The organism is Streptomyces sp. CNZ287 (genome assembly GCF_007827615.1).
In genome coordinates, this window is record NZ_VISV01000003.1 from 57,672 (window position 1) to 115,342 (window position 57,671).

30 protein-coding genes and 1 pseudogene (2 of these 31 cut by a window edge) are annotated in these 57,671 nt (G+C 72.8%); 16 read left to right on the top strand and 15 right to left on the bottom strand.

Features of this window, described 5'->3' with window-relative positions:
* Positions 1-787, top strand: the 3' portion of a protein-coding gene (locus FB457_RS07880) for an L-lactate permease (protein WP_145781349.1). 1,004 nt of this gene lie to the left of the window's left edge; the window shows 787 of its 1,791 coding nt (coding positions 1,005-1,791); its start codon lies beyond the left edge, outside the window; the stop codon is at positions 785-787.
* A gap of 509 nt (positions 788-1,296) precedes the next feature.
* On the opposite strand, the gene FB457_RS07890 is transcribed toward FB457_RS07880, so the two are convergent.
* From FB457_RS07890 to FB457_RS07935, 10 genes are all read right to left on the bottom strand, one after another.
* Positions 1,297-2,556 carry an MFS transporter gene (locus FB457_RS07890; RefSeq protein WP_145781351.1) on the bottom strand — a complete coding sequence of 420 codons (1,260 nt, stop codon included), beginning with the start codon at positions 2,554-2,556 and terminating at the stop codon, positions 1,297-1,299.
* 43 nt (positions 2,557-2,599) lie between these two features.
* Positions 2,600-3,793, bottom strand: a complete 1,194-nt coding sequence (locus FB457_RS07895) for a cytochrome P450 (protein WP_047018893.1) — start codon at positions 3,791-3,793, stop codon at positions 2,600-2,602.
* 56 nt (positions 3,794-3,849) lie between these two features.
* Entirely contained in the window at positions 3,850-13,158 is a 9,309-nt protein-coding gene (locus FB457_RS07900; RefSeq protein WP_145781352.1) for a non-ribosomal peptide synthetase, read from the bottom strand.
* 303 nt (positions 13,159-13,461) lie between these two features.
* Positions 13,462-14,256 carry a thioesterase II family protein gene (locus FB457_RS07905; RefSeq protein ID WP_078898506.1) on the bottom strand — a complete coding sequence of 265 codons (795 nt, stop codon included), beginning with the start codon at positions 14,254-14,256 and terminating at the stop codon, positions 13,462-13,464.
* A 15-nt stretch (positions 14,257-14,271) separates the two neighbouring features.
* Positions 14,272-14,466 (bottom strand): ferredoxin, encoded by a 195-nt coding sequence (locus FB457_RS07910; protein ID WP_047018891.1) that lies wholly within the window; start codon positions 14,464-14,466, stop codon positions 14,272-14,274.
* Between the two features lie 53 nt (positions 14,467-14,519).
* A complete protein-coding gene (gene fabG / locus FB457_RS07915) occupies positions 14,520-15,269 on the bottom strand; it encodes a 3-oxoacyl-ACP reductase FabG (RefSeq protein ID WP_145781354.1) in 750 nt (249 codons plus the stop codon).
* A 64-nt stretch (positions 15,270-15,333) separates the two neighbouring features.
* Positions 15,334-21,093, bottom strand: coding sequence for a type I polyketide synthase (locus FB457_RS07920; RefSeq protein ID WP_486588957.1), 5,760 nt, complete (start codon positions 21,091-21,093; stop codon positions 15,334-15,336).
* A 5-nt stretch (positions 21,094-21,098) separates the two neighbouring features.
* Positions 21,099-24,431 (bottom strand): non-ribosomal peptide synthetase, encoded by a 3,333-nt coding sequence (locus FB457_RS07925; protein ID WP_145781357.1) that lies wholly within the window; start codon positions 24,429-24,431, stop codon positions 21,099-21,101.
* A complete protein-coding gene (locus tag FB457_RS07930; protein WP_145781358.1) occupies positions 24,428-27,736 on the bottom strand; it encodes a type I polyketide synthase in 3,309 nt (1,102 codons plus the stop codon). The genes FB457_RS07925 and FB457_RS07930 overlap by 4 nt, the downstream gene beginning before the upstream one ends.
* On the bottom strand, positions 27,733-36,438 hold the full coding sequence (locus FB457_RS07935; protein WP_145781360.1) for a type I polyketide synthase: 8,706 nt from the start codon (positions 36,436-36,438) through the stop codon (positions 27,733-27,735). Before FB457_RS07935 ends, FB457_RS07930 begins: the two co-directional genes overlap by 4 nt.
* Positions 36,439-36,978: 540 nt before the next feature.
* Between FB457_RS07935 and ccrA the strand changes: the two genes are divergently transcribed.
* Positions 36,979-38,328, top strand: coding sequence for a crotonyl-CoA carboxylase/reductase (gene ccrA / locus FB457_RS07940; protein WP_047018886.1), 1,350 nt, complete (start codon positions 36,979-36,981; stop codon positions 38,326-38,328).
* Positions 38,329-38,409: 81 nt separating this feature from the next.
* On the opposite strand, the gene FB457_RS07945 is transcribed toward ccrA, so the two are convergent.
* Together FB457_RS07945 and FB457_RS07950 are read right to left on the bottom strand one after the other, a co-directional pair.
* On the bottom strand, positions 38,410-38,631 hold the full coding sequence (locus FB457_RS07945) for an MbtH family NRPS accessory protein (protein ID WP_145781362.1): 222 nt from the start codon (positions 38,629-38,631) through the stop codon (positions 38,410-38,412).
* A 49-nt stretch (positions 38,632-38,680) separates the two neighbouring features.
* Positions 38,681-39,538: a hypothetical protein gene (locus tag FB457_RS07950; protein ID WP_486588975.1), complete on the bottom strand. Its 858-nt coding sequence runs from the start codon at positions 39,536-39,538 to the stop codon at positions 38,681-38,683.
* Between the two features lie 1,972 nt (positions 39,539-41,510).
* On the opposite strand from FB457_RS07950, the gene FB457_RS07955 reads away from it, so the two are divergent.
* The 7 genes and pseudogenes from FB457_RS07955 (at position 41,511) to FB457_RS07980 (ending at position 47,405) form a co-directional block, all read left to right on the top strand.
* Positions 41,511-42,326 carry a CoA transferase subunit A gene (locus FB457_RS07955; protein ID WP_047018882.1) on the top strand — a complete coding sequence of 272 codons (816 nt, stop codon included), beginning with the start codon at positions 41,511-41,513 and terminating at the stop codon, positions 42,324-42,326.
* Positions 42,323-43,087 carry a CoA-transferase subunit beta gene (locus FB457_RS07960; protein ID WP_047018881.1) on the top strand — a complete coding sequence of 255 codons (765 nt, stop codon included), beginning with the start codon at positions 42,323-42,325 and terminating at the stop codon, positions 43,085-43,087. The genes FB457_RS07955 and FB457_RS07960 overlap by 4 nt, the downstream gene beginning before the upstream one ends.
* Positions 43,088-43,270: 183 nt before the next feature.
* Positions 43,271-43,405: pseudogene (locus tag FB457_RS35960) on the top strand (3-oxoadipyl-CoA thiolase); the annotation flags it as partial.
* 13 nt (positions 43,406-43,418) lie between these two features.
* A complete protein-coding gene (gene pcaH / locus FB457_RS07965; protein WP_047018880.1) occupies positions 43,419-44,189 on the top strand; it encodes a protocatechuate 3,4-dioxygenase subunit beta in 771 nt (256 codons plus the stop codon).
* Positions 44,189-44,740, top strand: coding sequence for a protocatechuate 3,4-dioxygenase subunit alpha (pcaG, locus tag FB457_RS07970; RefSeq protein WP_047018879.1), 552 nt, complete (start codon positions 44,189-44,191; stop codon positions 44,738-44,740). Before pcaH ends, pcaG begins: the two co-directional genes overlap by 1 nt.
* A gap of 143 nt (positions 44,741-44,883) precedes the next feature.
* Entirely contained in the window at positions 44,884-46,230 is a 1,347-nt protein-coding gene (pcaDC, locus tag FB457_RS07975; protein WP_145781363.1) for a bifunctional 3-oxoadipate enol-lactonase/4-carboxymuconolactone decarboxylase PcaDC, read from the top strand.
* A complete protein-coding gene (locus FB457_RS07980; RefSeq protein WP_047018877.1) occupies positions 46,230-47,405 on the top strand; it encodes a 4-hydroxybenzoate 3-monooxygenase in 1,176 nt (391 codons plus the stop codon). Before pcaDC ends, FB457_RS07980 begins: the two co-directional genes overlap by 1 nt.
* A gap of 17 nt (positions 47,406-47,422) precedes the next feature.
* On the opposite strand, the gene FB457_RS07985 is transcribed toward FB457_RS07980, so the two are convergent.
* Positions 47,423-48,292: a PaaX family transcriptional regulator gene (locus FB457_RS07985; protein ID WP_216725730.1), complete on the bottom strand. Its 870-nt coding sequence runs from the start codon at positions 48,290-48,292 to the stop codon at positions 47,423-47,425.
* Between the two features lie 229 nt (positions 48,293-48,521).
* Here FB457_RS07985 and FB457_RS07990 point away from each other — a divergent pair, with 229 nt between their 5' ends.
* The 7 genes from FB457_RS07990 (at position 48,522) to FB457_RS08020 (ending at position 56,672) form a co-directional block, all read left to right on the top strand.
* On the top strand, positions 48,522-49,709 hold the full coding sequence (locus FB457_RS07990) for an ABC transporter substrate-binding protein (RefSeq protein WP_047018876.1): 1,188 nt from the start codon (positions 48,522-48,524) through the stop codon (positions 49,707-49,709).
* The gene (locus FB457_RS07995) at positions 49,706-50,494 is read left to right on the top strand and encodes an ABC transporter ATP-binding protein (RefSeq protein WP_047018875.1); all 789 of its coding nucleotides are present in this window, start codon (positions 49,706-49,708) and stop codon (positions 50,492-50,494) included. The genes FB457_RS07990 and FB457_RS07995 overlap by 4 nt, the downstream gene beginning before the upstream one ends.
* On the top strand, positions 50,491-51,273 hold the full coding sequence (locus FB457_RS08000) for an ABC transporter ATP-binding protein (protein WP_145781365.1): 783 nt from the start codon (positions 50,491-50,493) through the stop codon (positions 51,271-51,273). Before FB457_RS07995 ends, FB457_RS08000 begins: the two co-directional genes overlap by 4 nt.
* Positions 51,270-52,133 carry a branched-chain amino acid ABC transporter permease gene (locus FB457_RS08005; protein WP_047018874.1) on the top strand — a complete coding sequence of 288 codons (864 nt, stop codon included), beginning with the start codon at positions 51,270-51,272 and terminating at the stop codon, positions 52,131-52,133. Before FB457_RS08000 ends, FB457_RS08005 begins: the two co-directional genes overlap by 4 nt.
* Positions 52,130-53,290, top strand: coding sequence for a branched-chain amino acid ABC transporter permease (locus FB457_RS08010; protein ID WP_222439489.1), 1,161 nt, complete (start codon positions 52,130-52,132; stop codon positions 53,288-53,290). Before FB457_RS08005 ends, FB457_RS08010 begins: the two co-directional genes overlap by 4 nt.
* 87 nt (positions 53,291-53,377) lie before the next feature.
* Positions 53,378-55,066 carry an IclR family transcriptional regulator domain-containing protein gene (locus FB457_RS08015; protein WP_047018873.1) on the top strand — a complete coding sequence of 563 codons (1,689 nt, stop codon included), beginning with the start codon at positions 53,378-53,380 and terminating at the stop codon, positions 55,064-55,066.
* Between the two features lie 145 nt (positions 55,067-55,211).
* Positions 55,212-56,672, top strand: coding sequence for an aldehyde dehydrogenase family protein (locus FB457_RS08020; protein WP_047018872.1), 1,461 nt, complete (start codon positions 55,212-55,214; stop codon positions 56,670-56,672).
* Between the two features lie 39 nt (positions 56,673-56,711).
* Here the strand turns inward: FB457_RS08020 and FB457_RS08025 are convergent, their stop codons facing one another.
* A complete protein-coding gene (locus FB457_RS08025; protein ID WP_047018871.1) occupies positions 56,712-57,170 on the bottom strand; it encodes a MaoC family dehydratase in 459 nt (152 codons plus the stop codon).
* Between the two features lie 32 nt (positions 57,171-57,202).
* Positions 57,203-57,671: the 3' end of an o-succinylbenzoate--CoA ligase gene (menE, locus tag FB457_RS08030; RefSeq protein ID WP_047018870.1), read on the bottom strand. Its footprint extends 1,109 nt past the window's final position; the window shows 469 of its 1,578 coding nt (coding positions 1,110-1,578); its start codon lies off the right edge, out of view; its stop codon occupies positions 57,203-57,205.

A 57,671-nucleotide genomic window follows, 5' to 3' on the forward strand; every position in this document is an offset into this window, starting at 1 on the left:
GCTGCTCGTGCTCACCCGGCTTCCCCAATTGCCGCTCAAGGAATGGCTGTCGGGGATGTCGATCGAGTGGAACGGCATTCTCGGCACGGGAGTCTCCCAGGCGGTGGAACCGCTCTTCCTACCGGGGTTCATGTTCTTGGCGACCATCGGGTTCACCTACGTGGTGTTCCGCATGAAGCGCCGCGAGATTGCTGAGTCGTGGCGAGTGGCGGGTCGCCAGATCGTCGCCGCGGGGGTGGCGCTCCTGTTCGCCGTCCCTCTCGTCCGGGTATTCATCAACTCCGGCCCCGACTTCAACACCACGGGGCTGGACAGCATGCCCCTGACCCTCGCCACCGGAGCGGCGGACCTCGCCGACTCGGCCTGGCCGATGTTCGCGCCCTGGGTCGGCGCGCTCGGCGCGTTCGTGGCGGGCAGCAACACGGTGAGCAACCTGATGTTCTCGCTCTTCCAGTTCTCGACGGCGGAGCAGATCGATGTCAGTCCGACGGTGGTTGTGGCCACGCAAGCGGTCGGCGGCGCGGCAGGGAACATGGTCACGGTCCACAATGTCGTCGCCGCGTGTGCCACCGTAGGGCTCATCGGGAAAGAGGGCCACCTCATCCGCAAGACGGTCCTGCCGATGATCTACTACTGCGTCGCCGCGGGCATGCTCTCCTATGTCTTCATCCACGGCCTCGGCCTCAACGCGGGAACTCTCGGCCTCGCCCTGCTGCTCGCTTTTCTCACCGCGCTGGCCGTGTACGCCCGGCGACGCGTGCCTGCCGACGGCCCCGCAGACGGCTGATGCCGATCAGCGGGTGACGCACGCTGAGGAGGTGTTCGCGGAGCCAGGGCAGGTGGAGTCGTGGCCGACGCCCCCCGCACCCTCACCGCCGAACGCCACCAACTCGCCAACGAACGCCGCACCCGGACCCGCGACTACCTGAGCGAACTCGCCACCGAACTCGGCATCAGCCCACGGCACGCCCGACGCCCGGGGCCGCCGAAGCCCGAAACGGCTGATCAAGGGCGAACGGCCGCCCGCTGCCCGTGGCCGGCCCTTGCCCAACGGTCTGTCAGAGGCATGGCTACCGGTGTCGGCCCGGCCGCGTCATGGACGACGTGACCACTACCGTCCCGGCTGTGCCGACCGACTATCGGCCGGGTCACCGCCGAGCTCTTCGATGTCGGGCACAGCCGGGCGCTGCCCTGGCCCCGCCGCCCGGAAGCCGGCCGGCTGATCGACCCACCCACCAGCCGCGCGTGCCGGCCTTCCGCTGCTTCCGCTCAAAGGTCGCCGCGCTGCGCACATCATCACCGGGTGATTCCAGCCGCGGAGCCGTCGCCCGCTTCCCGGCGCGGGTCGGCCTCCGGGTGGCGGACCAGGCTCAGCAGTATCAGGGCGCACAGGGTCGCTCCCACCGCGACCGCCGCGAGGACGGTGCCCACCGCGAGGTGCTCGAACAGCACTCCCGCCGTCCCGTAGGCGATCGGGCTGGCCACGAAGACGGCGGCGCCGAACAGCGGGATCACGTGCGGGCGCAGGTCCTCCGGCGGTCGCAGTGTCAGCAGCGCGACGGCGGGCGCGGTGACCCCGGGCAGGAACATGCAGCCGGCCCCGATCGTGAGTGCCGCGGTCACGGCCGGCTGGTCCCAGGGCAGCAGCCACAGCATGACGGCTGCGCCCACTCCGCCGCATGCCGCGAAGTGCACCGGTGGTATCCGGTCGGCGAGCCGGGCGACGACGACGGTGCCCACCGCGGTTCCGCCGCCCCATGCGGCCATCAGCCATCCGACCACGTGCGGATCGGAGTCGTAGCGGCTCTTGGCCATCACCGGCAGTGCGAGCAGCACGACCGGCATGAGCAGGCCGTATCCGAAGGCGGCGAGCGACATCCGTTTGAGCACCGGGTCCCGGAGGACGAAGGACAGGCCCTCCCCCATCTTGCTCGCCGACATCGGCTCCGGGGCCCGTTTGCGGCGCGGCAGGCCGAGCAGGAGCACCGCCGAGACCGCGAACGTGGCGGCGTCGACCCACAGCACGTGGAGCGGGCCGAACCCGGCTATCAGGAAGCCGGCGACCGCTGGGCCGACCAGCCGTGCCGTCGAGGTCGCCGTCTCGAACAGGGCGTTGGCCGCGGTGACGACCCGCTCGTCCGTCCCGAGGGTCTCGACCAGCAGCATCCTCTGGGAAGGCAGGTAGGCCGATGCGATGCAGCCGAGGAGGGCCACGATGACCAGCAACGCCCAGAACGGCAGCGCCCCCGCCAGATACAGAGTGGGCACAGCCGCAATCAGAACCGCGCCGACGGCGTCGCCCACGATGGACACGCGGCGGGCACCCCACCGGGCCACCAGCAGGCCGGCAGGCATGCTCAGCAGCGGCACCGGCAGGATCTGGATGACGAACACCAGCCCCATCCGCGCCGGCGAGCCCGTGGTCGTCAGCACGAACCACGGCAGCGCCAGTGTCGTCATCTGGGTGCCGATCGAGGAGACGAACTCCGCGACGATGACCCTGCGGAACTGACCGCTGCGCAAGGGCGAGCGCTGCGCCGGCGCGGTCGTGGTCACCGGGCGGCCCGTACCGGGCCGCCCGGGCCGCCGCGGCTGCCCGTCACCACGCCACCGGCAGCCGGTGCACGCCGTAAACGGTCATGTCCGAGCGCGTCGGGATCTCGTCCGGCTCCGCGGCCAGCCGCAGGCCCGGGAACCGCCGGAGCAGCGTGGTGTAGCCGATACGCAGCTCCAGGCGGGCCAGTTGCTGCCCGAGGCACTGGTGGATGCCGTGACTGAAGGTGAGGTGGCCGATCTCGCCCTGAGTGACGTCGAGGCGGTCCGGGTCCGGGAACTGGTGGGGGTCGCGGTTCGCGCTGGGCAGATGGATCAGCACCGTGTCCCCCTTGCGCAGGCTCAGCCCGTCGAGTTCGACGTCCTCGGTGGCGGTGCGCTGCACGCCTACGTGCACCACGGTGAGGTAGCGCAGAAGTTCCTCGACGGCGCCCTCCATCAGCGACTCGTCAGCACGCAGCCGTTCCATCTGATCCGGATTGCTCAGCAGCGCGTACGTGCCGAGCGACAGCATGTTCGCCGTGGTCTCGTGCCCGGCGACGAGCAGCAGCAGTGTGGCGCCGACCGACTCCGGCAGGCTGATCTCCTCCCCCGACACCAGCACGCTCAGCACGTCGTCCGCCGGCTCGGCCTTCTTCCGGGCGAGCAGCTCGCCGGTCAGCTCGACGAGGTCGCCGAGTGCCTGCTGCACCTCCTGCGGCTCGGCGTCGAGACTCAGCAGCTTCTCGGAGTCCCCCTCGAAGCGGTCCCGGTCGGCGACCGGTACGCCCAGCAGTTCGCAGATCACCTGCGAGGACACCGGCACCGCGTAGTCCGCGACCAGGTCCGCGGGCGCCCCCTTGGCGAGCATCGCGTCGGCGTAGTGCGCGGTGATCTCCTCGATCCGCGGCGTGAGCAGGCGCATCCGGCGAAGGGTGAACTGGCCGGCGAGCTGCCGCCGGAAGCGGGTGTGGTCCGGCGGGTCCATGTGCTCGAACAGGCCGGGGATATCAGCCTCCAGGTCCGCCGCACGGTTGGACGGGAACGCCAGGTGCTTGTTCGTCGGGGCCGAGCTGAACCGCTTGTCGGAGAGGATCGACCGGCCCAGCTTGTAGCTGGTGACGAGCCAGCCCTCGTACCCGTCAGGGAAGGTCATCCGGGAGACCGGGTCCTGGGCTCGTAGCGCCTCCGGTGGGTCGAACGGCCGCTCCCGGAGCGTGGGCAGCCCGTTGGAGATCGGGCACGTCGCGTCGTCAGTCATCTCTGCCTTCAATCCGCCGTCGGTCTGACGGCTCCGATGGATGGGTGTCGAGCCGCTTACTGCTCGCCGGATGCCTCGCCCTCGCCATCCCGCAGGCGGTCGCGGAGCTGCGAGACCGTGAACTCCGGGTGCCGTGCGACCAGCTCCAGCACCCGCGGCCACTGGCGCACCAGCGTGCCCATCACCGGCGGCGGAACGCAGTCCGGCGAGTACACCCACAAGCCGCGCAGTTCGCCCGCCACCTCGCGGGCCACCAGGTAGAGGTCGACGTTGTGCGGCTCGATGGCGGCGATCAGCTCCGGAAGCGGGGTCTCGTCGCCGATCCGCACGTCCAGCGGCGTCACGTCGAGTCCGTCCAGAGCCAGTGTGGTGCTGGGTACGCCGAGCAGGTTGAGCATCACCCGCAGGGGCAACTGGTTGCCGTCCCCGATGACGCCGTCGTGGATCAGCGCACGCATCGGCACGTTCTGGTGCGCGTACGCGTCGAGCTCGGCCTGCAGGACCTGCTGGGCCAGCTCGCGGAAGGTCGGGTCGTCCGCCATCCGGGACCTGTTGAGGATGACGTTGATGAACGGGCCGACCATCGACTTGGTCTCCGGTCGTTCCCGGCCGGCAAGGGGGTGGCTGACCGCGATGTCCGTCGCGTCCGAGTAGCTGTGCAGCAGTACGTGGAACGCGGACATCAGCATCATGAACAGGGTCACGCCCTCGCGGCGGGCGGCCTCCCGCACCGCCGCCATGGCCTCCGCGCCGATCACGGTGGTGTGGGTGTAACCGTCGACGGAGTCGTCGAGTTGGTGCGCCGGCGCGTCGAAGTCGAACGTGCGTGCCGCGCCGTCCAGTTCCCTTCGCCAGTGCTCGATGTGCTCGTCGAGTGCGCCGGAGGCCAGCAGGTCCTGCTCCCACGCCGCGTAGTCCAGGTGCTGGACGACCACCTCGGGGAGCTTCGGCTGCCGCCCGGAGGTGTGGGCCACGTACAGCTCCGACAGCTCGTCGACGATGACGATGAAGCCCCAGTGGTCCACCAGGATGTGGTGGGCCACGAGTACCAGCGCGTGCTCCTGATCGGAGAGGCGCACGAGCAGACCGCGGACGAGGTTCCCGCCGTCGATACGGAAGGGCCGCTCCGTCTCCGCGGTGAGCAGCTCACGCAGCTTCTCGTCCTGGGCCTTCCCCCGGTGCGCACGCAGGTCGACGGTGTCGATCGGCCAGGCGGGCGTGCCGTCGGCGAACTGCCGGGTCGCCGAGCCCTGCCGGACGTAGCGGGTGCGCAGGATGTCGTGCCGCCGCACCAGGTCGTCGAGACCGCGCCGCAGCGCGGCGACGTCCAGCTCGCCGCGTACCCGCCATGCGGTGATGACGCCGTGATGCGGGTGGTCGGGACCCACGGGCTGGAGCAGGAACTCCAGTTGCCCGAAGGAGAGTCCGGCGCCATCGCCCCGGTCTGCCCTGGGAATGGGCGCGTGGAGCAGGTCGGCCGCGTCGGCGGCGGTGGCGCGTTCCTTGTCCTCCGGGACCGGCTCCACCGCGCCGTCCCCGACCGCACGGGCGCACCGGGCGACGGCGCGCAGTGCGTCGAACCAGGTGTCCGCCAGTTCGCGCACCTCGTCCTCGGTGAGGAGCGAACCCGCCCAGCTCCAGTCGGCGACCAGCTTGGGGCCGTCCGGGCCGTCCTGCGTGACGGCGTTGACCTCCAGGGGATGGAGCAGCGGCCGGACCGCGCTGGTGCCGCCCGTGCCGTCCTCGCGCAGCGGCATCCACGGCTTCAGCTCGTCGGTGACGGGCGCACGGCCGAGGTAGTTGAAGAGCACCTGCGGCGCGGGCAGTTCGGCAAGGGCAGGCGCGGTGTCCGCGTCGAGATAGCGCAGCAGCCCGTAGCCGAGGCCGCTCTCCGGGATCGACCTCAACTGCCTGCCGGTGTCCGCGACCGCGGCCGCCAGCCCGCTGCCCGCCTCGGTCACCTCGGCCCAGGTCAGCCGGCCGAAGTCGAGACGGACGGGGTGGACGCTGGTGAACCAGCCCACCGTACGGGACAGGTCGGTGCCCTCGACGAGGTGCTCGTGCCTGCCGTGGCTCTCCACGTCCAGCACCACCGGACCGTCACCCGCGTCCGTCCTGCGGGCGCGCCACCGCCGGAGGGCGAGCCCGAAGGCGGTCAGCAGCACGTCCTGGATGCCGCGGCGGAACACCGCGGACGCCTGACCGACCAGCGTCGCGGTGTCCTCGGCCGGCAGGGTCACCGACAGCCGCCCCTCCGTGCCGGTGACGTCGCGGTCCGCGTCCAGATCCCCGGCCACCAGCGGCGCGGCGTCCCGCAGGACGCCCTCCCACACGGGGAGTTCGGCACGGTGCCGTGTCGTGCTCGCGGCGGAGACGACCCGGGCCGCCCAGCCGCGCAGCGACGTCGCCACGGGAGCGAGGTCCGGCTCGCGGCCCGCGGCCACCGCGTCCCAGGCTGCGGCGAGGTCGGTCAGCAGGATCCTCCACGACACTCCGTCGACCGCGAAGTGGTGCACGGCGAGCAGGAGCCTGCCCGGTCGGCCGGCTCCGGCGTCGAACCACACGGGCTGGAGCATGGCGCCCGCGGCGGGATCGAGCCGGCGTCTGGCGGCGGCGGTCTCCTCGGCGATGAGCGCATGGGCCTCGGCGTCCGTCAGCCCGCCGGTGGCGACGCGGCGCAGCACCTCCGCGACCCGTACGGCGCCGGGTTCGTCGGCGTACAGGGACCATTGCCCGTCGGGGCCGGTCACCAGCCGGGTGCGCAACGCGTCGTGCCGGTCGACGACCGCTTGCAGCACCGCGGTCAGCCGCTCCTCGTCCACGTCCACCGGCAGGCCGACGGTTGCGGACAGGTCGAAGCCGACCACCGAGCCGCCGAGTTGCCGCTGCCGTTCCATCACGGGCAGCAGCGGGACGTCGCCGGTGCCGACGTCCGCGGCGCTCACGCCGGCGTCCTCGCCGGCCGGCCGGGCCACCTGCGCGATGCCGGCCACCGTCTGGTGCACGAACACGTCCCGGACGGTGAACACCAGTCCGGCCGTGCGGGCCTGCGCGACCAGTTGGGTGGCCTGGATGCTGTCCCCGCCCAGGTCGAAGAAGCCGGCTTCGGCGCCGACCCCGGGAACTCCCAGGACCTCGGCGTACACCGAGGCGAGCGTCCGCTCGACCGGCGTCTCCGCCGCTCGGGATCCGCTGCCCGCGCCGAGGTCCGGTGCGGGCAGCGCGCGGCGGTCGAGCTTGCCGTTGCTCGTCATCGGGAAGGCGTCGAGCACCACCACCGCGACAGGCACCATGTACTGCGGCAGCCGCTCGGCCGCGAACGCCCGCAACTCGGCGGGCTCGGGGCGGGTCCCCCGGGCGGGTACGACGTAGCCGACCAGGTCCTTCCCCCCGGCGGGCTTCTCCCGTACGACCACCGCTGCGCCCGCCACGGCGGGGTGCGCGTCGAGGGCCTGCTCGATCTCGCCCGGTTCGATGCGGAAGCCGCGGATCTTCACCTGGTCGTCGGTCCGGCCGACGTACACGATCCGCCCGCCCGCGTCACGGCGGACCAGGTCACCGGTCCGGTACATGCGAGAGCCCGGTGCGCCGTACGGGCAGGCGACGAAGCGCGCGGCCGTCAGCCCGGGTTGTCCGAGGTAGCCGCGGGCCAGGCCCGTTCCGGCGAGGTACAACTCGCCGGGGACGCCGGGCGGCACCGGCCGGAGCCGTTCGTCGAGCACGTACGCCCGGGTGTCGTCCATCGGTGTGCCGATCGGCACGATGCCGTCGACCACCTCGCGGGTGGTCTGCCGGACGGCGAAGGTCGTCGCTTCCGTGGGCCCGTACACGTGCGTGAGCGAGGTCCGCGGCCAGGCCGCCAGCGCCTTCGTGAACGCGAGGGGCGAGTGGGCCTCGCCGCCGGTCCACACCTCCGCCACGCCGGCCAGCGCAGCGGGATCGCGTTCCATCAGCAGGTTGAAGAGCGCGGTCGTGAGGAACACGGCGGTGACGCGGCGTTCGCCGATGGTACGCACCAGGGTGTCGGGATCGAGTTCACCGGCCGGTGCGACGACCACCTCACCGCCGGACAGCAGCGGCACCCACAGCTCGTAGGTGGAGGCGTCGAACGCGGCCGGGGAATGCATCAGAACGCGCGAGTGGTTGCCGCCGCGCCACGCGCGGTCGGCGGCCAGGCTCGCCACGTTCCGGTGGGTGACCGCCACGCCCTTCGGCCGCCCGGTGGACCCGGAGGTGTACATCACGTAGGCCACCCGGTCGGGACCGCCCGCGGGCACGAGGCCGACGGCGCCCCGCGCACCGCCCTCCCCTGCGGGCGGTTCTGCGGCCACGTCGACCACACGCACCCCGGCGGGGACGTCGTGTTCCGGCCCCTCCCCGTCCACGAGGAGCACGCGCGCCCCGGTGTCGGCCATGATCAGCCGCATGCGCGACCCGGGATAGCGGGGGTCCAGCGGTACGTACACGCCGCCGGCCTTGACCACGGCGAGGATCGCCACGGGCAGCCGTACGGAGCGCTCCATCAGCAGGCACACCGCGTCCTCTGCGCCGCCGGCGCCGATCCCCAGCTCGCGCAACCGCACGGCGAGCCGGTCCGCGGCGGCGGCCAGTTCCGCGTAGGTCAGCCGCTCCTCGCCGTGGCGGACCGCGACGGCGTCCGGAGTACGGGCCGCCTGCGCCTCGAAGAGCTCGGGCAGGGTGGCCACGGGCTCCTCGCCGGCCGGGCCGTTCCACTCGTGGAGCACGCGGTGCCGCTCGGCCGGGGTGAGTACGTCGACATCGCCGATCGGCCGGTCCGGGTCGCCGATCATGGCCACCAGCACCTGGCGCAGCCGGTGCGCCATGGTGCGTATCGTCTCGTGGTCGAAGACGTCGGCGTTGTACTCGATGCCGCCGTCGATGCCGTCCGGCTTGCCGCCGGCCGCGAGGCGCTCGTGCAGGAGGAAGACCAGGTCCATCCTCGCCGTGCCGGTGCCCGTCACCATCGGCGTCACCTCGACCCCGGGCAGCCCGGGGCTCTCGCCGGTCACGCTCTGCCAGGAGAGCATGACCTGCACGAGCGGGTGGTGGGCCATCGACCGGGCCGGCCGCAGACTGTCGACGAGTGCCTCGAACGGGATGTCCCGGTGCGCGAGCGCGTCGAGGGTCCGTTCCCGTACCGCACCGAGCAGTTCCCGGAAGGTCTGGCGGTCGGAGAGCTGTGTGCGCAGCACGAGGGTGTTGGCGAAGAAGCCGACGAGGTTCTCGGTGGCCTGGTCGTCCCTGCCCGCGGTGGCCACGCCGACGGGGATGTCCGCCCCGGCGCCGAGGCGGCGGAGGAGCACCGCCAGCGCCGCGTTGAGGACCATGAACATGCTGACGTCGCAGCCGCGCGCCAGGCGGGCCAGGCCCTCGTGCAGGTCCACGTCCCACCGGAAGGTGAGCGTGTCCCCGTCGTGCGACGCCTCGGCCGGGTGCGGCCGGTCGACCGGGAGGGCGATCCGCTCGGGCAGGCCGTCCAGCGCACCGCGCCAGTGGTCGAGCTGGTACGACCACGTGCTCCCGGGATCGTCATGCGCGCCGAGGTGCTCGCGCTGCCACAGGGTGTAGTCGGCGTACTGCACGGGCAGCGGCGCCCACTCGGGCGGGTGACCGGCCAGCCGCGCGCGGTAGGCGACTGCCAGGTCGTACCGCAGCGGCGCCAGCGACCAGCCGTCGGCCGCGATGTGGTGGACGACGACGACCAGCACGTGCTCGCCCGTGCCGGCGGTGAACAGCTCGGCGTGCAGCGGGATCTCCGCCGTCAGGTCGAACGGGTGCCGTACCGCCGCGGCCACCGCGTCGTTCAGGTCCCCGGCGTCGACCTCGGTCACCGGCAGCGCGGGCCGCGCCTGTTCGGGAGCCAGGACGTGCTGGCACGGCACGGCTCCCTCGTCCGGGAAGACGGTGCGCAGTGACTCGTGACGCGCGACCACGTCGGCGAGCGCGGCCCGCAGGCAGTCCACGTCCAGCGTGCCGGTGAGGCGCAGCACCACCGGAAGGTTGTACGTAGGTGAAGGGCCTTCCATCTGGTGCAGGAACCACAGCCGGCGCTGGGCGAACGACTGCGGCAGCGGGTCGGGCCGTGTCATGGGGACCAGCGCAGGCCGCGCGTCTGTGCCGCCCTGCCGCAGTACCTCGGCCAGCCGGGCCACGGTCGGCCTCTCGAAGAGGCCGCGCACCGGCACTTCGACGCCGAGCACCCCGCGGATCTTCGCCACCAGGCGGGTGGCCAGCAGCGAGTGCCCGCCGAGGTCGAAGAAGTTGTCGTCGATGCCGACCTCGGACAGGTTCAGCACCTGGGCGAAGAGCGCGCACAGAGCCTTCTCCTCGGCGTCGCGGGGCGCCGCGTACGCGGTGGCCGCGCGGGCCCGGCCCGGCTCGGGTGCGGGGAGCGCGCCGCGGTCGGTCTTCCCGCTGGGGGTGCGCGGCAGCGCGTCGAGGAACACGAACGCGGACGGAACCATGTACGCGGGCAGCTTGTCGTTGAGCGCGCCCCGCAGACGGCGGGTCAGCTCCTCGACGGGGCCGGCCGCCGGGTCCGCAACCAGGTAGGCGACAAGGCGCTGGTCACCGGGCCGGTCCTCGCGGACCACCACCACCGATTCCTTCACCTGCCCCTGCCACATCAGCACGGTTTCGATCTCGCCGAGTTCGATCCGGTAGCCGCGCAGCTTGACCTGATGGTCCAGCCTGCCGAGGTAGTCGACTCTGCCGTCGACCCGGCGGCGCACCAGATCACCGGTCCGGTACAGGCGGTCATCCGGGCCGGACGAGAACGGGTTCCGGACGAACTGCTTCGCCGTCAGCTCCGGCCGGCCGAGGTATCCACGCGCCAGCCCGTCCCCGCCGATGCACAACTCGCCGGGAACACCCGGCGGCACCGGGCGGCCTTCGGGGTCGAGGATGTGCACCTCGGTGTTGGCGATCGGCCCGCCGATGGTGATCGTGTCGTCCACGATCCTGGTGCCCAGCGAGTAGATGGTGGTCTCGCTCGGCCCGTACATGTTCCACAGGTCCACGCCCTTGGCCAGCAGGCGGCGTGCCAGGTCGGGCGGGAGCGCCTCGCCGCAGATGAGCCCGCGCAGCCCGGGACGGCCCGGCCAGCCGGCGTCGAGGAGCATGCGCCATGTCGACGGGGTCGCCTGCATCATGGTCGCGCCGGTGGCGGCCATCTCCTCGGCCAGCAGCCTGCCGTCGGTGGCCACCTCCCGGGTGGCGAGCACGACCCGGGCGCCCTCGACCAGAGGGAGCAGCAGTTCCAGGGTCGCGATGTCGAACGACAGCGTGGTGACCGCCAGCAGGCTGTCACCGGCGTCGATGCCCGGCCACTGCTTCATGGCCCAGAAGAGGTTGCGCAGCGCGCGGTGCGGCAGTTGGACGCCCTTGGGGCGGCCGGTGGACCCGGATGTGTAGATCACGTAGGCGAGGTCCGTGCCCGCGACCGGCTCGCCGAGCACCTCGGCGGGCTCGGCGGCGATCTCGTCGCGCAGTTCGTCCAGGCACAGTGTGGCGGCTCCGGACTCCGGCAGGGCCGGTGCCACGGAGCGCTGGGTGATGAGGACGGGCAGCCCGGCGTCCCCGATCATGAACCCCATGCGGTCGCGGGGCAGTTCCGGGTCGATCGGCACGTAGGCGCCGCCCGCCTTGAGCACGGCCAGCACCGCGACGACCATGTCGAGGGAGCGCTCCAGGCAGATCCCGACCAGCACGTCGCGCCCGACGCCGAGACGCTTCAGCCTGCGGGCCAGCCGGTTGGCGGACGCATCGAGCTGGGCGTAGGTGAGCGTCTCGCCCCGGCAGTACACCGCCTCGGCGTCCGGTCTCAGCGCTGCCTGCTGCTCGATGCGCTGGTGGGTGAGGAGTGGGTCGGGCCACTCGCTGCGGGTGTCCGCCCGCTCCCTGCGCTGCTCGCGATCCTCCTCCCCGGTCAGCAGCGCGACGTCCAGGACCGGCTGCTCCGGGTCGGCGAGCAGGTTGTCCAGCAGCACCTTCAGGTGGCCGGCCATGCGGTCGATGGTGGCGGCGTCGAACAACTCGGTGTTGTACTCGAACCAGCCGCTGAGCGCGTCTCCCTGCTCGAACACCTGCAGTTCGAGGTCGAACCGCGCGGTGGAGCCGGGCACCTCCATCAGCTCCAGGCGCAGCCCGCCGGCCTCGAACTCGGGCATCGGGATGTTCTGGAAGACGAACGACACCTGGAAGACCGGCGACCGGGACAGGTCCCGCTCCGGCTGCAGCTCCTCCACCAGCCTCTCGAACGGCACCTCCTGGTGGGCGAAGGCGCCGAGAGCCGCGCCTCGGACCCGGCCGAGCAGCTCGGTGAAGGACGGGTTGCCCGAGACGTCGCTGCGGATCGCGAGCGTGTTGACGAAGTAGCCGATGAGCCGCTCGACCTCAGACTGCCCGCGGTTGGCCACGGGCACACCGACGACGACGTCCTCCTGCCTGCTGTACCGGTGCAGCAGTACGACGTAGGCCGCGAGCAGGGTCATGAACGGGGTGACGCCGGCGCTGCGGCTGAGTTCGCGCACGCCGTTCATCACGGCGGCGGAGAGGTGGAAGGGCCGGGAGCCGCCGGCCGTGCCCAGCACGGCGGGCCGCGGCCGGTCGGTGGGGAGCTCCAGGATCGGTGCGGCTCCCTGGAGCTCCCCCTTCCAGTACGCCAAGTCGGCGGCCATACCGGAGCCCGCCAGCTTCTTGCGCTGCCAGGCCGCGTAGTCGGCGTACTGGACGGGCAGGTCCGGCAGCTTGGCTTCTGTGCCGGTGAGGTAGCCCTGGTAGAGGGCGACCAGTTCCCCGAAGAGCACCGAGGTCGACCACAGGTCGGCGACGATGTGGTGCATGGTGAGCAGCAGGATGTGCTCGTCGGCGGACAGCCGCAGGAACCTCATCCGCATGAGCGGCCCGGTGCCGAGGTCGAAGGGCCGGGCGAACTCCTGGCGCGCCAGCTCCTCGATGCCCGCCTCGCCGCCGGGGCCGCGCAGGTGTCCGCACTCCTCGACGGTCAGCTCCAGCTCGCCGGCGTCGTGCACGACCTGCACCGGCTCGCCCTCGACCTCGTCGAACGTGGTGCGCAGCGACTCGTGCCTGCGGACGATCTCGGCCAGGCAACGGCGCCAGATCTCCACGTCCAGCGGGCCGTGCAGGCGCACCGCCGCCGGGATGTTGTAGGCGGCGCTGCCCGGGTTGAGCTGGTCCAGGAACCACATCCGCTGCTGGGGGAACGATGCGGCGAAGCGCCGCGCGCGGGGCGGCGGGAGATTGCCATGGGTACGCCGCAGCCGCTCCGCCAGGAGTTTACGCTTCTGCTCAGCCGTGAGGCTGGTCAGGTCGATCTCGGTCATGCGCGAATCTCCTGATCGTTGGTCTCGGCCGCGGAACAGACGAATGCGAGGGCCCGGTGGAAGGAAATCCGGTTGCTGGGAGTTTTCCGTTGCGCGATTGCCTTGCCGAGTGGAGGAACCGGAAGGGCGCGATGCATGCTCGCACCAGGTGAACCGCACGTCCACCGCAGTCATACGCCGTGCTCTGCCAGGGCCATTGGGCTGTTCAACTGTCCGCCGCGGCCAGTTGAACGCTTTCTTCCGGCACGGCGAATGGCGGGTTGTTCTCTGCTGTTCCGGCCTTTCCGGAACGGATGAATACCTTCAGGGGGTCGGGGTGGCGGATGCGGGAATGCCGACCGCCTCGGCGATGACTGCCATGACGCCGTCGGCGGGGTGGAGGAAGAAATGCCCCCCTTGCAGGAGGCGCAGGCCGGCGTCCCCGTCGGTCTGGCGGCGCCAGCCCTCCAGGTCGGGTACGGGCACGAGCGGGTCGTCGGCGCCGCCGAGCACGGTGAGGGGGACCGGCAGCGGCGGCTCGGGGCCGTACCGGTAGTTCTCCAGCACCGAGAAGTCGGCCCGGATCGTGGGCAACATCAGCCTCATCAGCTCCTCGTCTTCGAGCAGCTCGCGCGGAGTGCCGCCGAGTGTGCGCAGTTCGCCGACGACGTCGGCGTCGGACGCCTGGTGCACCGGGGGCCGGGTGCGGGGGACGTCAGGCGCGGCGGTGGCGGACACGAACAGGTGGGCGGGCAGCGGCCGTCTGCGGCGGCGCAGGGTCCTGGTCAGTTCGAACGCGAGCAGGCCGCCCATGCTGTGGCCGAACACGGCGAAGGGCCGGTCCAGGTGGGGAGAGAGCGCGTCGGCCAGGGCACCCGCGAGCTGCGGCAGCCTGGTCATCGGCGGCTCCAGGATGCGGCCACCGCGGCCCGGCAGTTCGAGCGGGCAGACCTGGATGCCGGGTGGCGCCAGGTCGTGCCAGTCGCGGTAGGCGGCGGCGCTGCCGCCGGCGTAGGGCAGGCAGAACAGCCGGACCGCGGCCTCCTGTCCGGGCTCGTTGCGGCCGAACCACGGGTTGCGCACCTTTCCGTCCTCCTTCGTCTCGCGGCCGCCGGGCATGGGGCGGACCGCAGGTCAGTCCGTCAGGCTCAGTGCGCCGGAAGGGCAGCGACGTACCGCGTCCTCGGCATCCTTGAGCTGCACGTCCGTCGGTACGGACCGCAGCAGCACGACTGTTCCGTCCTTGTCCGACTGGTCGAACAGCTCGGGTGTGGTCAGGGCGCACATACCCGAGCCGACACAGGTGTCGGTGTCGGCTTCGATGCGCATGGTCGGCATCCTCCGGTTCACGAGGGGCGGGAGTCGGCGGCGGGGGCGGCGGATCAGGTGGCCATGCCGCCGTCGATGGTGAAGGTGGCGCCCGTGAGGTAGGCCGCCCGGTCCGAGACCAGGAACGACACGAGGTCGGCTACCTCTTCGGGACGGCCGAGCCGGCCGAGAGCGATGCGCTGCTCGAACCGCTCGCGGATGCCGGGTTCCAGGGCGAGGACGGGGTCGGTGGCGATGAAGCCCGGTGCGACCGTGTTGGCCCGGATGCCGTACCGGCCGACCTCGCGGGCCAGGGACTTGGTGAAACCGACGATCCCGGCCTTGGAGGCGGCGTAGTTGGTCTGTCCCGCGTTGCCGTGCAGACCGGCGACGGAGGACAGGGTGACGATCGCGCCGCGACGGCGTTCGACCATGTCCCCGACGACGGCGCGGCAGACGTGGAAGACGCCGTCGAGATTCGTGCGCAGCACGTCGTGCCAGTCCTCGTCCTCCATCAGCTTCAGGGGCTGGTCGCGTAGCACGGCCGCGGAGGTGACGGCGGCACGCACGGGCCCGAGGGTGTCCTCGACGGAGTCGACGAACGCCTCGACGGCATCGGGGTCGGCGACGTCGGTGCGCCGGACCAGGGCGCGGCGGCCGGTGGCGGATATCTCCTTCTCCACCCCGCGGGCGGCGGAGTCGTCGGAGGCGTAGCAGACGGCGATGTCGTAGCCGTCCCGGGCGAGCCGCAGGGCGACGGCCCGCCCTATGCCGCGCGAGCCCCCCGCCACCAGGGCGACGGGAGTCGGGGAACAGTCGCTCATACGCGCTCTCCCGGGGTCGGCGCGTCGGTGACGCCGCGGTGTCGGTCCGGTCCGTGGGAACCCCTCACGACTCGTCTCCCTCCGCGGCCAGCAGTGCGCGCAGCCGGGCCTCGACCTCGTCGTCGGTGAGGTGAGCGAGCGCGTCGAGGTCCGTGCCGTCGGCTCCGTCCCGGGCCAGGACTTCGATCGCGTCGTCCGGGCCGCCGGCCGGGGCGCCCGCGCGGGAGTCCAGGACCTCGACGGTGTGGGCGACGGTGGGTCGTTCGAAGAAGGCGCGCAGGTCGAGTTCGGTGCCGAGACGGGACTTCAGCCGGGTGCCGATCTGCACGGCGGCCAGGGAGTGGCCGCCCAGGGCGAAGAAGTCGTCGTCGACGCCGACCCGGTCAAGGCCCAGCACCTCCTGCCACACGTCGGCGACGGCCTGTTCCCGGGGCGTGCGGGGGGCCGTGTAGGGGGTGGGCAGGTGGGGGCGCGGATGGGTGGCGCCGGGCGGCGCCAGTTCGTCCATCTCCCGGGCCAGCAGCGCGGGGGTCAGGGAGCGGGCCAGGTCGCGGACCGCGGTGAAGTCGCGGTGGGAGACGACGAGGTGGCCGGGCAGGTCCGGGGCGGCGAGGATGCGGGCGAAGGCGTCCTTGCCCTGCTGCTCGGTGATGCCCTCGGCCAGGGTGCGCAGGATGCCGGTGCCGGCCGGCTCGTCGGCGCCGTCCCCGCCGGTGCCGTGGCCGGGTGCGGGCGGCTCGGCGGCACGGGCGATCTGGTCGCGCAGACCGTCCAGGTCGTTGATGCGCTTGATGGTGAAGTCGCCGATGCGGACGAGGACCCGGCCTTCGGGGTCGAGGATCTCGATGTCGCACGTGCTGGTCTCGCCCGTGGCGTCGGCGGACTCCTTCAGCTCGACATGGGCGTGGACGGTGCCGGTCAGGCCGTGATGAAAGCGCAGGCTCCGGTAGCTGAACGGCAGATAGTAGGTGCCGGGCGCGTGCACGCGGGCGGTGCCGCCGGCCGCGTCGAGCAGCGCCGGGTGCAGGAGGTAGTGGTCGAGGTCGCCGTGGAACTCCTCGTCCAGTCGCAGCGTGGCCATGACCCGCCGCGGGCCGACCGCGATCTCGCGCATGCAGTTCCAGCGCGGCCCGAAGGAGAACTCGATGGGCCCGCCCTTCTGGAACCGGTCCAGGCCGAGGCCGAGTGTGATCGACTCCTGCGTGTCGAGGACCTCCTTCACCTCGCAGGCGGCGCGGAGTCCGGCGAGGTCGCGCACGGTGTCGGGTGCGCGGTCCGGGAAGGAGACCGTGCCGCTGGCGTGGTCGTGCCAGGCCGCGCCCGTCCGGCTGCGTACGAGGAAGTGCCAGTGGCCGTCACGTTCCTCGACGGTGGTGAAGACCTCGCGGGTCTGCCCTTCCGGCACGACGACGGGGATCGTGTACTGCACGTCGCCGATCTCGATGTCTCTCCCGGCGGCCTGCTCGGCCACGGCGGCCCGGACCAGTTCCAGGTAGGCGGTACCCGGAACGAGCCCGTGTTCCTGGATGCGGTGGTCCCGGACGATCCAGCTGTCGGCGGTGCTGAAGACGGTGGCGTAGGTACGGGACGTGGGGGTGCTGCGGACGAGGCGCTGGATCAACGGGTGGCCGCCGGCCCCGGCGCCGGGTGGGGCGCCGAAGCGGGCGCCGAGGCCGGCGGCCATGCCGACCTCGTGCCAGGTGTCCCAGCCGATCGCCGTGACCGGGACGGCGGTCTCGCGGCGCTTCCACTGGGCGAACGCGTCGAGGAAGGCGTTGGCCGCGGCGTAGTCGCTCTGGCCGGGTCCGCCGAGGACGCCGGTCACCGAAGAGCACAGCAGCATGAAGTCGAGGTCGTCGTCACGGCAGGCACTGTCCAGCACGAGCAGGCCGCGGGTCTTGGCGGCGAGCACGTGGTCGGCGTCGGCCGGGGACTTCGTGGCGATCACCCCCCGGGAGGGGCTGCCGGCGGCGTGCACGACACCGTTCAGTGGTCCCGCGGCCGCGCGGAGTTCGCGTACCGCTCGCTGGGTCTGCTCCTCGTCGGTGATGTCGGCGCGGAGGAGGTGGACGCGGGCACCGAGGTCCTGGATACGGCGCAGTCGCAGGATGCGCAGGCTGACGGGGTCGTTCTCGCCGTGGGCGGCGAGGTGGGCGTCCCAGTCGCCGGGCTCGGGGAAGGCGGACCGGCCGAGCAGGGCGAGTACGGGCCGCTCGGCGGTGGCGGCGATGTGCTCGGCCATGGCCAGCCCGAGCCCGCCGAGCCCGCCGGTGATCAGGTAGACGCCGCCGTCGCGCAGGCCGGTGCCGTCGGTCCCGAGGGGGACGGCGGCGAAGGTACGGCGCCACCAGTGACGGCCGCGCAGGGCGAGTTCGGGTTCCCCCGCCATCCCGGTCAGGGCCGTGAGCAGGGCGCGTACGGCGTCGTCATGGGGGGCGCGGGGGTCGGTGCCGGTGACGTCCAGGACGCGGCAGGCGGTGTCGGCGGTCTCCTGGGGGATGACGGTGGCGGCGCCGAGGAGCAGGGCGTGCTCGGGCCGCAGCGTCTCCTCGCCGGTGACGTCGTACACCCCGCGGCACACCACGTCGACGGTGACGGGCGCGGTGGGGCGCTCGCCGGACGACAGTGCCTGTGCGAGTGCCAGGAGGCTGTCGAAGCCGGTGCGGCGGGCGGCCTCCAGCCGCTCGCGGGTCGGCGGCTCCCCCGGCGGCGGATCGCCGGCGGGGTCTGCCGTGGTGCTCCACAGGTGGACGAAGCGCAGGCGGGCCTCGTCTCCGGTTCCGGCGAGCCGCCCGGCGAGGGAGGAGACGAGCGTGGTCAGACCGTCCCTGTCGGCAGGGTCCACGGTCCAGACGTCGCCGGCTCCTGCCAGGCCCCCGCCCGCGGTGACCCGGACGACGTGGTCGCCGGCGGCGGCGAGACGGTCGGCGAGGGCGTCGCCGAGAGCGAGGCCGGCGCCGAGCACCACCCAGACGTCGCCGGTGGGCCCTGTCGCACGCCGTGCGGGCAGGGTGAGCCGCTGCCAGCCGGGAGCGTGGAACCAGTCGTCCGCGGTGGTGGCAGCGGGTTGGCTGCCGCGGGATGTCCCGGCGGGTTCGACCCAGAACCGGCGGCGCTGGAAGGGGTAGCCGGGCAGCCGGAGCGGGGGGTGCCGCTCCTCTCCCTGGACGGCGGCCCAGTCCACTGCGGCCCCCGCGCTCCACACGGCACCGAGGTTCGTCATCAGATGCGCGTCGTCACGGGTGTCCTGCCCGGGGTGCGGCAGCGACCCGGCGGCGGTACGGCCGGGGCTCCACGACCGGTGGGCACGCGCGAAGTCGGTGAGGGTCCGGCCGGGGCCGACCTCCAGCAGCACCAGGGCGGGGTCGGCGAGCAGGACGCCGAGGGCGTCCCGGAACCGTACCGGCTGCCGCAGGTGACCGCCCCAGTAGTCGGGGCTGGTGGCCTGCTCGTCGGTGATCCAGGTCCCGGTGACGTCGGAGACGAACGGAACCGCCGGGGGGTGCAGGCTGACGCCGCGCACCTCGTCCGTGAAGGGCTGCACCACGGGATCCATCGCGGGCGAGTGGAAGGCGTGGGAGGTGTGCAGCCGGCGGCACCCCACGCCCTCGGCCGTGAGCTGTCGTTCGAGGTCGTCGACGGCCTCGGGGAGTCCGGAGACGACGCAGAGCGCGGTGGAGTTGACGGCGGCGAGGGAGAGGCCGTCGCCCAGGCGGGCCGTGGTCTCCCGCTCGGGCAGGAAGACACTGAGCATGGCGCCGCCCGGCATCTTCTGGACGAGCCGGCCGCGGGCGGCGACGAGGCGTACGGCGTCCTCCAGCGAGAACACCCCCGCGAGGCAGGCGGCGACGTACTCGCCGACGCTGTGTCCTGCCATGGCGCGCGGCTGGACGCCCCAGGACTGCCACAGCCGGGCGAGTGCGTACTCGACGCAGAAGAGCGCGGGCTGGGCGAAGCCGGTCAGCCGCAGCCGTTCGCCGGCGTCCTTCTCGGTCCGCGGGTCGTCCGGGGCGAGGACGAGGGCGCGCAGGTCCTCCTCCAGGTACGGGGCGAACAGGGCCGCACAGCGGTCGAACTCGGCGGCGAAGACCGGTTCGCGGTCATGGAGACCGCGGGCCATGCCGGGATACTGGGCGCCCTGCCCGGGGAAGAGGAACGCGACCGGGGCACTGTCGGGCGCGGCGACGGCGGAGTCCGCGTCGACCGCGAGCAGCCGCAGCGCGGTGACGGCCTCGTCGGTGGTGCGGGCGACGGCGGCGGTGCGGTGGGGGAAGCGGGCACGGCGTCGGGCCAGGGTGTGGGCCACGGCGTCGAGCAGGGTGCCCGGGTGGGCTTCGAGGTGGTCGGCCAGGCGTCCGGCGGCTTCGGCGAGGGCGGGCGCGGACTTCGCGGACAGCGGCAGCAGCCGCGCCGGGGGCTCGGCGGTGGCGTCGCCGGCCGGCCGGTTGCCGTCGGCGTCGCCGGCCGGCCGGCCGGCGGGGGCCTCTTCGAGGACGACGTGGACGTTGGTGCCGCCGATGCCGAAGGAGCTGACGCCGGCTCGCCGCGGCTCGGCCCCGCGCGGCCACGACCGCAGGCCGGTGTTGACGTAGAAGGGGCTGGTCTCCAGTTCCAGGGCGGGGTTGGGCCGTTCGTAGTGCGCAGTCGGCGGGATGGCCTCGTGCTTGAGGGCGAGGACGGTCTTGATCAGGCCGGTGACGCCGGCGGCGGCGTCGAGATGGCCGACGTTGCTCTTGACCGAGCCGACGGCGCAGAAGCCCCGGTCCTCCGTACCGGTGCGGAAGGCCCGGGTGAGGGCGGCGATCTCGATGGGGTCGCCGAGTGGGGTGCCGGTGCCGTGGGCCTCCACGAAGCCGACGGTGGCCGGGTCGATGTCGGCCAGCGCCAGCGCCTCGGCCACGACGTCGGCCTGGCCGTCGACGCTCGGTGCGGTGTATCCGGCCTTCAGGGAGCCGTCGTTGTTCACGGCGGTGGCCAGGATGACCGCGTCGACGCCGTCGCCGTCGGCGCGCGCGTCCGTGAGCCGGCGCAGGACGACGATGCCGGCGCCGTTGCCGGCGACGGTTCCGGAGGCGTCGGCGTCGAAGGCGCGGCACGTGCCGTCCGGGGACAGGATGCCGCCGGGCTCGTAGGCGTAGCCGGCGCGCAGGGGCGCCGAGACCGAGACGCCGCCGGCCAGCGCGATGTCGCACTCGCCGTTGACCAGGCTCTGGCAGGCCAGGTGTACGGCGGTCAGCGAGGTGGAGCAGGCGGTCTGGACGGTGACGGCCGGCCCGGTGAGATCCAGTTTGTACGCGACCCGGGTGGCCAGGAAGTCCTTGTCGGAGGCGAGCAGCACCTGGTACATGCCGGCCGCGTCGCGGACCTGCTCGTTGTGCATGAGGTTGAACAGCAGGTACGAATTGAGTCCGGCGCCGGCGAACACGCCGATCCGGCCGTCGAAGCCGCGGGGGTCGACCCCGGCGGATTCCAGGGCCTGCCAGGCACATTCGAGGAAGACCCGGTGCTGGGGGTCGAGGAGTTCGGCCTCGCGGGGGCTGTATCCGAAGAACGCCTCGTCGAACAGGTCCGCGCCCTCCAGCACTCCCTTGGCCTTGACGTAGCCGTCCCGGGCCAGGAGCGCCGGGTCGACGCCGGATGCGGCCAGTTCCTCGTCCGAGAAGGCGGTGATGCCCACCCGGCCCTGGGCGAGGCCGGACCAGAACGTCTCCACGTCACCGGCGCCGGGGAAGCGGCCCGCCATGCCGATGACGGCGACGCGGTCGAGGTCCTGTCCCCGGTCCCCACCGGGTGCACGGGTCGGGTCCTGCTGTGGCTGTGACACTTCGATCACCTGTCTCCGCGGGAGGAAGCCCGGCGCTCGGCCGCCTGTTGCCGCCGGCTGCGGGACTGACGACGGTTTTCCGCACGCTGCCTGGCTCCGTGCCCGGCGCTCTGGGACCCGGTGCGGGGGCCGCCGAGGTACGCGGCCAGAGAGCCGACGGTGGGGTGCTGGAAGAGTTCGACCATGGTGAGTTCGTGACCGAGGCCGGCGAGCAGGCGGGTGCGGAACTCGGCCATGAGCAGGGAGTGGCCGCCGAGATCGAAGAAGTTGTCCCGCGCTCCGACGCGCTCGACGCCGAGCAGGCCGCGCCACATCTCGGCGAGCGCGTGCTCCAGGCCGTCCTCGGGTGCGACGAACCGGGCTTCGAGGTCGGGGCGGCCGGTGCGCGGCTCGGGGAGTGCCTTGCGGTCGGCCTTGCCGCTGGCGGTGAGGGGCAGTGCGTCGAGCACGGTGAAGGAGGCCGGGACCATGTACTCGGGCAGGTACTCCCGCAGGTGGGCGGCGAGATCGCCGGAGGCGGGCACCGCAGCGCCGGCGGCGGTGACGTAGGCGGCGAGACGGACGTCACCGGGGGCGTGTTCGCGGGCGATCACCACGGCTTCGCGTACGGTTCCGTGCCGGGTCAGGACCGCCTCGATCTCGCCGAGCTCGATGCGCTGGCCACGGAGCTTGACCTGGTGGTCGAGGCGGCCGAGGAATTCCAGCGCGCCGTCGGGGCGGTACCGGGCGAGGTCGCCGGTGCGGTAGATGCGGTCCCCGGGCACGAAGGGATCGTCGGTGAAGCGCTCGGCGGTCAGGTCCGGTCGGTTGAGGTAGCCGCGGGCCAGGCCCCGGCCGCCGATGCACAGTTCGCCGGGGACCCCGGCCGGGACGGGGCGGCCCCGGCGGTCCAGGACGTACATGCGGGTGTTGGCGATGGGGCGGCCGATGGGCACCGGTCGGGGATCCGGTCCCGGACGGCAGTGCCAGGCGGTGACGTCGATGGCGGCCTCGGTGGGGCCGTACAGGTTGTGCAGCTCGGCCCGGTGGAGGTCCAGGAAGCGGTCGTGCAGGGTGCGGGGCAGTTCCTCGCCGCTGCAGAAGACGCGGCGCAGCCCGGCGGACTTCTCCGGGGGCTCCGTGAGGAAGAGCTGGAGCATGGAGGGCACGAAATGGACGGTGGTGATCCGGTCGGCTGCGATGGTGTCGGCGAGGTAGGCGCTGTCACGGTGCCCGCCGGGCCGGGCCACGACGAGGGTCGCGCCGGCCATCAGCGGCCAGAAGAACTCCCACACCGACACGTCGAAGGAGAACGGCGTCTTCTGCAGCACCCGGTCGGTGGCGTCCAGGCCGTAGGCGTCCTGCATCCACAGCAGCCGGTTGCGCAGGGCGGCGTGGACGTTCATCACCCCCTTGGGGCGGCCCGTCGAGCCGGAGGTGAAGATGACGTACGCCAGATCCTCGCCGTCCACCGCGACACCGGGGTCGTCCGGGGACTGCGCGGCCAGCTCCGCGGCGAGATCCTCCACGCGCAGCACGGGGCAGTCGAGCGCCGGCAGCCGTTCCGCCAGGGCACCTTGGGTGAGGACCACGGGCGGCCGGGCGTCGTCGGCGATGGCGGCGAGCCGGGCGGGCGGCAGCTCGGTGTCGAACGGCACGTACGCGGCGCCGGCCTTGAGGACGGCGAGCAGCGCGACGACGAGGTCGAGGGAGCGCTCCATGGCGACGCCGACCAGGGCGTCGCGGCCTGCACCGCGGGCGCGCAGGACGTGCGCGAGGCGGTTGGCGCGCCTGTTCAGCTCCGCGTAGGTGAGGGAGGTGCCGGCGTACCGGACGGCCTCGGCCTCGGGGGTCCTGCGCGCCTGTTCCTCGACGCACTCGTGGACCAGGCCGTGGTGCCATGTCCTGTCGGTGGCGTTCCACTCAGTGAGGAGACGGTGTCGTTCCCCCTCGTCGAGGAGGTCCAGGTCGTCGACGGGGGTGCCGGGCCGGGCGACGACCTGTTCGACCAGGCGGTGGAAATGGCCGGCGAGGCGGACGATGGTGGACTCGTCGAACAGATCACGGTCGTATTCGAACCAGCCGGTGACTCCGCCGTCGGTGTCGAACGCCTGCAACTCCAGGTCGAAGCGGGCGCCTTCGCTCCTGACCTGGAGCCGGGTGAGGCGGGCGCCGGCCATCGCGAGGGTGGGCACGGGCTCCCGGCCGTAGCTGAAGCTGACCTGATAGACGGGGGGCCGGCTGAGGTCGCGGGGGATGTTGAGATCGGCGACGATCAGCTCGAAGGGAACGTCCTGGTGGGCGTACGCGCCCAGGCACGCATCCCGGACGCGGGTGAGGACCTGCGCGAAGTCGGGGTTACCCGACAGATCCGCTCTGAGCGGCAGGGTGTTGACGAAGTAGCCGATCAGCGGCTCGACTTCGGCGCGACCGCGCAGGGCGGTGGGCACGCCGACCACGATGTCCTCCTGGCCGGTGTAGCGGTACAGCAGGATGTGGAAGACGGCCAGGAGCCCCATGTACGGGGTGGCGCCGTGCCGGCCGGCCAGCGCGGCCAGTTCGCGGATCAGGGCCGGCGGCAGGTCGACGGGGACGGAGCCCCCGTTGAAGCCCTGGGCGGCGGGCCGGGGGCGGTCGGTCGGGAGGTCCAGCACGGTGGGCGCGCCGGCCAGGGCGCCGCGCCAGTACGCCAGATCCTGCTGCCAGCCGCCGTCGTCGAGCTGCTGGTGCTGCCAGGCGGCGAAGTCTCCGTACTGGATGGCGAGGTCGGGCAGCGGCGAAGGCGCGCCGGCGGCGAACGCCTCGTACAGCTCGGACAGTTCGGCAAGGAAGACCTCGGTGGACCAGCGGTCGGAGACGAGGTGGTGCATCGCGACGACGAGCACGGACTGCTCGGGTCCTGTGCGCAGCAGCCGGACGCGCAGCAGCGGGCCGGTGTCGATGTCGAAGGGTTCGGCGAGGGCATCGTCGATCCACTTCCGGCGGTCGGCGTCGGTGTACCCCGGGCCGCCGAGGTCGGTGTCCGGGATGTCGATGGCCGGACCGGGGTGGACGACCTGGACGGGAGTGCCGTTGCGGAGCTGGAAGGTGGTGCGCAGGGCCTCGTGGCGGCGGACGATCTCGTCGACCGCCGCGCGCAGCAGACCGGTGTCGAGGTGGCCCTCGACACGGACCGCGCCGGGCACGATGTAGCCCGGGTTGCGTGGCCGGAGCTGTTCGAGGAACCAGGTGCCGCGCTGCAGGACCGCGAGGGGGAAGGTGTCCTCGGCGGGTGCCCGCTCGGCGAGCAGGGCGTCGAAGCGGGCGCGCTGCTCGGGAGTGAGGGCGGCCAGCTTCCGGGTCAGCTCGTCGTCGGTCACTGCCGTCCTTCCCGGCCGGAGTTCTGTGCGGCGGGGCCCTGGGGCGGGCCGGTGAACTCGGCGAGCAGCGCGGCGGCCGTATCGGCCGCCCGGGGCACGCGCCGGATCGCGGCCGGTGCCCCGGAGCGGTCGTGCGGTGTATCCGTCTCGGAGCCGCCGCCGGTCGCAGCCAGCTCCTTGACGAGGCGCTCGGCGACGCTGCGGATGGTCGCGCCGCCGAGGAAGTCGGTGATCTGCAGGGTGAGGCCGAGCCTGTCCTGGATCTCGTTGCGCAGTTCGACGGCCATCAGGGAGTCCAGGCCGAAACCGGTCAGCGGCTCGTCCAGGCCGACGTCGCCGGAGGCGGAGCCGAGGACGTCCTTGACGCTCAGCACGAACCGGGCGGCCAGGGTGTCCAGTTGCTCGGGCTCGGCCAGCCCGCGGAGTTCGGTGGCGGTGGGGATACGGCTCGGGCGGCGCCGGTTGCGCGAGGAGCGCCGGGAGGACCGGGCGGGGCGGGTACGGGAGTCGTCCCCCGCCTCGGCGGTGCTCTCGACGGCGGGCGCGGCCGGGCGGTCCCCGTGCCAGGGCCGGGGCGGCTCCCAGCAGCGGGTCGGTTCGAAGGGGTAGGTGGGCAGCGCGGCCTTGGTGCGGGTGTAGTCGCCGTCGAACCCGTCCCAGTCGATGTCGACACCGGCCGCGTACAGCTCGGCGACCGTCTCCAGCAGCACCTCCCAGTCATCGTGCCGGGGGCGCAGGCTGGGCAGCAGCAGGTCGTCATGGTCGGGCGGCAGGGCGTCGCTGACGACGCCGAGCAGGGTCGGGGCGGGGCCGACCTCGACGAAGGTGCGGTGGCCCAGGTCGCGCAGGGTCTGCACGCCGTCGGCGAAGCGCACCGTGTCCCGGACGTGCCGGCCCCAGTAGTCGGCACCGGGGACCTGCTCCCATGGCCACAGCTCGCCGCTGACGTTGGAGACGAGGGGGATGCGGGGAGCGGCGAACGCGATCTTGTCCGCGGCGCGGCGCAGCGGCTCGACGGCGGGCTCCATCAGCGGCGAGTGGCCGGCGGAGGCGATGTGCAGGGGCTTGGCCTTGACGCCGCGGGCGGCGAAGGCGGCGCAGACGGCCTCGACCAGGTCGCGGTCGCCGGAGATGGTGGTGCTGGCCGGACCGTTGACCGCGGCGACGGCGATCCGGTCCGGGTGCGCGGCGATCTCGGCGGCCACCTCTTCCTCGGGAGCGAACACCGCGGCCATGGTGCCCGGCAGCGAGTGCTCCTGGATGACGCGGGCGCGTTGCACCGTGAAGGCCAGCCCGTCCGCCGGCGACATCACGCCCGCGACGCATGCGGCGACGCACTCGCCGAAGCTGTGGCCGAGCACCGCCGCGGGAGTCACCCCCCAGGAGCGCCACAGCTCGGCCATCGCGTACTCCACCGCGAAGGTCGCGGGCTGGGCGTACGCCGTCTCGTTGATCTGCCGGTCGTCGGGGTCGTCCGGGAAGAGGACCGACAGCAGCGGGCGGTCGAGCAGCGGTTCGAGGATCCGCGCGCACTCGTCGACGGTGCGCCGGAAGGTGGGCTGGGTGTCGTAGAGGACACGGGCCATGCCCGGGCGCTGGGCGCCCTGCCCGGTGAAGAGGAAGACCACGTCGGAACCGCGGGCCTCGCCGAACGCCAGGCCGGGCCGGGTCTCGCCGCGGAGGAAGCCGGCGAGCCGGTCGGCGACTTCCTTGCGGGTGGTGCCGACGGCGGCGAGGCGGTGGCGGAAGTGGGTGCGGCCGGTCGCGGCGGAATGGCACAGGTCGGCCAGCGGCGTGCCGTCGCCGTCGGCGAGCCGGTCGGCGTACCGGCGGGCGAGAGCGGCCAGCGCCGTCTCGGTGCGGGCGGACAGGGCCAGGACGCCGGCCGGCCGCCGGTGGTCCGCGGGCACCGGCGGGGCTGACGGCGCCTGTTCCAGGATCATGTGCACGTTCGTGCCGCTGAGGCCGAAGCTGCTCACGGCGGCGGTGCGCGGGCCTTCGGTCTCCGGCCAGGGGGTGACGCGGGTGGGTACGTCGAAGGTGGTGCCCTCGAAGGAGATGTTGGAGTTCAGCCGGGTGAAGTGCAGGTTGGGCGGGATGGCTCCGTGGGAGACGCACAGCGCGGCCTTGATCAGCCCGGCGATACCCGCCGCCGCCTCCAGGTGGCCGATGTTGGTCTTGACGGCGCCGAGGTATACGGGCGCGCCGTGGTCCCGTCCGTACACCTCGGCGAGTGCCCCGGCCTCGATCGGGTCGCCGAGGCGCGTGCCGGTGCCGTGTGTCTCGATGTACCCGACCTGTTCGGGCCGGACCCCGCCGGCTGCCAGGGCGCGGCGGTAGACCCCCACCTGCGCGGCGCCGTTGGGCGCGGTGATGCCGGCGCTGCGCCCGTCCTGGTTGACCGCGCCGCCGCGTACGACGGCGAGGATCCGGTCCCGGTCGCGTACGGCGTCCGAGAGCCGCTTGAGGACGACGACACCGCAGCCCTCGCCGCGTACGTAGCCGTCGGCGGCGTCGGAGAAGGTCATCGCCCGTCCCTGCCGGGACACCGAGCCGAACTGCGACTGGGAGATCAGCAGGACCGGGGAGAGCACGACGTTGACGCCACCGGCCAGCGCCATGTCGCACTCCCCCGTACGCAGGCTCTGGCATGCCTGGTGGACGGCGAGCAGGGAGGAGGAGCACGCCGTGTCGACGGCGAGGTTGGGGCCGCGCAGGTCGAGCAGGTAGGAGATGCGGGCCGGGACGAAGCTGGCCGCGGCGCCCGAGCTGGTGTACGCGGTGACGTCCTCGGGGTGGCGGATCCGGGAGGTGACGTGGTCCGAGCTGGCGGTGCCCATGAACACGCCGGTGTCGCTGCCGGCCAGGCCGGAGGGCGCCTGGCCGGCATCCTCCAGGGCCTCCCAGCACACTTCGAGGGTCAGGCGCTGGTGGGGGTCCATCGCCAGCGCCTCGCGCCGGGAGATTCCGAAGAAGTCGTGGTCGAACCGGTCGAGACCCTCGATGAACGCGCCGGAGCGGGTGTAGATCTTGCCCGGCTTGCCGGCCTCCTCGTCGTAGAAGGCGTCGTGGTCCCACCGGTCGGCGGGAATGTCGCCGACGGCGTCGACGCCGCCGGTGAGCATCCGCCAGTACGTGGCGGTGTCGGTGACGCCGCCGGGGAAGCGGCAGCCGACGCCGACGACGGCGACGGGTTCGGTGCGCGCCCGCTCGTACTCCTCGATCCGGCGCTGCAGGCGCTCCATCGTCAGGTAGGCGTTCTTGAGCGTGTCGGCCGATACCAGGGTGCGTTCCGGTGACGTCATCGCCGGCCCCCTTCGTCTATCTGCTTCGTCTTGGCCAGCAGGAGCGCCTCGAGGTCGGTGGTGGACATCCCGTCGAGGTCGGGCGGGGCGCTCGTCGGGAGCGGGCCGGCGCTCCGCTGGTCCCCGGCGAGGGGAGCGGGTGGACCGGACGCGGCCTTCCCGGCAGGGCGTTCGGGAACCGTCAGGCCGGGTTCCAGCTCGACGTCCATGCGCTCCGCCAGATACGGCACCAGGGCGTCGATGGTCGGAAAGCGCCAGGCGATGGTCGAGGGCAGCTCCACCCGGAGCGAGGACACCAGCGAGTTGCGCAGTTCCAGGGAGAGCAGCGAGTCGAACCCCATGCTGTTCATGGGGGCGCTGGTGTCGATCCTGCCGGGCTCGGCGCCCACCACACGGGCCGCGACCGCCCGGCAGTGCTCGGTCAGAACGGCCCGGCGGCGGCGACCCGGCTCGACGGAGAGCAGTCGGCGGCGAACCTCGCTCGTGGCCGGCCGGCTGGCCGGGGACTCTCCGGGCGCGTCCCCGAGCAGGGTGCCGAGGAGACCTCCTCCGGGGTGGTCGCGCAGCTTGTCCCGGTCCAGGGGCAGGACGCAGACCTGGGCGGCGTCGGTGCGCAGCAGCCGGTCGAGGGTCGCTATGCCGTCGCCGGGGCTGATGCTCTCGATGCCGCGGGCGGCGAGGACGCCGCCGCGGTCGGGGCGGGCGGCGAGGCCGATGTCCGACCAGGGACCCCAGTCGATGCTGAGCGCGGGCAGTCCGCGGGCACGCCGGTGGTGGGCGAGGGTGTCCAGGAGGGCGCTGGCGGCGGCGTAGTTGCCCTGGCTGGCGGAGCCGAGCACGGCGGCTGCCGAGGAGTACAGCACGAAGAAGTCCAGTTCGCGGTCCGAGGTGGCGTGGTGCAGGTGCCAGGCGGCGGTGGCCTTGGGTGCGGCGACCGAGCGGAACCGCTCCCGGTCCAGGCCGGTCAGCAGTCCGTCGTCGAGGACTCCGGCGGCGTGCACGACGCCGGCCAGGGGCGGCATGGTGGCGTCGATGCGGGCGAGGACTTCGTCGAGGCTGCCGCGCTGGGACACGTCGGCACTGACGACGGCGACCTCCGCGCGGTCCCGCAGCTCGGCGACGGCCCGTTCGGCGGCGGCCGAGGGGGCGTTGCGACCCGCCAGCACGAGGTGGCGGGCGCCCGCCCCGGCCAGGTAGCGAGCGGTCTCCAGGCCGAGCGCGCCGAGCCCGCCGGTGATCAGGTAGGTGCCGTCCGGCCGTACGGGAGCCGCGCCTGGGGCGGTGGTGATCCGCTCGTGGGGATCGGGCCGCAGCACCAGCTTGCCGGTGTGCCGCGCCTGCGCCATGGCGCTGAAGGCGGCCGGCGCGTCGGAGAAGCGGTGGGTGGTGACGGGCAGAGCGGTGAACTCGCCGCCGTCGAAACCCCGGACGATGTCGGCGAAGAGCCCGGCGATCTCCTCGGGCTGCTCGCGGATGGTGCGTTCCAGGTCCACGGCGAAGAGGGCGCGGTTGTCCTTGAAGAGCTCCAGCCCGATATGGCTGTTGGCGTAGACGTCCCGCTTGCCGATCTCGACGAACCGGCCGCCCGGTGCCAGCAGCCGCAGGCTGCGCACCAGGGCCTCGCCGGTGGCGGAGTTGAGCACGACGTCGACGCCGCGGCCGCCGGTGCGTTCGGTGATCTCGTCGGCGAAGGCGAGCGTGCGCGAGTCCATGGCGTGCTCCACGCCGAGGCCGCGCAGCAGTTCGCGCTTCTCCTCCGTGCCGGCCGTGGCGTAGACGCGGGCGCCGCGGCGCCGGGCGACCTGCAGCGCGGCCAGTCCGACCCCGCCGGTCGCGGAGTGGATGAGCACGGTCTCGCCCCGGCGCAGCCGGGCCAGGCGCTCCAGGGCGTGGACGGCGGTGAGGAAGGCGATGGGTACGGCGGCGGCCTCGTCCTCGCCGAGGGAGAGCGGCGCGGGGGCGACCAGTTCCTCGACGACCGTGGTGAACGCCGCCATGCTGTGCGCGCCGACCGCGATCACCCGGTCGCCGACGCGGTGACGGGTCACGCCCTCGCCGACGGCGACGACGCGGCCGGCGCACTCGGCGCCGAGGGGGACGACGCCCTTCGCGCCGGGGTAGGTCTCCAGAGCCTTCAGGACGTCGCTGAAGTTCAGGCCGGCGGCGGCGACCTCGATCTCCACCTGGCCGGCTCCCGGCGGCGTGCGGTGCCACCAGGTGGCCGCGACGCTGGCGAGGCGGCCGGGGTGGGCCGCGAGCAGCCGGTGATTGCCGTCGCGCGCCGCGTCGAAGACCCAAGCGGGCTTGGCGTCCGCGGCCGTTTCGGAGGGCGTCCACCGCTGGAGTGCGGGCGTCAGGCGCTCGCCGTGGCGAAGGGCGACCTGGCCGTCGTCGCCGGGGCGCAGCACCTCGGCCAGGAGCAGATCCGCTTCGCCGTCGGGGCGGGCGGGGTCCAGATCGACGACGGTGGGGCGCAGTTCGGCGTGCTCGGCGCCGATCACGCGGGCCAGTCCCCACAGCGGCGCCTGGCCGACCGACAGTTCGTCGCCCGCGGCGGCCCGCTGGGCGCCGCGGGTGAGCAGCACCAGTCGAGGCGCGGGCTCCTGTCCGGTCCGGGCGATCTCCTGGACCAGGTGCAGGGCGGGCACGGTGGCTGCGTCCTGGACGGCGAGCAGCCGTGCGGGGGTGTCGTCCTCGGCGAGCGCGGCGTCGAGGGCCCAGGCGTGCACGATGCCGCCGGGGCGGATGCCGTCGGCGTCCAGGTCAGCCAGGAGCGCGGCGGCATCCTCGCGCCGCTCGGGGTCCAGCACGTACTGGTCCGGGGCCGGTTTGGCGTAGCCGGGGCCGGGGGTGACGGTGACACAGGTGCCGCCGCGGGCCCGCAGTCCGGTGACGAGCGCGTCGCAGGTACCGCCGGCGTCGGCGAACACCAGCCAGGTGCCGGGCTCCGCACCGGCTTCGACCTCGGCCTTCCCCGGCGTCTGCCGCCAGTCGATGTCGTACAGGGCCTCCGCGAGCGGGTCGGCGGAGGTGTCCCCGGCCAGGCGCTTGAGGGCGATGCCAGTGACCTCGCCGACCGGTGCGCCGGAGGCGTCGTAGAGCATGACGGTGGCGTCGGTGATCTCCTCGGCACCGGGTTCCGGTGCGGTGGCCGCGGCGTACGCCCAGCAGGGTTCGGCCCGCTCGGCGTAGAGGGCGAATCCGCCGACGCGCACCGGCAGATAGATGCTCGTGCCGGCGTCGGCCCGGCCGGCGGGCGGCGCCAGGGCGGCCATGAGGGTCTGCAGCGCGCTGTCGAGCACGGCCGGGTGCACCGGGTGCTCGCCGCGGTCCGCGGTCAGGGCGGGCCGGTCGCGCAGCCGGGCCACGGCCTCGCCGGGGCCGCACCACAGTTCTTCGACGCCCTGGAAGGCCGGCCCGTACGCCAGCCCTGCCCGGTGCAGCGCGGCGTAGTGGGCATCGGTGTCCACCGGGGTGGCGCAGCGTTCGCGTACGGCGGCCAGCGGTTCGCCGCCGGGGTCGGGCGCGCCGCTGCGGAAGGCGCCGTGGGCGGCCTCGGTCCATGCGTCGTCGCCCGTGGTCCGGGTGAACAGCCGCAGCGAGCCGGTATCGGCGGTCTCGGGGACGAGGACGAGTTGCAGCGTGGCGTCCTCGGCGTGCTCGGGTACGACGGTCAGCCGGGTGAAGTGGACGTCCGTGAGAGCGGCCGGGCCGCCGAGGTGCTCGCGCGCCGCCGCGAGCCAGGCGTCCAGGACGAGCGCGCCCGGCAGGGCGGGGCTGCCGCCGACCCGGTGGTCGGTCAGATAGCCGAAGCCGTCCAGCGCGACCGGGGCGGACCAGTGGGCGGCGTACGGGGGCAGGGCGGACCGCACGGCGGTGCGGAGGACGGGGTGCCCGCGGTGCTCGGGCCGGTAACGGGTGTGCTCGGCGTACCAGAAGCGGGTGCGCTGCCACGGGTAGGTGGGAAGGCCGGCCATGGGTGCGGCCGGGCCGTACACCCGGGTCCAGTCGATGGGGAAACCGGCGGTGTAGAGCCGGCCGAGTTCCGCGCGGACGGTGGCGCGGCCCGGCCGGTCGCTGCGCAGGGACGAGACGGCGGCCGTGTGACCGTACGACGACAGGCGCTCGGTGACGGCGTCGGTGAGCATCGGGTGCGGAGACATCTCGACGAAGACGTCGTGACCGGACTCGGCCAGCGCGCCGATCGCGGTGTCGAACAGCACCGGCCGGGTGAGGTTGGACGCCCAGTACTCGGCGTCCAGCCGGTCGCCGTCGACGGGCTGCCCGGTGACGGTGGAGATCATGGGGAGGGTGCCGGTGCGCGGACGCAGGTCCGCCAGCAGTCCCCACAGCTCCTGTGCGACGGGCTCCATCAGGGGGCAGTGGGAGGCGAATTCGACCGACTCCAGGACGCGGCAGTACAGGCCCTCTTTCCGAAGGGCCTCGGCCAGCGCCTCCAGGGCGGTGGTCTCCCCCGAGTAGACGGTGGATCCGGGGCTGTTGCCCGCTGCGATCCACACCTGTCCGGGACGTTGTTCGGCGAGGATCTCCCCGGCCCGTTCCAGACCGACGCCGACGACCGCCATCCTGCCCCTGCCGGTCGCGCTCTGCAGGGCGGTGCCGCGGTGCAGTGCGATGACGAGGGCGTCCTCCAGCGCGATCGCTCCCGACAGGTGTGCCGCTGCGATCTCACCGACGCTGTGGCCGACGACGGCGGCAGGTTCGACTCCCCAGGAGCGCCAGAGGGCGGCGAGCGCGATCTGCACCGCGATGAGGGCGGGCTGGCCGACGGCGGTGTCCTGCAGGCAGGATCCGGCGGGGTCGGCGGTGAGCTGGTCCAGCAGTGACCAGTCGGTGTGCCGGCGCAGCAGGGCGTCGCAGCGTTCGACGACCGCGCGGAACACCGGCTCCCCGTCGAGCAGGTCTGCTGCCAGCGGCCACCACCGGGGGCCCTGGCCGGAGAAGACGAACACCGGCTTGGGGTGCCAGCCCACGCGCCGGACGCCGCTGGACAGGCCGGGGGCGTCCGTGCCGCGGCCGAACGCGGAGAGCGCGGTGCGCAGTTCCTCTGCCGACGAGCCGGTGCAGGCCAGCCGGTGTTCGTGGTGGGTGCGGCGGACCGCCGCGGCGGTGGCGAAGACCTCCAGGTCGAGTCCGGGCGCGGCGAGCTTGTCGGCGTAGTCCGCGGCGAGGGCGCGCAGGGCGCGTTCGTCGCGGGCCGAGACGGTCAGCAGGACGGTGTCGTCCGCCGGGTCCTGCCGGGGCGCGGGGTCGGTGGCCGGGGGTTGCTCCAGCACCAGGTGGGCGTTGGTGCCACCGAAGCCGAACGAACTCACTCCGGCCCGTGCGACGCCGTCCTCGCCGGCCGGCCAGGGCTGGAGGGTGTGGGCGACCCGCAGGGCGAGATCGTCGAAGGGGATGTGCGGATTCGGTTCGCGGTAGTGCAGGGTCGCCGGGACGGTGCGGTGGCGGACCGCCAGTGCCGCCTTGATCAGCCCGCCGATGCCCGCGGCGGCCTCCATGTGCCCCAGGTTGGACTTCACCGAGCCGATCAGGCACGGGCGGGCGGGATCACGGCCCTCCCCGAGGACGGCACCGAGCGCCTTGGCCTCGATCGGGTCGCCGAGCGCCGTGCCGGTGCCGTGGGCCTCGACGTACCCGATGTCCGCGCCCCGCACGCCTGCGTTGCTGAAGGCGGCACGCAGCACCCCTTCCTGGGCCTGCGGGTTGGGCGCCATGAGGCCGTTGCTGGCGCCGTCCTGGTTGACGGCACCGCCGCGGATCACGGCGTATACGGGGTCTTTGTCGGCCAGCGCGCGGCTCAGCGGTTTGAGTACGACGACACCGGCGCCCTCGGAGCGCACGTATCCGTCGGCGCGGGAGTCGAACGGCTTGCACCGGCCGTCCGCGGACATCGCGCCGGCCTTGCTGAAGTTGATGGCGAAGGCCGGGGAGAGTACGAGGTTGACCCCGCCGGCGAGGGCCAGTTCGCAGTCACCGCGCTCCAGGCTCGCGCAGGCCTGGAGGACCGCGACCAGCGAGGAGGAGCACGCGGTGTCCACCGCGAGGCTGGGACCGCGCAGGTCCAGAAGATACGACAGGCGGTTCGCGGAGATGCTCAGGGCGCTGCCGGTGCCGGTGTAGGGATCGATGGCGTCGAGGTCACGCAACTGGCCGGTGGCGTAGTCGAAGGTGGAGATGCCGACGAACACGCCGGTGGGCGATCCGGCCAGCCGGTCGGAGGGCATCCCGGCGTTCTCCAGTGCCTCGAACGCCACTTCGGCGAGGAGGCGCTGCTGCGGGTCCATGCGGGTGGCTTCCTGCCGCGAGATGCCGAAGAAGCCGGCGTCGAACCGGTCGACGCCGTCGAGGAACCCTCCCCAGCGGCTGGTGGTACGGCCGGGGGCGGCGGGGTCGTCGGAGGTGAACTGCTCGAGGTCCCAACGGTCCGCCGGGACCTCGGTGACCGCGTCCCGCCCCTCGGTCAGCAGCCGCCAGAAGTCATCGGGACCGTCGACGCCGCCGGGGAAGCGGCATCCGATGCCGACGATCGCAACGGGGTCGGGCGCGGTGGCCGCCGGGCGGGCGCCGGGCCCGGTGCTGCCGTCGGAGCGCCCGGTCGTCGCGGCCTGTGCCGCGGGGAGCGCCGCCGGGAGATCGCCGGCCAGGTGCCCGGCGAGCTTGGCGGGGGTGGGATGCTCCCAGACCACGGTCGGTGCGAGCGGCACTCCGAGCCGTTGCTCCAGGTCGCCGACCATGGTGACCATGTCGACCGACCGCAGTCCGTATCCGGCGAACGGAAGCCCGGGGTCGACGGCTTCGGCCCGGCCGCCGGTCGTGGCGGCGAGCATCTCCCGCAGCCACTGCTCGATCTCGGCCGCGCCCGGGGCGGTCCGGCCGGGGCCGTGCGCACCGGCCGGACCTTCCGGCGCCCCGGGAGCGCCCGCCCGGCCGTCCCGGTCCGCTTCGTCCGCCCGCCACTGGGCCAGCGGCTTCAGGGTCCCGCCGAGTACCGCGTCCAGGCACGCCTGGCGCTGGAGCTTCCCGCTGGAGGTCTTCGGTACGGTGCCGGGGCGTGCCAGCGCGACAAGGAACGCCTCCAGGCCGTGCTCGCGTGCGATCTCGGCCCGGATGCCGGCGATGATCCGGGCGCGGTCCTCCGGCGAACGGCTCCCCCGGTACTCCTGGACGACGATCAGCCGCTCCTCGCCGTCGAGGTCACGGGTGCCCGCCACACCGCAGCCCGACCGCAGGCCGTCGTCGACGGCCTCGACGGTGCGCTCGATGTCGTGCGGGTAGTGGTTGCGGCCCGCCACGATGATGACGTCCTTGATGCGGCCGGTGACATAGATTTCGTCGCCGTCGGTGAAGCCCAGGTCGCCGGTGCGCAGGAACGGGCCCTCGCCGCTGCCGGCGAGCCGGGCGCCGAAGGTCTCTTCGGTCTCCCGCGTACGCCGCCAGTAGCCGCCGGCGACGCTCCGCCCGGCGACCCACAGCTCGCCGATCCGGCCGTCGGGCAGTGCGGCACAGGTCTCCGGGTCCACCGCGACGACCCGCTGGTCGGGCAGCGAGGTGCCGCAGCCCGGCAGTGTCCGGGCGGCCTCGCCGGGTCCGGCGTCCTCGGCGGCGCCGGACAGCAGTCCGCTCACCCGGAGCGTTCTGCTGGGCGGTTCGGCCCGGGGGTCGCCGGTGGAGACCAGCAGGGTGCCCTCGGCCAGGCCGTAGGAAGGGGCATGCGCCGACGGCCGGAAGCCGCAGTCGGCGAACGTGCGGGAGAAGCGCTCCATCGTCTGCTGCCGGACCGGCTCGGCGCCGTTCGCGGCGACGCGCCAGGTGCTCAGGTCAAGGGTGCGCCGTTCCTCCTCGGTCACCTTCCGGACGGCGAGGTCGTAGGCGAAGTTGGGCGCCGCACACGCGGTGCCGCCGGCTTCGGAGATCGCCCGCAGCCAGCGCAGCGGGCGCTTGAGGAAGGAGAACGGCGACATGAACGTCACCGGGAAGCCGGCGTAGGCGGGGGTGAGCAGGCCGAAAATCAGCCCCATGTCGTGGAACGGCGGCAGCCAGCTCACCATGTGCTGGTCCGGGTCGTCGGCGAAGAACCGGCTGTTCATCCCCGCGATGTTGTGCAGCAGGTTGCCGTGGCTGACCATGACGCCCTTGGGACGGCTGGTCGAACCCGAGGTGTACTGCAGGAAGGCGACGTCGTCGCGGACCGATCCGGGGTGGCGCCAGTCCTCGGCGGCGGCCGGGTCGAGATCGTCGATGGTCAGCCAGGCGATGTCCCGCAGCGCGGGGGCGTGTTCGGCGAAGCGGTCGGCCAGGGCGACGGTCTCGGCCGGGGCGAGGATCACGCCGGGATCGGCGTCCTCGATCACCCCGGTCAGCCTCGGCAGGGTACGCATCAGGAAGGCCGGATCGGGCGGGTAGACGGGCACGGCGAGGACGCCGGCGTACAGGCAGCCGAAGAAGGAGGTCACGTAGTCCAGCCCCGCCGGGCACATGATCAACGCCCGCGCACCGGCGGGAACGCGCTCCCGGAGCGCCGCGGCGATCGCGCGGGCCCGTAGGTCGAACGCGCCGTTGGCGAGGGACTCCGGCTCGCCCTCACCGTCCACGAGGAACCGGAAGGTCCGTTGCTCCGGGTGCTCCTCGAAGACCGTGCGGAAATGGTCGACAAGTGACTCGGAATCGCGTCTCAGCATCCGACTGCCCTCTCACATGCTCGACTCAGGCGCGCCTGCCCGCGGAGCGAGTACGGGCCGGCGGCGCGAAATCACCGCGCGCCCGCGTCGTCGTTCCGAAAAGAGCGAGCACGATCCGAAGCAGCACAGCCGCCGCTTACTCAGCGGCTGGTGAATTAATCCGGCCGGACGGCCGGTACATTTCCCAGGCGGCTCCCCTGACTGGCGATTCAGCTTCCAGGAAGCCCCAGGGCCCGTCAAGAAATGGCGAGCCATGGGTCTACGCGCGGAGCGTTCAACTGCCATTGCCGGTCAGTTGAACACCCCGTCGGCCGCCTCGGGGACCATGGACGCATCGGTTCCGGACGCCGGTTCGGGGACCTGGGCGGCTGGACTGCGCCGGCCGCCGGGTGCCAGCATGAACCGCGTACTTGCCCTGACAATTCGGCAGGGCCACAGCGAAACGGACATCCGTAGCGGCTCGAATATTTCCCCACGGGGACCTCGCCTCACCCGCGTTCTGCGGTACTGGTGGAGCAAGCCGGAAAGAGGGCTGGAGTCATGCAGGAGATTCTCGACGCGATCACCGTGGGCGCATCCGGCGAAGTAGGGCACCTGCCGGTGCCCGACTTCTACCGGGGCGTCACCCTCCACGCCGACGAGGTGACGATGTTCGACGGGGTGGCGAGCCGCGACAAGGATCCGCGCAAGTCCCTGCACCTGGAGGAGGTGCCGACGCCGCAGCCGGCCCCCGGCGAGGTCCTGGTCGCGGTGCTGGCCAGCGGGATCAACCACAACACGGTGTGGTCGTCGATCTTCGAACCGCTGCCGACGTTCGGGTTCCTGTCCCGCTACGGCAAGGCTTCGCCGCAGGGCGCTCGGCACGACCTGCCGTACCACGTCCTCGGCTCGGACCTCGCCGGGGTGGTGCTGCGCTGCGGCGAGGGAGTGACGCCGTGGCGGCCCGGGGACGAGGTGGTGGCCCACTGCCTGTCGGTCGAGTTGTCGCACCCCGACGGGCACGCGGACACCATGCTCGACCCGGAGCAGCGGATCTGGGGGTTCGAGACGAACTTCGGCGGCCTGGCCGAGCTGGCACTGGTCAAGGCCAACCAGCTCATGCCCAAGCCCGGGCATCTGACCTGGGAGGAGGCCGCCGCCTCCGGGCTGGTGAACTCCACCGCGTACCGCCAGCTCGTGTCGGCCAACGGCGCCCGGCTCAAGCAGGGTGACACCGTGCTGATCTGGGGCGCGTCCGGCGGCCTCGGCTCCTATGCCACGCAGTTGGTGCTCAACGGCGGGGCGACTCCGGTGTGCGTGGTCTCCAGCCCGGAGAAAGCCGAGGTGTGCCGCCGGATGGGAGCGGAGCTGATCATCGACAGGAGTGCCGAGGGCTACCGGTTCTGGAAGGACGAGCACACGCAGGACCAGCGCGAGTGGCGGCGGTTCGGCACCCGGCTCAGGGAACTGACCGGTGGCGAGGACCCGGACATCGTGTTCGAGCACCCGGGGCGGGAGACCTTCGGCGCCAGCGTGTACGTGGCCCGCCGCGGCGGCACGATCGTGAGCTGCGCGTCGACCTCGGGCTTCCAGCACACGTACGACAACCGGTACCTCTGGATGCACCTCAAGCGAATCGTCGGAACGCACTTCGCCAACTACCGCGAGGCCTGGGCGGCGAACCGGCTCATCGCCCAGGGCCGGATCCACCCCACGCTGTCGGAGGTCGTTCCGCTGGAGCAGACGGCGCAGGCCGTGCACGTCGTCCACCGCAACCTGCACCAGGGCAAGGTCGGCGTGCTGTGCCTGGCTCCTCGGGAAGGGCTCGGGGTGAGGAACCCGGAGCTGCGCGCGCGCCACGAGACGGCGATCAACAGGTTCCGCACCGGGCGGGTTCCGGCTGCCGGGTGAGTGCGGCTCCGGCGGGGAAAGGCCGGCGGGGGCGGGCCCCGCCGCACGCGGACCCGCCCCCGCCGGCCTTTCCCGGCCAGGTCACACCTCGTCGAGAGCGACTCTCAGCGTTGCGGGTCGCATGTCGGTCCAATTGCTCTCGACGTACTCGACGCACTGCTCCCGTCCCGCCGGACCGTGCACCGGCTCCCATCCGGCCGGCACATCGGTGAGTGCCGGCCACAGTGAATACTGGCCCTCCGGGTTGACCAGCACGTGGTATCGCGCGTCGGGGACGTCGAACGCGTTGACCGTATCCGTCATGACTTCATGTCCTCTCACGTTTTCCGGCCTGCCCGGGGGTGCGTCAATCTCAGGCGCCCGGTGACAGCCGCCGCAGGCCACCGTCCTCCGGCGCCCGGTCCTCGGACTGGACCCGGCGCACCCGGACTTCGGCGGCGAACTTCAGCCACCTGTCGGCGCACAACTGGGCTGCGTGCGCCACGTCGACGGCGCGGTGGGCGGGAACACCGGCCACCAGGTCGCGCCACTCCTCGTCCGGTACCTGTTGCGAACTCAGCAGACGTAACAGCGCCCGGCCGGTCTGCGACATGCGCAGCGACGGATCTCGGCGCATCCGGGCCAGCACGTTCTCGAAGCTCACCCCGGACTGGTCGGGCACGGTCCCCGAATCCGTCGGCCCGGGCGCGGCCACCGCGGCGCAGTCCGCCTCGGCGGCCCGCAGCTTGGGAGGCACCGGGTCCAGGCCCATGCGCAGACGGTTGCGTACGTCACGGGCGGTGGCGAGGGCGACCCCGGCCCTGCTGGCGATCTCCCGCAACGACGCGCTGGGGGACTCGGCGATGACCTGGCTCGCGGCGATACGACCGGACGCGCTGTTGAGCGGGCGGACGCGGCCGTCCCGGCCGACGCGCAGGGACAAGGGGGCCACCGGCATGTCGACGGCGCCGCGCAGCGCCCCCACCGCCCCCGGGGACAGACCCGTCACGGACGCTATCCGCCGGTCCGACCAGTGCGGGTGACTCTCGATGATGCGCCGCGCGGCCGCGTTGCGGTCCTTCCGGGACAACGGTAGTCCGTGCTTGGCGTTGAGCTCCACGGCGAGCACGAACACGTCTTCCGCCGGGCCCTCCACGAACCAGCCTTCGATGCGCTGCTGACCGCGCAGACTCGCGGCGCGCAGCCGGTGCATACCGTCCACGACCTGCATGGTGGAGCGGTTGACGACGATCGGGGGTAAGGGTGCATCCGACTCGGCGAGTATCCGCGCGTGTTCTTCGATCTCGCCCGCCAGGCGAGGTGAGTCGGCGGGCAACAAGGAACTGATGAGAAAAGAGTGAGTATCGCGGGAGACAAGTTGCTCATGGAGCATTTCGGACACGTAGCCTCTCTTGGCACTTCCGTGAGCACGACAACAAGAACCTTTCCGGGCGCGCCCATGAACCGGCAGAGAATCCTTACCACTGACGAAGTCCCTGAATCCCTCCTCTGCCCTGACGGCATATGCATTCAGCGCGCAACGCCGCCCTGTGATCGATTGAGCGTGTCAACAAACCGACCTACGCACCCATCCCGACACGGACCCACCCCCCCTGCGCACCCACCTCCGAGCGCTCCGGCGAGCCTCCGCAGGCCACATCGGGAAGGCACGCGCGACGGAATGCCGTGAGGTTTGAGATCTTGTTCCATTTACGATCGTTTACATAGCTTGATATCGACAGGCGTCGGCGACGTCAAGCAGGCAGAGCAAACGCTCCGGCCAGAACGCCCGCACAATCATGAGCCGTCACCGCGAAAATCGGTACGCGAGGTACGCAGGACAAATTTCTGCCATCCACGGCCTACGTTTTCTGTAAAATTTCTGCAATGTTCACGACAGATGAAGATCAGGCTGGACCACCGGTGCCTCAGCGCAGCACGTGGCGCACAGCGGGGGCGCGCCCTGCCCGAGGAGACCGTGACCGCCGACTCAGCACGGCTGACGCAGGGTCCGTCTGAAGACCTGGCAGATCTTCGGTCACGCGCTTACAGCCCGAACCGCATGACGTCAATCAGCAAAGCATCCACACCTTGAGTGACATCCCAGAAGAAGCCTACGGTCCGTCCGGTCCGTGATCGTCCCCACGTCAGCGACCCTCGCCGGGCGCGGGAAGCCGTAGCCCGCAGGTCCGGGCGGACGTGAGGCACCGCGACCGCCCGACCGGTGGCCAGCCCGAAAGAGGCGCGCTGTTGAGCTTCAAGGGCCCTCGCGTGCCGACCTCTTACTGCACACGCGCGAGACAGACGGCAACATTAACCCAATTGCTGCTTTTACGCCTTCTGGGAAGTCCGGCACGCGGAGAGGCGCCCCATACCCAAGAGCCCCAGGAAGCAGAACCAGCGCCCAGCACTCTCGGCAGTAGTCCCCGAGGAACCGCCAGGACTCCCCCCGAGGTCGCCGGAGCACCGCTGCCCCTCCTGGTGAAGGTGCACGAGCGCTCCAGGGACAGCGCCGCAACCCCTCCCGCTCCCGCCCTGCCGGGAAAGTCACCTACTCACCAAGCAGACAATCCCGACAAACAGGGGACTGAACCCCCACACTCGACCGTTCGACAAAGCCGCTGGCCAGAGCGCCACCCGGCAGCATCTTGACCTGCCGCCGCCATCGGTCGCCAAAGGTGTCCCACGACGAACGGCCCGGTCAACCGGGCGGACCAAGGCCGATTCTGAAGTGTCCGAGGGGCGAGTTGACCATTACACCCACGCCCTCGCACGGAGAACATCACCGGCCTTGGGCTGATGCGCCTCCGTGCCGATTCCAGCGTCTCGCCAGATTCTCGCGCAGCACCGGGGCGCAGCCGACGCCGGTGCGATGCCCGTGCCCGCATCCCGGAGGATCAGCTCGTCGACGCCCGGGTGGGTACGCGCGTGAAGGCGGCCAGCCGGCGGCGAGGGCAAGCCGGAAGACCAGCCTGGAGCCGCCACCGACGGAGCCGGTACCGCCTCGACCGGTACCGCGCCGCCCGTGGGGCGCTTGCCGAAGCCGGTGGTGATCGTCTCCCCCTGGACGGCCATCTGCGTCGCGTGAATGTCCAATTCAACCGGTTCCCGCCTGTTGACCGGGACTCGCGGGCGAGGGCAGACTGATATTGAAATAAACTTCACTGGACGAACGAGACGTGAGTGCGGGGAAGTGAGGGGACATGGCCGAGGTCCGGACGCTGCGGGATGCGGTCGGCGAGTTGATCCACGACGGCGACACCGTCGCGATGGAGGGCTTCACCCACCTCATCCCCTTCGCCGCCGCCCACGAGATCATCCGGCAGGGCATCACCGACCTCACCCTCGTGCGCATGACACCGGACGTGATCTACGACCAGCTCATCGGCGCCGGGCTCGTCCGCAAGCTCATGTTCTCCTGGGGAGGGAACCCCGGGGTCGGCTCGCTGCACCGGTTCCGGGACGCGGTCGAGAACGGCTGGCCGCGGCCGCTCGAGCTGGACGAGCACAGCCACGCCGGGATGGCGAACCGCTACGTCGCAGGCGCGTCCGGGCTGCCGTTCGCGGTACTGCGCGGCTACGCGGGGACAGGGCTGCCGGACCGCACCGGGACCGTCTCGACCGTGCGATGCCCCTTCACCGGCGAGGAGCTGGCGGCCGTCGCCGCCGTCAACCCGGACGTGACCGTGATCCACGCCCAGCAGGCAGATCGAGACGGCAACGTCCAGATGTGGGGGCTCATCGGGGTGCAGAAGGAGGCGGCGCTGGCCGCACGGTGCGTGCTGGTCACCGTCGAGGAGATCGTCGACAGGCTCGAACCCAGACCCGGTGCCGTGGTGCTGCCGGGCTGGACGGTGACCGCCGTCGCCGAGGTGCCGGACGGCGCCCACCCCTCGTACGCCGCGGGTTACTCGCAGCGCGACAACGACAGCTACCAGGACTGGGACCCCATCGCGCGCGACCGCGACGCCTTCACCGCCTGGTTGGACACGCACGTACGGGAGAGAGCCGTCCGATGAGCGGCTGGACGAGCGACGAGCTGATGACCGTCAACGCCGCGCGCGCCCTCGCGGACGCCAGGACCTGCTTCGTCGGCATCGGCCTGCCGAGCACCGCGGCGAACCTCGCCCGGCGGACCGCCCGTCCGGACCTGGTGCTCGTCTACGAATCCGGCACGATCGGATCGAGGCCGACCCGGCTGCCGCTGTCCATCGGCGACGGCGAGCTCGCCGACACCGCCGACGCCGTGGTGTCGGTGCCGGAGATGTTCAACTACTGGCTCCAGGCCGGACGGATCGACGTCGGCTTCCTCGGCGCCGCCCAGCTCGACCGGTACGCGAACATCAACACCACCGTCGTCGACCGCGGCCCGGACCGGCCGCAGGGCCGGCTGCCCGGCGCGGGCGGGGCGCCGGAGATCGCCGCGAGCTGCGGCGAGGTCCTCATCGTGCTGCGGCACTCGCCCCGCAGCTTCGTCGAGCGGCTGGACTTCGTCACCTCCGTGGGCCACGGCTCGGGGCCCGGGGACCGCCGCCGGCTCGGGCTGCGCGGCAAGGGCCCCACCGCCGTCATCACCGACCTGGGCGTGCTGCGCCCCGACCCGGCCACCGCCGAGCTGGTCCTGACCGAGCTGCACCCCGGCGTGACCGCGGAGCAGGTGCGGGCGGCCACCGGGTGGGAGCTGAAGACCGCCGACGCCGTTGGCACCACGGTGCCGCCCACGGCACAGGAGCTGAGCGCGCTGCGGGCCCTCAAGACCGCGGGGAGGGCATCGGCATGAAGACCGACGGCCTCAACGACGTCTACATCGTCGACGCGGTCCGCACCCCGGCCGTCACGTACGGCGGCGCCCTGTCCGGCATCCGCCCGGACGACCTCGCCGCCCAGGCCGTACGGGCCCCGGTCGAACGGACGCCACGGCTCGACTCCGTCGATGCCGTGGGGAAGGCACCGGCGCAGGCCGGGCGGGACTTCGGCCATCGCCTCCGGCGCCCGGCCCGCCGTTGCGGTCGCCCACCAGCTCGCCACCGGCACCGGCACCGGGCTCGCCGTCCACTGCATCGGCGTCGGCCAGGGCCTTGCCCTCGTCCTGGAAAGGCAGGTGACCGCACATGACGGAACCGTTGTCCCAGGCCGGCATCGGCGCCGAGATCGCACAGGCGCACGACGCCTACGCCAAGGCCGTGGCCGACGGCGCCCCCGTCCGGCACCACCCCGACCGCGGCTACGCTCCGTACCGCAGCAGCGCCTTGCGGCACCCCCGGCACCCGCTCGTCGGCCTGGACGATCCGGAGGCCGTCGAGCTGTCCGGGCCGGTGTTCGGCGTCACCGACGTCACCGAGCTGGACAGCGACCTGACCCGGCAGCACCAGGGCGCGCCGCTCGGCGAGCGCATCACCGTCACCGGCCGCGTCCTCGACCGGGCGGGCCGTCCCGTACGCCACCAGCTCGTGGAGCTCTGGCAGGCAAACGCCTCCGGCCGCTACGCGCACCAGCGCGACCAGCACCCCGCCCCGCTGGACCCGAACTTCACCGGCGTCGGCCGCTGTCTGACCAACGACCGCGGCGAGTACGCGTTCACCACCGTCAGGCCCGGCGCCTATCCGTGGCGTAACCACACCAATGCCTGGCGGCCCGCCCACATCCACTTCTCGCTGTTCGGAACCGCGTTCACCCAGCGCCTGGTCACCCAGATGTACTTCCCGGGAGATCCGCTCTTCCCGCACGACCCGATCCTGCAGTCCGTCACCGACGACGCGGCCCGGGAGCGCCTGGTCGCCGCGTACGACCACGAGCTGTCCACGCCGGAGTGGTCCCTCGGCTACCGCTGGGACATCGTCCTGGACGGCCCCGCCGCCACCTGGATCGAGGAAGGCCGCTGATGTCCCTCCCCCCGACCCCGTCGCAGACCGTCGGCCCCTTCCACGGCTACGCCCTCCCCTTCGCGGGCGGCGGCGACCTCGCCCCCGCGGGGCATCCCGACGCCATCGCCGTCCACGGCTGCGTCCGCGACGGCGCCGGGGCCCCGGTGCCCGACGCCTTGGTGGAGATCTGGCAGCCCGCCCCCGACGGCTCGCGGCGCGGGGCGCCGGGGTCGCTGCGCCGGGACCAGGTCACCGGTGCCGTCATCGGCCGCGACGGCGTGCGCTTCACGGGTTTCGGGCGCATACCGACGGACGCCGACGGGCACTACGCCGCCCGCACGCTGCCGCCGGGCGGCGTCCCGTACCTCTCGGTCGCCCTCTTCGCCCGCGGCCTGCTGCACCACCTCTACACCCGGATGTACCTCGACGACACGGCCGACGGACTACTGTCCTCGCTCCCGCCGGACCGACGCGCGACGCTGATCGCGGCCCGGGAGCCGAACCGTACGTACCGCTTCGACATCCGCCTGCAGGGCGAAGGGGAGACGGTCTTCCTTGACCTCTCCTGACCACGCGGCGACACCACCCGGCGCCGGCGCGAGCCGCGCCGACCACGCGGGTGCCACGGTCCACCGGTGCCCGGCCGGGTCGCCCCTGCGGCCTGGACCGCCCTCGGTAGCGCCGACCCGCGCCCCCCGTCCGGAGGTTCCCCATGACTCCGCCGCCACGTCCCCGGCTGCTGCACCACCGCGTCGACGGTCCTGCCGCCGCTCCCCCGCTTTTCCTCGGGCCCGCCCTGGGCACCTCGCTCGCCGTCTGGGACCCGCAGCTCCCCGCACTCGCACGCGGCCACCGCGTCGTCCGGTGGGATCCGCCGGGCCACGGCGTCCGGCCCGACGGCCCGCTGCCCGGGACCGGGCGGGAGGCGGCGACCCGCGTCAGGACGGGCGCGGTGCCCCGTACCGGGCCGGCAGCGGCCACCGTCGCCGGGACGGCAGCAGCCGCCGAGCCGGGCGCAGGTGCCGCGCAAGGTGCGGGCGGCGTCGGTGAGCTCGCCGGTCTGGTGCTCGAGCTCGCCGACCACCTGGGCATCGACCGCTTCCGGTACGCCGGAATCTCCCTCGGCGGCGCCGTCGGCGCGTGGCTCGCCGTGCACCACCCCGACCGGGTCGACAGCCTCGCCCTGGTCTGCACCTCCGCCCGCTTCGGCGACCCCGGCCCGTGGCTCGAACGGGCCGAGCTCGTCCGGGAGAAGGGGACGGAGCCGGTGGCCGGGGCCGCGCCCGGCCGGTGGTTCACACCCGCGTTCGCCGGTGAGCCGGCGGCCCGCGCCCTCGTCGGCGACCTGCGCCGCGCGGACCCGTACGCGTACGCCGCCCTCTGCGAGGCGCTGGCCGGCTACGACCTCCGCGCGGACCTGCCGCGGATCACCGCGCCCACCCTCGTGGTCGCCGGCCGCGACGACCCGGCCACCCCGCCCGCGCACGCCCGCGAGCTGGCCGACGGCATCCCGGGCGCGGGCCTGACCGAGGTGGCGCACGCCGCCCACCTCGCGAACGTCGAACGGCCGGGCCCCGTACTGGCCGCGCTGCTCGCCCACTTCACCGGGCAGGGGACGCCCGCAGAGAGCGACGCGGAGCGGCGTGCGGCCGGCACGGCCGTCCGGCGCTCCGTCCTCGGCGACGCCCATGTCGACCGGGCCGCCGCCCGCACGACCGGCTTCACCGCCGACTTCCAGGACTTCATCACCCGCTACGCGTGGGGCGAGATCTGGACGCGTCCGGGACTGAGCCGCGCGACCCGCAGTTGCATCACGCTCACCGCATTGGTGGCCGGCGGCCACCTCGAGGAACTGGCGATGCATGTGCGGGCCGCGCTGCGCAACGGCCTCACACCCGACGAGATCCAGGAAGTCCTGCTCCAGTCGGCGGTCTACTGCGGGGTGCCCGCCGCCAACGCCGCGTTCGCCGTCGCCGACCGCGCGCTGGCGCAGCCCGGACAGCCCGGCGCTTCCGGAGAGGCCGATGAGCCCGATGAGCCCGAAAGGGGGGTCACCTGATGCACATCACCGTCGGCATCGTCGGCGGCGGCCCGGCCGGTCTGCTCCTGGCCCGGCTGCTGCGCAGGGCCGGCGTCGACTGCGTGGTCCTGGAGAGCCGCGACCGCGCGTACGCCGAGCAGCGCCAGCGTGCGGGCATCCTCGAGCAGAGCACGGTGGACGCGCTGCGGTCCTGCGGGGCCGGCGAGCGGCTGGACCGCGAGGGGCTCGTCCACGACGGCATCGAGCTGCGCTTCGACCGCCGCTCGCACCGGATCGACTTCCCGTCGCTGACCGGCGGGCGCCGGGTGTGGGTGTATGCGCAGACCGAGGTGGTCAAGGACCTCATCGCCCTGCAGCTCAAGGACGGCGCGCCGCTGTTCTTCGAGGCCGAGGTGCGGGCGGTCGAGGGCGCGGACACCGACCGGCCGACGATCCGCTACCTGCACCGGGGCCGGGAGCAGGCCCTGACCTGTGACTACGTGGTCGGCTGCGACGGCTTCCACGGGGTGGCCAGGTCGGCGTTCCCGGACGGGGTGCAGCGTGTGTACGAGCGAACGTACCCGTACTCCTGGCTCGGCATACTGGCGGACGTCGCCCCTTCCTGCGATGAGCTGATCTACGCGCACTCGCCGCGCGGCTTCGCGCTGCACAGCATGCGCTCCCCCGTCGTCAGCCGCCTCTACCTGCAGGTGCCGAACGGCGCAGAGCCCGCCGACTGGCCGGACGAGCGGATCTGGGACGAGCTCGACGCGCGGTTCGCCGTCGACGGCGACTGGAGGCTCGCCCGCGGCCCGGTCACCGCGAAGTCGGTGCTTCCGATGCGCAGCCACGTCCTGGAGCCCATGCGGCACGGCCGGGTGTTCCTCGCGGGCGACGCGGCCCATATCGTGCCGCCGACCGGGGCCAAGGGCCTGAACCTGGCGGCGGCCGACGTCATCGTGCTGGCGCGGGCCTTCGCCCGCCTGCACGAGAGCGGTTCCGCCGACCTGCTCGACGCCTACTCGGACACGTGTCTGCGCCGGGTGTGGCGCGCCGAGCACTTCTCGTACTTCATGACCACGGCCCTGCACGCCGACCCGGAGCAGAGCCCTTTCGACACCCGGCTGCAGCTCTCCCAGTTGGACCGCATCGCGACGTCCCCGCATGCGGCCGCCGAACTCGCCGAGAACTACGCGGGGTTGCCGCTGGGATGAGTGCTCCGCGCCGGGTGTCAGCCCAGCTCGACGATCTCGCAGGCGCGGTCCGCGATCTCCCGGGCGGGGCCCTCGTAGCGGCTGCGCAGCCGGTGCACCACGTCCTGGGCACGGGCGGCCGGCCAGTCCGCCGGCAGGTGCTGTACCGGCAGCCGCGGATCCATCCGCACCAGTTGCAGCCACTCGGTGAGCAGGCGCAGGTAGCGGGCCAAGTCGTCGGGCGCGTCGGGGAACGGGTCCGGCATGTCCCAGCGCAGCAGGAAGTCGCTGTAGCCGGCGACGAGCCCGTCCAGGTCGAATGCCTGCCGTACCATCTGCCCGACGTCGGTGGGCGGCTGGGCGGTGCCGGAGAAGACCTTGACCCTGCCCGCCAGCTCCGGGCTGCTGACGATGCGGCTGACGTCCACACCGGACGGGGCGATCCACATGCCGTTCCCGAGGGTGCCGAAGCCGGCCCAGACCAGCCGGGCGCGCAGGTCGTGCCGCTGCCGCTGCCAGGACTCGGGGAGCGAGAAGGCCAGGACGGTCCAGGTGCCGTCCCAGTCGGCGTTGACCGCGCCGCGCTGCCACACCCGCGTCTCCCCGTCGCGGAGGATCTCCGCCGAGCGCTCGGTGAGACCGAAGTACATCCGGCGGCCCCGGCGGTGCCGGGCGAGCAGGTCACGGCCGACCATGCGCGTGAGCGTCGAGCGGAGGGCATGCTCGCCCACGCCGAGGCGGGCGAAGACGTCGATGAAGCTGCCCGAGAAGACGGCGATATCGCGTCCGAGCACGTAATTGCCGAGGAACGTCAGCATCACCGACTGCGGGCGCAGGCCCGCGGACGTGCCTGCGCGACTGGTCAGAGGGCCCTCGTCCACACCAGGGTTCACCGATTCTGCTCCCATGCGGTCAGCGTAATGACAGCGCGCGGCGGGACGGCCCGGCGGGCCGCCAACCGCGGCTGATTGATATTGGGCACAATATTGACGGCAGTCAAGTTTGCGCCTATCTTCGCACTGCATTCCCGGCACAGCAGCCGGCGACCTCGTGGGTCCTGCCTGACCGCTCCACTCACCCCGCCGGCCCGGGGACATCCGTCAGCGGCCCCGGGCGCGGCAATCTCCGGAGGTTCACATGCGCAGACTCCTGCCCCTGCTCGCCGCGGTCGCCCTGCTCGCCACCGCCTGCGGCGACGACGCCGGCTCAGACGGCGAAGGGCCGATCCACATCGGCTTCATCGAATCGCTCACCGGCAACTACGCCCCGCTGGGCACCGAGGCGGCGAAGACGGTGGAGCTGGCCATCGACCAGATCAACAAGGCGGGCGGGATCGACGGGCGCAAGATCGAGCTGACCACGCTCGACGACAAGACCGCCCCCGACCAGGCCGTCGTGCACTTCAACAAGCTCAAGGAGGACGGGGTCGACGCCATCATCGGCTCGACCTTCTCCAACTGCGCACTGGCGGTCGAGCCGCTGGCCGAGCGGGAGCAGATCCCGTACATCTCACTCGCACCCGCCGACGAGCAGGTCGACCCGATCCAGCCGCACACCTTCGTCGTGCCGGCGACCTCCTCGAAGTACGCCGAGTCGATGCTGCGGTACTTCGAGGCGGAGGGGATCACCAAGATCGCCGTGGCGTACGACACCAAGTCGGCGTACGCGGTGGCCGGGTACGAAGGGATGGAGAAGTTCGCGTCCGAGTACGGCGTCGAGCTGGTGCAGACCGAGCGGTACGAGACCAACGCCTCCGACTTCAGCCCGGTGTTCACCCACGTCCGCAACTCGGACGCAGAGGCGCTGGCCGTGTGGGCGAGCGGCGCTCCCGGGGTGACACTCGCCAAGCAGTACGCCGCCGCCGGGCTCGACATTCCGCTGGTGATGACCGCGTCCCAGGCCAGCAAGCTGTGGCTGGAGCCCGTCGGCGACGCGGCCGAGGACGTGTACGTGCAGAGCGCCGTCGGGGTGGTGGGCGACGAGCTCCCGGACGGCAAGCTCAAGGACGTCATCGACAAGATGGCCGACCCGTTCGAGAAGAAGTACGGCTACGAGCCGCCGCAGTTCGCCATGGACGGGTACGCGGGCGCGCAGCTCATCGCCGCCGCGTTCGAGAAGGCGGGCGGCACGGACAAGGCGGAGGTCCGGGACGCGCTGGAGTCGATGGACCTGGTCACGCCGACGGGCCGGTACACGTACAGCGCCGAGGACCACTCCGGCCTTGATGTCGTCAACATCTCCATGAACCAGGTGCGGGACGGCAAGCTGGTCCCCACCGAGTGGGGCCGCAAGCAACTGGCCGAGGCCGCGGAAGCCGCGGGATGACGGCCGCGGCGATGCTTCGCGTCGAGGATCTCGGCCGCGCCTTCGGCGGAGTGTACGCCGTGCAGGACGTGAATCTGTCCGTGGCCGAGGGCGAGACCCGCGCGGTGATCGGCCCCAACGGGGCGGGCAAGTCGACCCTGTTCAACCTCGTCAGCGGCCATCTGACGGCGGACCACGGGACCGTGCACTACAGCGCCGGCGGCAGCCTGCGCCGTATCGACCGGCTGTCCGCGCACGCCCGGGCCCGCCAGGGCATCGCGATCGTCTTCCAGGGCGCGCGGCTGTTCCACGGGATGACCGCGCTGGAGAACGTCATGGTGGGCGCGCACGCCCGGACCCGGCACGGTTTCGTCTCCGCCGCGCTGCGGCTGCCCCGGCACCACCGCGAGGAGGCGGCCATCAGGGCCGACGCCGAGGCGGCGCTCGACCGGGTGGGCCTGGCGGACTGGGCGGACCGCTCGGCGGACGTGCTGCCGCTGGGGCAGCAGCGCGCCCTGCAGGTGGCCCGGGCCCTGTGCGCGCGGCCGCGGCTGCTGCTGCTCGACGAACCGGCCTCGGGCCTGCGCGCCGCCGAGCGCGAGGCGCTGGCCCGGCTGATCGAGAGCCTGCGCACGGAAGGACTGACGATGATGCTCATCGAACATGACGTGGCGTTCGTGGCCCGGCTGGCGGACCGGGTCACCGTGCTCGACCTCGGCCGGGAGATCGCGGAGGGCACTCCCGGGGAGATCCGCGACGACGACGCGGTCCTCGCGGCCTACCTGGGACAGGAGACCGCCGTATGACGGCCTTCGCACGGGACGTCCTCCCGGGCGGCGCGTTCCCGCCCGGCGCCCCCGGCTCCCGCGCCGCCGGAGGGGTGGTGGTCGCGGTCGACGACATCGTCATCCGCTACGGCACCGCGACCGCCGTGGACCGGGTCAGCCTGTCCGTCGCCGCCGGCGAGGCGGTCGCCCTGGTCGGCCCGAACGGAGCAGGCAAGTCCTCCCTGGTCAACGCGGTCATGGGCCTGATCCGGCCGGCGGCCGGAAGCGTAACGGTACGCGGGCGGGCGGCGCTGGTGCCGGAGGGCCGCCAGATGTTCCCCGACCTCGACGTCGAGGACAACCTGCGGCTCGGCGCGTGGCCGCTGCGCTCCCGGGGCGCCAAGGCGCGCGACACCTCCCGGGTGTACGAGGTGCTGCCGGACCTGGCGGGCATCCGCCGCCGCAAGGCGGGCACGCTGTCGGGCGGCGAGCAGCAGATGGTCGCCTTCGGCCGGGCGCTGATGGCCGACCCCGAGGTGCTCGTGGTCGACGAGCTCTCCCTCGGCCTCGCGCCGAAGATCACCCGTGCGCTCGCGGACCACCTGCGGGACCTCAACGCCACCCGCGGCCTCGCCGTCCTGCTGATCGAGCAGAACGCCCGGCTGGCCCTGGACCTGTGCACCCGCGCCTACGTCCTGGAGACGGGCCGGATCCGCATCGAGGGCACGTCCGCGGAGCTGGCGGAGAGCACCGAGGTCTCCGCCGCCTACCTCGGCAGCCCCGCGGAGCAGCCGGGGGCGGAAGGAGACCAGGCGTGAGCGAGTTCGTGCAGTACCTCATCTCCGGGCTCGCCGTGGGCTGCGGCTTCGCGCTGCTCGGCAGCGGCCTGGTGACGATCCACCGGGTGACGCGGGTGGTGAACTTCGCCCAGGGCATGTTCGCCGTGGTCGCCGGTCTGACCGCCGGATCGCTGCTGTCGGCGGGCCTGCCGCACGGGGTGGCCGAGGTCGTCGCCGTGCTCGCGGCGAGCGGGGCGGGGCTGCTCGTCGGCATCGCCGCCATCGGACGGCGCGGCACCAGCCCGCAGTCGGCGCTGATCGTCACCCTCGGGATCGGGTTCCTGGCCTACGCCGTCGAGATCATGATCTGGGGTGAGGACCCGCGTTCGTTCCCCGGGCTCGGCGGAGCGGTGGAGATCGGCGGCGCGTATCTGCAGAAGCAGTACTTCCTGGTGATCGGGGCCGCGGCGGTCGGATTCGCCGCGCTGGGGCTGTTCTTCACCCGCACCCACCTCGGCAAGGCGCTCGGCGCCTGCGCCTCCAACCCGTACGCGGCGCGCGCCGTGGGCATCGACGTCACCCGCATGGGACTCGTCGCCTTCGCCCTCGGCGGTGCGCTCGGCGGCGTGGCCGGCGTGCTGATCACGCCGCTGCAGTCCCTCTCGTACGACAGCGACGTCCTGCTGATCACCAACGGGTTCGCGGCCGCGATCCTCGGCGGCCTGATCCGGCTGGGCCCGGCCCTGGCCGGCGGACTGGCCCTCGGGGTCGCGGAGTCGATGGTCGCCGGCTACTACAAGGCCTCTTACCAGAGCGTCGTGGCCCTGGCCCTGATGCTCGCGGTCATGATCTGGCGGGCCTCGCAGCACACCGCTCTGCACGAGGAGGCAGCCCGGTGAAGGAGGCGAAGGAGACGAAGGTGACACAGCCGGCGCAGGCAGCGAAGGCGGCGGGGGCGCGGACGAAGCCCCCGTGGATCGACGCGCCCGACCTCGCCCGCCGACTGCGGCGGCCCCGCGCCCTGGCCGTCCTCGCCGTGTGCGTGACGGCCCTGCTGCTGCCGCAGGTGCTGGCGGGCTCCGACGTCCCGGTCTACGTCACGCTGCTGCTGTCGGCCATCGTGGTCACCGGCCTGTCGATGCTCATGGGCTACGCGGGGCAGGTCTCCCTCGGGCACGCGGCCTTCTACCTCATCGGCGCCTACACGGCCGCCCTGATCGCCACGCACGACCAGCCCACCTGGCTCGGGCTGGCCGCCGCGCCCTTCGCGTCGGCCGTCGTGGCCGCGGTGATCGGCGTCCCGCTGCTGCGCCTGCGCGGCCACCAACTGGCGTTCGCGACGCTCGCGATACAGCTCATCCTCCTCAACGTGGTGGGCCAGCAGGAGTGGACGGGCGGCGACATCGGCCTGCAGGGCGTGCCCCGTCTCACCCTCGCCGGCTACGAGTTCGCGACCGCGGCCTCGTACGCCTATCTGGCACTCGCCGCGCTGGCAGTGGCCGTGGTCATCACCCGCAACGTGGTCGCCTCCCGCCCGGGCCGCGGGCTGCGGGCGCTGGCGACCAGCGAGGTGGCCGCCGAGTCCGCCGGGGTGCCGGTGGTGACCTACAAGCTGGCGGTGTTCAGCCTCTCGGCCGGCTTCGCGGGTCTCGCGGGCGGGATCTACGCCTTCTACACCGGATACGTGGCTCCCGGCTCCTTCCCCGTGCTGCTCTCCTTCGAGTTCGTGGTGATGGCCGTGATCGGCGGCCTGGGCACCATCTGGGGGGCACTCGCCGGCGCGACCGCGATCACGCTGCTCCTGCAGGAGCTCAACGAGCTCGGCACCGCCGAGGGCATGCCCAGCTCCGCGCCCGCCGTGCTGTCCTACGCCGTCTACGGGCTGCTGCTCGTCCTGGTCGTGCTGTTCCTGCCGCGCGGCCTGGTGCCGAGCGCGACGGCCTGGTGGGAGCGGCGCCGCGCACGCCGCCACACCGACGGCGACGCCGACGCCGAGGGCGAGGGCGGAGGCGGGGACGGCGGGGACGGCGGGGACGGCGGGGACGGCGGGACCTGAACGGTCCCGCGGGCGGTTCGGGGCGGGCTTGTGCGTACGCGGGCCGTGTTCATTACGGTGTCCCCGAGATCCAGCAGGGGAGAGTCCATGCCGCCGACCCGCACCGTGCCGACGCCCGGCACCGGGGTGCCACCCGAGGCCGTCACCCCGCTGATGCGCGGGATCGCCGTGGTGCGCAGGCTCACCGACGCCGGCGGGGCCCTCAGCCTCAGCGACCTCGAACGCGCCACAGGACTGGCCCGCTCCACCGTCGACCGGGTGACGGGCACGCTGGCCCGGATGGGCTACCTCCGGCTGGACGGCCGCGACGTCTCTCTGGCGCCGGGCCTGATGGCCCTGGGCAACGCCTACCTGGCCGCCCTCCGGCTCCCCGAGCTGCTCGGCCGGCACGCCGAGGCGCTGGCCGACGAACTCGACGAGTCGGTCTCCCTCGCGGTCTCCGACGGCGACGGCATCCGCTTCATCCGGCAGGCGACCCGGCGCCGCACCATGTCCCTGAGCTTCCGCATCGGCGACCTGCTGCCCGCGGAACGCACCGCGCCGGGCGCGCTGTTCGCCGCCGGCTGGAGCAGTGTGCAGTGGAAGCGGTGGGCCGCGCACCGGGCCGCCGACCCCGAGGGGCTCGGCTTTCCCAGTCTGCCGCCGCGCGACCGGCCGGAGAACAAGCCCCTCGGCCGTGCCGTCGCGGGCTTCGAGGAGCGCGTGGCGCAGGCCCGGGAGCGGGGCTGGGCGGTGGACGACCAACTGATCGAACCCGGGCTGATCGCCCTCGCCGCGCCCGTGCACGACCCGGAGGGCCGGGTGGCCTGCGCGGTCAGCGTGGTGAGCCACACCAGCCGGCACAGCGCCGCGTCCCTGCCCGACGCGCTGCTGCCCCGGCTGCGTACGGCCGTGGAGGCGATGGAGCGGGCCCTGCTCCGGGACTCGCCCGCCCCGGCACCCTCCGGGCCTGCCGGGCTCGCCGCCTGGACCGGTGCCTCCAAGCAGCAACTGGGCCGGGGGTTCGTCGAGTCGCTGGCCCGCGGGCTGACCGTGCTGACGGCGTTCGGCGAGGGGCGCGGGACGCTGACGCTCACCGCCGTAGCCGAGGCCACCGGTCTTGCCCGGGCCACCGCCCGGCGGGCGCTGATCACCCTGGAGCACCTCGGGTACGTCGCCTCGGACGCGGGGACCTTCCGGCTCACCCCGCAGGTCCTCGCCCTCGGCTTCCCTCCGCTCTCCCGGACGACGCTCTCCCAGATCGCCGCGCCGCATCTCGCCGCGCTCGCGCAGCGGGTGCACGACTCCACGTCGCTGGCCGTACTCGCCGGTGACGACGTCCAGTACACGGCACGCGTGGCCACGGGCCGCATCATGAGCGTCAACATCACCATCGGCACCCGCTTCCCCGCCTACGCGACCTCCATGGGCCGGGTGCTGCTGGCCGGCCTCCCGCCCGCGGAGCGCGCCGCGCGGCTGGCACGCACGGAGCTGCGGCCGCTGACTCCGCGCACCCTCACCGGGCGCCCGGAGCTCGCGGCGCTCCTGGACCGCGTCCACCGCGAGGGGTACGCCCTCGTCGACGAGGAGCTGGAGGAGGGCCTGCGCTCGATCGCGGTCCCGGTCCGCGACCGGGGCGGAGCGGTCGTGGCGGCGCTGAACGTCGCGATGCACAGCAGCCGCCGCAGCGTCGGTGAGTGCGTCACCGGTCTCCTGCCGGAGCTGCGCGCCACGGCCGCCGGGATCGAGGCGGACCTGCACGTCGCCGGACGTTTCACCCGCATCCCCGCCGTCTGAGCCGGGCCGCCCGGGGCCCCTTGACATTCCCCCGGTCCGGGAGCACTCTAACCGCCCGCGCATTCGTGAATATCAATTCACCTGACGAACGCGCGCATGAGAGTGGACTCCGGCATGCGCACCCTCGGCAAAGGACCCCCGCGTCATGGCCATCACCCGCGAACTGCTCATCGACGGCAAGGACTCTCCCGCCGCCTCGGGCCGTACCGCCGAGGACCTCAACCCCTACACCGGCGAGGTGTACGCCACCGTGGCCGCCGCAGGACCCGAGGACGTCGCCCGGGCCGTGGCCGCGGCGGACGCGGCCTTCCCCGAGTGGGCCGCCGTCAGCCCCTTCGCCCGCCGGACGCTCTTCCTCAGGGCCGCCGACCTGCTCGACACCAAGGGCGACCAGGTCGCCGAGGTCATGGCACACGAGGCCGGGGGCACCCGCCCGTGGGCGTACTTCAATGTGGCCCTCGCCGCCAACATGCTGCGCGAGGCCGCCGCCGCGGTCACCGCGCCGCGCGGCGAGGTGCTCAGCGCCCAGGAAGAGGGCGCGCTGGGCATGGCGGTACGTGAACCGATGGGCGTGGTCGCCGCCTTCGCGCCCTGGAACGCCCCCGTCATCCTCGGCGTGCGCGCCGTGGCCGCGCCGCTCGCGGCCGGCAACACCGTCGTGGTGAAGCCGAGCGAGGACGCGCCCATCGCCTGCGGGCTGCTCGTCGCCGACGTCCTGCGCGAGGCCGGGCTGCCCGACGGGGTGCTGAACGTCGTCACCAACGCGCCCGCGGACGCGGCCGGGATCGCCGCGGCACTGATCTCCGACCCCCGGGTCCGCGCCGTCAACTTCACCGGGTCCACCGGTGTGGGCCGCATCATCGGCACCCACGCCGCCACCCACCTCAAGCCCGCGCTGCTGGAGCTGGGCGGCAAGAACTCGATCATCGTGCTCGACGACGCCGACGTGGGTCACGCGGTCGACGCCGCCTCCTTCGGCGTCTTCATGAACTCCGGCCAGATCTGCATGTCCGGGGACCGCGTCCTGGTCCACGAGAGCCTCGCCGACGAGTTCACCGAGAGGTTCACCGCCAAAGTCGCCACACTGCGGGCGGGCGACCCCCGGCTCCCGGACACGGTGGTCGGCCCTCTGGTCAGCGAGGGCTCCGCCCGGCGGGTGGCCGGACTGGTCCAGGACGCGGTGGCCAAGGGGGCCACGGTCCTCGCGGGCGGCGGAGAGCCGGCGGGCGCGGTGTACCCGCCGACGGTGCTCACCGGCGTCACCGAGGACGCCGAGCTGTACCACGCGGAGTCGTTCGGCCCGGTCTGCGCCGTCGGCACCTTCGCCGACGACGACGCGGCCGTGGCCCTGGCCAACGACACGGAGAACGGCCTGACCTGCGGTGTCATCACCGAGAACGCCACCCACGGACTGGCCGTGGCGCGCCGTGTCCGCACCGGCATCGTGCACGTGGGCGACCAGTCCGTCGCCGACGAGCCGCAGGCGCCGTTCGGCGGGGTCGGCGCCTCGGGCTACGGGCGCTTCGGCGGCCGGTGGGGCATCGAGTCCTTCTCCCACACCCGCTGGGTCACGGTCGCCACCCAGCACCCGCGCTACCCGTTCTGAGCCGGCGTCCGCGCGGCACCCCGGCGGGGGGGCGGCCGCTCAGGCGTAGAAGCGGGAGATGCTCTGCAGCACACACGCGGGCTTCGCCGCGCCCTCGATCTCCACGGTGCCGTCGACCGTGATCTGCACCCCGCCGCCGGGCACGTCCTCGGCGCCGGCGAGCCGGGCCGCGAGGCGGATGCGCGCACCGACCGGGACCGGGGCGGGGAAGCGGACCCTGTTCAGGCCGTAGTTGACCTTCGTGGTGACGCCGTCCACCTCCAGGAGTCCGGTGAACAGCGGGATGAAGAGGGACAGCGTCAGATGGCCGTGGGCGACGGGCCGGCCGAACGGGCCGGCCGCGGCCCGCTCGGGGTCGGTGTGGATCCACTGGTGGTCGTCGGTGGCGTCGGCGAAGGTGTCGATGCGGTCCTGGGTGACCTCGATCCACGAGCTGACGCCCAGGTCGCTGCCGGCCAGCTTCTTCAGCTCGTCCAGGCCGTTGACGGTGATGCTCATCGGGAACTCCCTGCTGCAGAGGTGAGGGCGGGTCAGGGTGTGCCGTACAGGCTGCGTACGCGGGCCTTGAGGAGCTTGCCGGAGGCGGTGCGCGGCAGCTCGGCGGCCGTCACCGCCGACTTCGGGATCTTGTACTTGGCGAGCCGCCCGGAGAGCGATCCGAGCACCTCGTCAGGGTCGAGCTCGGCGCCCTCGCGGGCGACGACGACCGCGCGGCCGACCTCGCCCCACTTCTCGTCCGGCACCCCGATGACGGCGCATTCCACGATGTCGGGGTGGGCGAGCAGGGCGTCCTCGACCTCGGCGGGGTAGATGTTCTCGCCACCCGAGATGATCATGTCCTTGATGCGGTCGACGACGGTGACATAGCCGTCGGTGTCGACGCGCGCGGCGTCCCCGGAGCGGAACCAGCCGTCGGCGAACGCCGCGGCGCTCTCCTCCGGCAGTCCCCAGTAGCCGGGCATGACGTGCGGCCCGCGCACCAGGATCTCGCCCGCCTCG

What these genes read in the sequence shown, in the direction of transcription:
- pcaDC (WP_145781363.1), top strand. Translation starts at nt 44,884, where the DNA reads ATGACTCCGCCGCCACGTCCCCGGCTGCTGCACCACCGCGTCGACGGT.
- fabG (WP_145781354.1), bottom strand. Translation starts at nt 15,269, where the DNA reads ATGAGCGACTGTTCCCCGACTCCCGTCGCCCTGGTGGCGGGGGGCTCG.
- FB457_RS07900 (WP_145781352.1), bottom strand. Translation starts at nt 13,158, where the DNA reads ATGACCGAGATCGACCTGACCAGCCTCACGGCTGAGCAGAAGCGTAAA.
- FB457_RS07985 (WP_216725730.1), bottom strand. Translation starts at nt 48,292, where the DNA reads ATGGGAGCAGAATCGGTGAACCCTGGTGTGGACGAGGGCCCTCTGACC.
- FB457_RS07995 (WP_047018875.1), top strand. Translation starts at nt 49,706, where the DNA reads ATGACGGCCGCGGCGATGCTTCGCGTCGAGGATCTCGGCCGCGCCTTC.
- FB457_RS07930 (WP_145781358.1), bottom strand. Translation starts at nt 27,736, where the DNA reads ATGACGTCACCGGAACGCACCCTGGTATCGGCCGACACGCTCAAGAAC.
- FB457_RS07910 (WP_047018891.1), bottom strand. Translation starts at nt 14,466, where the DNA reads ATGCGCATCGAAGCCGACACCGACACCTGTGTCGGCTCGGGTATGTGC.
- pcaG (WP_047018879.1), top strand. Translation starts at nt 44,189, where the DNA reads ATGTCCCTCCCCCCGACCCCGTCGCAGACCGTCGGCCCCTTCCACGGC.
- FB457_RS07895 (WP_047018893.1), bottom strand. Translation starts at nt 3,793, where the DNA reads ATGACTGACGACGCGACGTGCCCGATCTCCAACGGGCTGCCCACGCTC.
- FB457_RS07960 (WP_047018881.1), top strand. Translation starts at nt 42,323, where the DNA reads ATGAGCGGCTGGACGAGCGACGAGCTGATGACCGTCAACGCCGCGCGC.
- ccrA (WP_047018886.1), top strand. Translation starts at nt 36,979, where the DNA reads ATGCAGGAGATTCTCGACGCGATCACCGTGGGCGCATCCGGCGAAGTA.
- FB457_RS07945 (WP_145781362.1), bottom strand. Translation starts at nt 38,631, where the DNA reads ATGACGGATACGGTCAACGCGTTCGACGTCCCCGACGCGCGATACCAC.
- FB457_RS08015 (WP_047018873.1), top strand. Translation starts at nt 53,378, where the DNA reads ATGCCGCCGACCCGCACCGTGCCGACGCCCGGCACCGGGGTGCCACCC.
- FB457_RS07950 (WP_486588975.1), bottom strand. Translation starts at nt 39,538, where the DNA reads ATGCAGGTCGTGGACGGTATGCACCGGCTGCGCGCCGCGAGTCTGCGC.
- FB457_RS08025 (WP_047018871.1), bottom strand. Translation starts at nt 57,170, where the DNA reads ATGAGCATCACCGTCAACGGCCTGGACGAGCTGAAGAAGCTGGCCGGC.
- FB457_RS08000 (WP_145781365.1), top strand. Translation starts at nt 50,491, where the DNA reads ATGACGGCCTTCGCACGGGACGTCCTCCCGGGCGGCGCGTTCCCGCCC.
- FB457_RS07990 (WP_047018876.1), top strand. Translation starts at nt 48,522, where the DNA reads ATGCGCAGACTCCTGCCCCTGCTCGCCGCGGTCGCCCTGCTCGCCACC.
- FB457_RS07980 (WP_047018877.1), top strand. Translation starts at nt 46,230, where the DNA reads ATGCACATCACCGTCGGCATCGTCGGCGGCGGCCCGGCCGGTCTGCTC.
- FB457_RS07955 (WP_047018882.1), top strand. Translation starts at nt 41,511, where the DNA reads ATGGCCGAGGTCCGGACGCTGCGGGATGCGGTCGGCGAGTTGATCCAC.
- FB457_RS08020 (WP_047018872.1), top strand. Translation starts at nt 55,212, where the DNA reads ATGGCCATCACCCGCGAACTGCTCATCGACGGCAAGGACTCTCCCGCC.
- FB457_RS07935 (WP_145781360.1), bottom strand. Translation starts at nt 36,438, where the DNA reads ATGCTGAGACGCGATTCCGAGTCACTTGTCGACCATTTCCGCACGGTC.
- pcaH (WP_047018880.1), top strand. Translation starts at nt 43,419, where the DNA reads ATGACGGAACCGTTGTCCCAGGCCGGCATCGGCGCCGAGATCGCACAG.
- FB457_RS07905 (WP_078898506.1), bottom strand. Translation starts at nt 14,256, where the DNA reads ATGCCCGGCGGCCGCGAGACGAAGGAGGACGGAAAGGTGCGCAACCCG.